This window comes from Streptomyces sp. V3I8 (assembly GCF_030817535.1).
Taxonomy (GTDB): domain Bacteria; phylum Actinomycetota; class Actinomycetes; order Streptomycetales; family Streptomycetaceae; genus Streptomyces.
This window is the reverse complement of sequence record NZ_JAUSZL010000002.1, coordinates 5,645,516-5,703,186: the sequence shown is the minus strand read 5'-3', so window position 1 is coordinate 5,703,186 and position 57,671 is coordinate 5,645,516. Positions and strand designations below refer to the sequence as shown.

Sequence of the window (57,671 nt, the reverse complement as noted above, 5' to 3'; positions counted from 1 at the left end):
TACGTCGTGGTGCTGCCGCGCTGAGGGAACGGGGCCGCGTGGTCGTGCGGCGGGCGCGGGTGCGTCGTGGCTGGGCGCGCAGTTCCCCGCGCCCCCTACGGGGCGCCTCCGTTCAGCTCTTCTTCAGGACGAGTTCCGTGTTGCGGTCCTCCGGGGCGCCGCTCAGGTCCGTGCGGGCGCCCGGGGCATTGAAGGAGAGTTCCCGGTAGAGGGCTGCCAGGCCCGTCTGGGAGAGGTCGTCGACGTTCGTCCTGTGCGGGGCCGCGGACTCGATGAGCGTGGTGAACAGGGAGAGCGTGCCGTCGTGGTTGTCGGCGATCTCGATCACCCGGGCGAGCTGCGGGAAGTCGACGTGCGAGGCGGTGGAGACCTCCCAGAAGGAGCGGCCGCCCGGGGCGGGGTGCGGGGTGATGTCGTTCTTGTGGCTGTGGCCGTTCACCCAGGCCAGCACCGGGCGGTGGGCGCCGAGCACGGCCAGCACCTCGTCGCCGCCGTGCCGCCGCTCCCCCGGGTGCGCCGGGTCCTCGCGGAGGTTGCGCATCGTCCTGCTGGTGTGGTGGCTGAAGACGATGACGTGTTCCCCGTCCTTCCCGGCCGCCTTGAGCGTGCGCTCCAGCCACCGCAGCTGCGCGGTGCCGAGCGAGCCCTCGTAGTGGCCGCCCGGGTCGGTGGTGTCGAGGCTGATCCCGAGCAGGTCGTCGGCGATCCGGAACGTGTAGTACTGGGTCCCCGCGGCGAGGTTGGCCTGCGAGTAGCCGTGTCCGACGGGGCCGGCGCCCGTGTGGGCCGGGTCGAGGTGCGCCCGCAGGTACTCGGCGGGGGTGAAGGGGGCGCGGCCCTCGTCCGGGGTGACCGAACGCATCCTTCGCCCCTCGGACGTGAGCATCTCCTTGAAGCCGGCGCCCCTGGGGTCGCCGCCCTTCTTCACGTTCTTCCACAGGGCGGTGCCGACCGACTCGTCGAGCGTCATCAGCTTCCTGCCGCCGACCGCGAAGTCGGCGAAGAAGGAGTCGCCGGGCGCGTAGCAGCCGCCGGGCAGGGAGTCGTGGTTGCCGACCGTGGAGTACCAGGGCAGGTTGAGGCCGGGGCTGCGCAGTTCGCGGATCGCGGCGGCGAGGAAGCCGTCGATGCGCGGGAAGCCGAGCTGCTTGTCGGCGTCGCGCAGGGCCGACTCGGGCTGCCAGTACAGCGTGAGGTCGCTGTTCTGGACACCCTCGTAGCGGTCCGGGTCACCGGAGTTGGGGGTGATGCGGCCACCGCTCATCACCTTCAGGAACCAGTCCAGTTCCGTCCTGGCGTTGTTGTCGGTGTTGTCGCCGGTGGTCATCACGAAGTGCAGCGGGGAGCCGGTGACGGGGGCGCCGCGCAGCGCGTTGACCCGCTCGACGAGCGAGACCGCGCCGGCCACCGACAGGGACTCCTGGGGGCGCCAGGCACTGGCGGTCTGCGCGCGCAGGTACTCGTACCGCAGCGGGTGCTGCACGTCGACCAGGTGCAGGTCGGTGAACTGCACGAACGCGGCGAGCGCGGTGCGCCGTTCGGCCCGGCCGGCGCCGGGCGCGGCCAGGTCGCCGCGGACGACGCGCGGCCAGGCGGGCCCGTCGCCGAGCCGCCGGTACCCGGACCCCGGGCGGGCGGCCGCGACGGTCGAGAGGCTGGTGCCGCGGGTGTACGGGGCCAGGGGCGCGGCAGGCGCCCTGCGGGAGACGGCGACGGGCCGGCCGTGCGTGGTGGCGGCGGTGCCGGCGGCGGCCTCGCCGGTCCCGGGCCGCAGCGCGAGGCCGATGCCCGCGGAGAGGGACACCGCCCCGGTGGCGGCCAGGAAGGCGCGGCGGTCACGAGCGGCGGTGGCGACAGAGCGTATGCGCGACATGGCGCGGTCTCCCCGGGTGCGGACGCTTCAGCAGAGGTCGCGGGCGGTCCGCTCACGCGAACTTCCCGCTCTTACTGGATGGTTGGCACCGGGGGTGGCCTGTGCGTTAACTGGACGGCAACGCACGACGCCCATCACCGTACGTCGATCTCGGACTACCCTGCGCGTCCACCGAGCCCTCTCCGGACGGAGGGGGGCCGGTCACTCCATGTTCATCCGGCGGGGTAGGGGACGGGTCCGCCGTCCGGATTCAGGTGTCCGCGGGATGTTCCGGGACGCCCGTCACCCGCCCGGCCGCGGGGCGCTCCCGCCAGAGCGCGAGTCCCACGTCGACGAGCCCCACGCGTTCCAGCGCGGGCACCTCGTCGAGCGGGTGCCAGGCCGCCATGTCGGTGGAGCCGCCGGTCTCGTGGCGCAGTTCGCCGCCGGTGACGCGGGCCTCGTAGACGAGGCGCAGGCCCTGGAAGTCGGTGCCGCCGAAACGGCGCGGACGGATGAGCCGGTTCGAGTCGACGCCGAGCAGGGCGAGGGGTTCGACCGTGTAGCCGGTCTCCTCCTCGGCCTCCCGGACGACGGTGTCGTACGGGTCCTCGCCGTGGTCCATGCCGCCGCCCGGCAGCGTCCAGCGCCTGCCGCCGTCCCTCGCCACCCAGCGTGCGAGGAGCATCCGCCCGTCCCGCACGCATACGGCGTAGGCCGCCACCCGCAACTGCTCGCGCATGGCCGCACGTTACGCCAGAGGCATCCGACCGTACCGGTTTGGCCGGAGATCGACCGCATGGCGTATGGCGGAATTACGCCATGAACACTTCACGCCTCAGTCAGCTCTCCCCAAACGTCCGTCTCGTGGGTAAAGCTGAGCGGTCATCCGGGTTCACATTCCGGACTGACGCGATCGATTCGATGTAGATCCGATCGTGAACGGACTTTTCCTTTACTCACAAGGATGCTGATGACCCTCAACTCTCAGCGCGCTCCGATCAGCGGAGCGAGACGTGCGGCACGCATAGCCGTTGCCGCCGGTCTCGTGGCCGCTCTCTCCGCGGTCGGGCCGATACCCATGGCCTTCTCCGCGGACGACCCGGGCACCCCCGCCGCCGACACGCCGGTCAAGTCCGCGAGCGGCAAGCTCGGTTCGGCCGACGCGGACCTCCTCGCCGAGGCGCGGGCGGCCGGCGACAAGAACGTCACGATGATGGTCGCCACCGCTCCCGGGCAGACCGAGCAGGTCGCGGGGCAGTTGGACGCGGTCAAGGGCGGCTCCGTGGGCCGCACCTACGACAAGCTCGGCTACGTCCGCGCCACCGTCCCGACCGCCCGGGCCGAGGCGGCCATCGCGGCGGCCTCCAAGCTCTCCTCCGTGCACGGCATCGACCTGCGCCAGGAGATCGCGCTGGACGACCCGACGCCGTCCGCCGACACGGCCAGGGGCGCGAAGAAGACCCCGACCGCCGGCACCTACCCGGCCCCCGGGAAGAACACCCCCGCCGAGAACCCGTACAACCCGTCCTTCGAGACGGGTGCCGTCGACTTCGTGGAGGACAACCCGAAGGCGGACGGCCGCGGCGTCACCATCGGCATCCTCGACTCCGGTGTCGACGTGGCGCACCCCGCGCTGCAGAGGACGACCACCGGCGAGCGCAAGATCGTCGACTGGGTGACGGCGACCGACCCGCTGGTCGACGGCGACGCGACCTGGCGTGCCATGACCAACGCCCGCTCGGGCCCGGCCTTCACCTTCGACGGTGAGAGCTGGAAGGCCCCGGCCGGCGACTACGCGGTCAGCCGCTTCCGCGAGTCCGCGTCCACCGGCGGCGACGCGAACGGCGACCTGAACCGCGACGGCGACACCACCGACAGCTGGGGCGTCCTCTACGACGCCGCGGCCGGGACGGTCCGCGTCGACCTGAACGACAACAACGACTTCACCGACGACGCGCCGATGAAGCCGTACAAGGACGGCTACCAGGTCGGCTACTTCGGTACCGACGACCCGGCGACGGCCATCGCCGAGCGCGTGCCGTTCGTCGTGGAGATCCGCAAGGACGTCCCGATGGACCCGCTGGGCGGCACCTGGGTCGGCAAGAAGTCCGACTTCGTCAACATCGGCATCATCGAGTCCGAGCACGGCACGCACGTCGCCGGCATCACCGCCGCCAACAAGCTGTTCGGCGGGAAGATGAACGGCGCGGCGCCCGGCGCCAAGCTCGTCTCCTCCCGTGCCTGCACCTGGACCGGCGGCTGCACGAACGTCGCGCTCACCGAGGGCATGATCGACCTCGTCGCCAACCGCGGCGTCGACATCGTGAACATGTCGATCGGCGGCCTGCCGGCGCTCAACGACGGCAACAACGCGCGCGCCGAGCTCTACACGCGCCTCATCGACACCTACGGCGTGCAGCTGGTCATCTCGGCCGGCAACTCCGGCCCCGGTGCCAACACGATCGGCGACCCCGGCCTGGCCGACAAGGTCATCTCGGTCGGCGCGTCCATCTCGAAGCAGACCTGGGCCGCCAACTACGGCTCGGCCGTCGAGAAGAAGTACGCGATGCTGCCCTTCTCCTCGCGCGGCCCGCGTGAGGACGGCGGCTTCACGCCGACGCTGACCGCGCCCGGCGCGGCCATCAACACCACGCAGACCTGGTTCCCCGGCGGCCCGGTCGCCGAGGCGGGCTACTCCCTGCCGCCCGGCTACTCGATGCTGCAGGGCACCTCGATGGCGTCCCCGCAGGCCGCGGGCGCCTCCGCGCTGCTGCTGAGCGCCGCGAAGCAGAAGCACATCGACCTGACGCCGGCGAAGCTGCGCACCGCGCTCACCTCGACCGCCGACCACATCAGCGGCACGCAGGCGTACGCCGAGGGTGCGGGCCTCATCGACATCGAGGACGCCTGGAAGTCGATCCGCCGCGGCGCCACCGCCCACGAGTACGGCGTCAAGGCCCCGGTCGACACCGCGATCGACTTCGCACTGAAGACCCCGGGCTTCGGCACCGGTCTCTACGACCGCGAGGGCGGCCTCAAGGCCGGTCAGAAGAAGACGTACGACGTCACCGTGACCCGTACCACCGGCGCGGACCGTGCGATCCGGCACGAGCTGCACCTGGCGAACAACCGGGACAAGACGTTCCGGATCGTCGGCAAGGACGAGGTCTCGCTGCCGCTGAACGAGCCGGTGACGGTCAAGGTCGAGGCCAGGCCTGAGAACGCCGGGCTGAGCAGCGCCATCCTGGAGGTCGACGACCCGCGCACCGAGGGCGTCGACAAGCAGGTGCTCACCACGGTGGTCGTCTCCGCCCCGCTGTCCGCCCCGCAGAAGTACACCTACGCGGCGTCCGGCACGGTGCAGCGCAACTCCAGCACCTCGTACTACGTGACCGTCCCCGAAGGCGCCAAGAACCTCGAGGTCGCGATCGGCGGACTGAAGACGGGGAGCCAGACCCGGTTCATCGCCATCCACCCGTACGGCGTCCCGATCGACAACACGTCCACGCCGTTCTGCTACAACAACTACCTCGACGGCAACGGCTGCCGCCCCGACCTGCGCTCCTACAGCGACCCGCAGCCGGGCGTCTGGGAGATCGAGGTCGAGTCCCGGCGTACGTCGCCGCTGCTGGACAACCCGTACAAGCTGGGCGTCGAGGTGCTGGGCGCCGAGTTCGACCCGGCGGTCGTGACCGTCCCCGAGGCCAAGGTCGGCACGCCGACGCCGGCTTCGTGGAAGGTGACGAACAAGCTCGCCGCGGTCGACGGCTCCCTGCAGGGCGGTCCGCTCGGCTCCTCCAAGAGCACGCGGCCGACCATCGCCGAGGGCGCCACGGACATCGTCACGGTGGACGTGCCCGCGGGCGCCGAATCGCTCGACGTGAGCATCGGCAACGTCTCGGACGCCGCCGCCGACCTGGACCTGTCGGTCTACGACGCGCAGGGCAACGAGGTCGGTTCGTCCGCGGACGGCGACTCCGAGGAGGCCGTCTCCGTCCCGTCGCCCGCGGCCGGTCAGTACCGCGTGCTCGTCGCCGGCTACTCGATCCCGGCCGGCACCACCGCGTACGACTACCTGGACGTGTACTTCGCGCCCTCGCTCGGACAGATCGAGGTCGACCCGACGCCCGTGAAGCTCGCCACCGGGGCGTCCACGTCGGTCACCGCGAAGGTCGTCGCGAACGCGGCGGCGCCGGAGGGACGCACGTTCTTCGGGCGCGTACAGCTCGTGAACGCCCGCGGCACCGCGGCCGGCACCGGCAACGTCCTGATCGAGAAGGTCGTGCCGTAACCGGGGCAGCGACACGAACAGCAGCAGGAACAGCGGGGCGGGCGTCCGGGTGACCGGGCGCCCGCCCTCTCCGTTCCGCTGTGCGGTGTCCCGCTCAGCCGCGGCCCTCGTCCGGACCCGGGCACTTCATACCGCGGGCCCCCGGCAGGGCCTCCAGGATGTCCCCGCGGGCGTCCGCGACCCCCGGACCGGTCTCCCAGTCGAGCCGGTCCCGCGCGAACACCGGCACCCGCACCAGGGCGTACGTGCCGGCCTTCAGGTCCTCGCGCGCCTCCTCCGGCAGGGTGACGGTGATCGTCGGGTGCTCCGCCACGGACCGCTCGGGGCGGTAGTAGCGCTTCACCTCCAGGACGACGTGCACGTTCCCGGCGCCCGCGGCCGTGACGCCGCGCACGGTCCCCTCGACGAGGACCTTCGCGCACGCGAGGTGCGTCTGCGGTGAGGGGCCGAGGTCGCCTGCGCTGTCCTCCTGCTTCGAGGCCGCCGAGTCGCCGCTCCCGTCACCGCCGGCCCCTCCCTGCACCCCGAGCCACACCAGTCCGCCGAGCAGCGCCGTGCCCGCCGTGACGACCAGCGCGCCGACGGCCGCTCCCGTGTGACGGCGGTACCGGCCCGGGCGGCGGGGGCCGGCGGGTTCCGGCGGTCGCAGCGGCGCGGACGCGCGCACCGGCCGGTGCGCCGCTGCGGGTGCCCGCGGGCCGCGGACGTCCCGGCCGGGGGGCGGTCTTTCCCCGGCCAGGGCGTCCCCCATGAGCCGCAGCTGGTCCCTGAGCAGGGCCACGTCCGCGACCGCCGACCGGTGCTCCGCCATGAACAGCGCGTCGTCCCCGGCTCCCGCGGGCAGGGGCTCGTCCGTGAGCGCGGCCAGCAGCGCGTCGACACCCTCGTACCCGGTTTCGTCCTCGGCTCCTTCGTACGCGGACACGTCACACCACCTCGTCCTCGTGCAGGCGGGTGCGCAGCGCGCGGACCGCCGTGTGCAGCCTGCTCTTGACCGTGCCCTCCGGGATGCCGAGCTCCTCGGCGATCCCGCGGACGGGCAGGTCGGCGTAGAAGCGCAGCACGAGGAATCTGCCGCTGGGCGTCGGGCAGTTCGTCCAGGCCCCGGGCCACGGCGAGGGACAGCACCTTCGTGTCCTCGCCCGAGTCGTCCACGGCGTGCTCCGCGGGCCGCAGCGAGGCCAGGCGTTCGCCGATCCGCTCCTGCCGGCGCCTGGCCCGGTGCCAGTCCATGGCCAGGTTCGAGGCGACGACCGCCGCCCACGCCGACACGTCACGCGGTGCCTCGGTCCCGCTCGCCGCCCGTTCCAGGAGCCGCAGGCGGACCTGCTGCACCCCGTCCGGCAGGTCCGCCTGCGGCACCCCGCCGAGCGCGAGCACGGCCCGCACCCGGCGTTCCTGCGCCGCGTCCAGGGGGTCGTCGAGCGGCCCCCCGGCCGCCTCCCCGTCCCCCTGGACGCGGCGGGCTCTTCTGCGCAGCACAGCCACTTCTCCCCTCGCCGCGTTTCCCCTAGGACGCGGGGGGCGTGCGAAACGTTCGACCGGCTCCGGCGGAGGCGTACGTCACACCGTCTCAGTGCGCGGGCAAAGGATTGGACACATGGGCCGGGGTGGGACACATGATGGAATCCCGGCCCATGAGGAACAGGCAGAAGGAGTCGCTGTGAAGGTAGGAATCGTCGGAGCCACCGGTCAGGTCGGCACGGTCATGCTGAGGATCCTCGCCGAGCGCGACTTCCCGGTGGAGACCCTGCGGCTGTTCGCCTCGGCCCGTTCGGCCGGTTCGACGATCGACTACAAGGGCGCGCCGGTCACCGTCGAGGACGCCTCCGCGGCCGACTACACCGGCCTCGACATCGTGCTGTTCTCCGCGGGCGGCGCCACGTCCAGGGCCCTCGCCGAGAAGGTCGCCGCCCAGGGCGCGGTCGTGATCGACAACTCGTCCGCCTGGCGCAAGGACCCCGAGGTCCCGCTGGTCGTCTCCGAGGTCAACCCGCACGCCGTGGCGGACCGGCCCAAGGGGATCATCGCCAACCCGAACTGCACCACGATGGCCGCGATGCCCGTGCTGAAGCCGCTGCACGAGGAGGCGGGCCTGGAGGCCCTCGTCGTCGCCACCTACCAGGCGGTCTCCGGCTCCGGACTCGCCGGTGTCGCCGAGCTGCACGGCCAGGCGCAGAAGGTCGTCGCCGACGCGGACAGGCTGACGCACGACGGTTCGGCGGTCGAGTTCCCCGAGCCGGGCGTCTATGCGCGGCCCATCGCCTTCAACGTCCTGCCGCTGGCCGGCTCCCTCGTGGACGACGGCTCGTACGAGACCGACGAGGAGCAGAAGCTCCGCAACGAGTCGCGCAAGATCCTGGAGATCCCTGGTCTCAAGGTCTCCGGCACCTGTGTCCGCGTGCCGGTCTTCTCGGGCCACTCGCTGCAGGTGAACGCCCGGTTCGCGCGGCCGCTGAGCGTGGAGCGTGCCACGGAGCTGCTGGGCGGGGCCCCGGGGGTCGCCCTCTCGGAGATCCCGACGCCGCTGCAGGCCGCCGGCCAGGACCCGTCCTTCGTGGGCCGCATCCGCGCCGACGAGACCGTGGAGCACGGTCTCGCCTTCTTCGTGTCCAACGACAACCTTCGCAAGGGCGCTGCGCTCAACGCTGTGCAGATCGCGGAGCTGGTGGCGGCGGAGCTGTCCGCCGCCGCGGTCTGACGCAACGACCCGCGTCCGCAGGACCGCCGGGCGGTCCTGCGGACGCGGGTCGTGTGGTGTGCGGAGTGCGGCTCCACGGGGGTTGCTCGCGCCGTTCCCCGCGCCCCTTGCGGGGCCTGGCCGGGTGCCGGTCGTCGTGAGGCCGCCGGGCGCGCCGTTCCCCGCGCCCTTGCGGGGGTTCCGTCAGGTCGTGCTCTGGGCCTTCGAGGCGTCCGCGAGCTTCTTCGTCACGTCCACCGTGTCGGCGGCAGGCGGGGCCTCCACGTCGGCCTCGGTGCCGAAGTCGGTGAACTTGAGCGTCGTGGTGCTGGTGACCGTCTGCTCCTTCTGTCCCTCGCCCGTCCGAGGGCTCAGCGTGAGCTTGATCGTCTCCTGGCGCAGCCGGCCCTCGTCGTCGAGCCACATCTCCAGCGGCAGCGCCGAGGTGCCCAGCTGCTTCTCCAGCTGGTCGGCCTTGGCCTGATCGCCCTTGGCCAGGTCCTTCACGGTGACCTTGACGCGGTAGTGCGTGGTGCGGGTCCCGTCGATCGTCTCCGTGCCGACCTTCGTGACGTCGCGGTCGGTCACCCCCTTGGTGAACGCGAAGGACTCGGCCGGGTCGTTGACCTGCCCGTTCGAGCCGTTCAGCCTGGCTGGGTCGATCTTCATCCAGGTCTTGCCCGCGGGCAGGTCGAGCTGGGCGCGCTGCCCGGCGGGCACCTTCTGGTAGACGACCCCGTCGAGGACCCGCTGCTCGATCTTCTGGCCCTGGGACGTCATCGTCATGGTGCTGTCGCCGTCCTCCAGGTCCATCACCCCCGTGCCGCGCACCGTCACGGTCTTGCCGGCGGCGGCCGCCTTCGTGGCGAGGGTCATCCTCGCCGTGTCCGCCGCGGTCGTCTTCCGGTAGGCGGCCCGTACCACCTGGGACTCGGACGCGCCCTTGGTCGAGGACGCCCCCTTCGCCCCGTCCTTCGACTTGCCGTCGCCGCTGTCGCCGCCGTCGGAACAGCCGGCCACTCCCGCGGTGAGCACCAGGACGGTCGCGACTCCCAGGACACGCTTCGCTGCCATCAGGACGTTCCCCCACAACTAGGTTCATAGTCGGGCTACTTGACTCGAATCCGAGTGCCCCGTCCTTTACGGATCACTCCCCCCTGCCCACGTCCGGGCCGGTTCCGGCCGGTACCCGTCGCCGTCAGGGACGGCGCACCTCGTAGAGGAAGCAGCCGTACTCGACGGCCCTCACGTGCACCGACGCCACCTCGGCGGCGACGAAGGCCTCCGTGAGAGCCGCGTCCAGTGCCTCGTCGGCCGCCTGCGGAACCTCCAGGAAGTGGCCACCGAGGATGTGGCCGTCGGCCGAGTAGCGGCGCAGCGTGCGCAGGACGCCGGGCCGGGCGAAGGGATACCCGGCGGAGGCCGGGCCGGGACCCCGGCACTCCTCGGCGTGCACGAACACCGGTCCCTGTTCGTCGTACGCGCCGGGCCGCGCCCCCGTCTCCGCGGCCCGGCGGCGAAGGGGCGCGTAGGAGACGAGGGCGATCCACTCCCCCGGTTCGCTGCGCCGCAGGCAGCAGCGGAGCGGGGCCCCGCCCTCCGTGTCCTGCACGGGGACGCACGGCTGCCCGGCGTCGTCGCTCTCCCGGAGTTCCTTCAGCGCCTGGGGCCCGATGGGTCGTGCGTGGTGGCTGGTCATGACTCCAGCGTGGCCCGCGCCCGCCCGGGAGACCGGCGGGAAACGGACATCGCACTGCGGCAGCCGCCGTGGAAGGATGACGCAACCCACACATAACGAGGAGATGACCGCGTGCCTGGCACAAACCTCACCCGCGAAGAGGCGCAGCAGCGGGCGAAGCTGCTCACCGTTGACTCGTACGAGATCGATCTCGATCTCTCCGGCGCGCAGGAGGGCGGCACCTACAGGTCCGTGACCACGGTGCGTTTCGACTCGGCCGAGACCGGCGTCGAGTCCTTCATCGACCTGGTCGCCCCGGCCGTCCACGAGGTTGTCCTCAACGGTGACTCCCTGGATCCCGCCGAGGTCTTCAAGGACTCGCGGATCGCGCTGCCGGGCATCCTGGACGGCCGCAACGTCCTGCGGGTCGTGGCCGACTGCGCGTACACCAACACCGGCGAGGGCCTGCACCGGTTCGTCGACCCGGTCGACCAGCAGGCCTATCTCTACACGCAGTTCGAGGTGCCGGACGCCCGCCGGGTCTTCGCGAGCTTCGAGCAGCCCGACCTGAAGGCCACCTTCCGGTTCACCGTGAAGGCGCCGACGGGCTGGACCGTCGTCTCCAACTCGCCGACGCCGGAGCCCAAGGACGACGTCTGGGAGTTCGAGCCGACGCCCCGCATCTCCTCGTACATCACGGCGCTGATCGTCGGCCCGTACCACTCGGTGCACAGCGTGTACGAGAAGGACGGGCAGAGCGTGCCGCTGGGCATCTACTGCCGGCCCTCGCTCGCCGAGTTCCTCGACTCGGACGCGATCTTCGCGGTCACCCGGCAGGGCTTCGCGTGGTTCCAGGAGAAGTTCGACTACGCGTACCCGTTCGCGAAGTACGACCAGCTGTTCGTCCCGGAGTTCAACGCGGGCGCGATGGAGAACGCGGGCGCGGTGACCATCCGCGACCAGTACGTCTTCCGGTCGAAGGTGACGGACGCCGCGTACGAGGTGCGGGCGGAGACCATCCTGCACGAGCTGGCCCACATGTGGTTCGGCGACCTCGTGACGATGGAGTGGTGGAACGACCTGTGGCTCAACGAGTCCTTCGCCACCTACACCTCCATCGCCTGCCAGGCGTACGCCCCGGACTCCCGCTGGCCGCACTCCTGGACCACCTTCGCCAACTCCATGAAGACGTGGGCGTACCGGCAGGACCAGCTGCCGTCCACGCACCCGATCATGGCGGAGATCAACGACCTCGACGACGTGCTCGTCAACTTCGACGGCATCACGTACGCCAAGGGTGCCAGCGTCCTCAAGCAGCTCGTCGCGTACGTCGGCGAGGACGAGTTCTTCCGCGGCGTACAGGCGTACTTCAAGGCGCACGCGTACGGCAACACGCGCCTGTCCGACCTGCTCGGCGCGCTGGAGGAGACCAGCGGGCGCGACCTGGGCACCTGGTCGCGGAAGTGGCTGCAGACCGCGGGCATCAACATCCTGCGTCCGGAGATCGAGACGGACGCGAACGGTGTCATCACCTCCTTCGCCGTCCGTCAGGAGGCGCCGGCCCTGCCCGCCGGCGCGAAGGGCGAGCCGACGCTGCGCCCGCACCGCATCGCGGTGGGCCTGTACGACCTCGACGACTTGCAGGGCGGCAGCGGCAAGCTGGTGCGCGGTGACCGCGTCGAGCTGGACGTGGACGGCGAACTGACCGAGGTCGCCGAGCTGGTGGGCAAGCGGCGCCCGGCCGTCGTCCTCCTCAACGACGACGACCTCTCGTACGCGAAGGTCCGCCTCGACGAGCAGTCCCTCGCCTTCGTCACCGAGCACCTCGGCGACTTCGAGGCCTCCCTGCCGCGCGCCCTGTGCTGGGCCTCGGCCTGGGACATGACCCGCGACGCCGAGCTGGCCACCCGCGACTACCTCGCGCTCGTCCTGTCCGGCATCGGCAAGGAGTCGGACATCGGCGTCGTGCAGTCGCTGCAGCGGCAGGTGAAGACGGCCGTCGAGCTGTACGCCGACCCGAACGCCCGCGAGGCGCTGCTGACCCGCTGGACGGACGCCACGCTGGCCCACCTGCGGTCCTCCGAGGCCGGCGGCGACCACCAGCTGGCCTGGGCGCGCGCCTTCGCGGCGACCGCCCGCACGCCCGAGCAGCTGGATCTCCTGGAGAGCCTGCTGGACGGCCGCGAGACCGTCGAGGGCCTGGCCGTCGACACCGAGCTGCGCTGGGCGTTCGTGCAGCGGCTCGCCGCGGTGGGGCGCTTCGACGAGGCCGAGATCGCGGGCGAGTACGAGCGGGACAGGACCGCCGCCGGTGAGCGCCACGCGGCGACCGCCCGGGCCGCCCGCCCGACCGAGGAGGCGAAGGCGGAGGCCTGGGCCTCGGTCGTCGAGTCCGACAAGCTGCCGAACGCCCTCCAGGAGGCCGTCATCGGCGGCTTCGTGCAGACCGGCCAGCGCGAACTGCTCGCCCCGTACACGGACAAGTACTTCGCCGAGGTCAAGGGCGTCTGGGACGCGCGCTCGCACGAGATGGCCCAGCAGATCGCGGTCGGCCTCTACCCGGCGGTCCAGGTCGACGCGCAGACCCTGGCGAAGACGGACGAGTGGCTGGCCTCGGCCGAGCCGAGCCCGGCCCTGCGCCGCCTGATCTCGGAGTCCCGCTCCGGCGTCGAGCGCGCGCTGCGGGCCCAGGCGGCGGACGCGGCGGCGGGTGCGGCCGGGTAGCCGTACCGGTCGCGGGTCTTACGTGGGGGGCGTCCGGCGTTTGCCGGGCGCCCCCTCCACGCTCCACGCGCGCCGCGCGGGCGGGCACGTGGTGTGCGTGGAGTCGTGCGGGTCCGGTGGGGGCTTGTCGCGCAGTTCCCCGCGTACCCGTCCGGCCGGACCAGCAGGCTCGCCCGGCCCTTGGAGGCATCGGTTCCGGCGACCGTGCCGGCCGGGGCCACGGGGACGAACCGGCCGTCCCGCAGGGTCTCGTACAGGCGGCCGTCCCGCAGGGCCACGTCCCGGACACGCCGCCGGACACACCGAGGGCACCATCCCGCACGCACGTACGGCCCGGCGGCTCGTGTACGTACGCGGGACGGTGCCCTCGGCGGAAACCCGTCGACCCGCGGAGAAGCGGGGTCAGGCCCCGGCGTGCACCTGGTCCTTGCCCTCCATCTTGCCCTGGCCCCTGCCTCCCGGCTTGAGCCTCGGCTGCCGGTCGCTCGAACCGTCGAGCACCCAGACCAGGCCTGCGATCAGCAGGAACAGCCCGATCGGCGCCGCGACGTAGAGGCCCAGCGTCTCGATGACGCTCAGCTTCTGCGCGGGGTCGTCGCCGTCGTCGCGCGTCAGCGCGAGCGCGGGGGACGACATCATCAGCATCATCAGCGTCGTACCGGCAGCCAGGGCGCCGGCGCGCAGGGCGTTCTTCTTGTCCACGGTGCAAACGTAGCGAACTCCCGTCACGGCCGCGCGCCCGGGGTGCCGTACGGGGCGCCGCACGGGCTCGCGTCCGGCGCCCCGGGCTCCGGGCCTCATCCGGCCGGCTCCCGGCCACCCGCCGCGGCGCCCTCGCGGACCACCTCCATGAGGGCGTGCAGCCGCGGCGAGGCGGCGAGGTCCTCCAGGGTGACGGGACGTCCCTCGGCGTCGGCGACGGGCAGCCGCCAGTTCGGGTACTGGTCCCAGGTGCCGGGGAGGTTCTGCGGGCGGCGGTCGCCGACCGCGTCCGGGAGCCAGACGCCGACGAGGCGGGCCGGGGTGCGCAGCAGGAAGCGGTGCACGGCCTGGATCTCCGCCTCCTCCGACTGCTCGCAGACCCCGCCGGCCGCCCCCTGGAGCAGCCCGAGCCGGGAGAGCAGCGCCAGCCACTCCCCCACGTCCGCCGCCGCCTCGGCCCGCTCCTCCCCCACCGGGCGGGTCAGCAGGCCCAGCCGGTCGCGCAGTTCGACGTGGTCGCCGGTGAGCCGGGACGCGGTGGGCGGCAGGTCGTGGGTGGTGGCGGTGGCGAGGCAGTCGGCGCGCCAGCTCCCGGGCGGCAGCGGCAGCCCCGTACCGTCCCAGTCGCGCTCGAACCACAGGACGGAGGTGCCCAGCACTCCGTGCTCCTGGAGGGTCTCCCGCACGCCCGGTTCGACGGTGCCGAGGTCCTCGCCGATCACCAGGGCCCCGGCGCGGGAGGCCTCCAGGGCGAGGACGGCGAGCATGGCCTCGGCGTCGTAACGGACGTAGGTGCCCTCGGTGGCGGGGCGGTCCTGCGGGATCCACCAGAGGCGGAACAGGCCCATGACGTGGTCGATGCGCAGGGCGCCCGCGTACCGGAAGAGGGCGCGCAGGAGGCGGCGGTACGGGGCGTAGCCGGACTCGGCCAGGCGGTCCGGGCGCCAGGGCGGCAGCCCCCAGCCCTGGCCCTGCACGCTGAACGCGTCCGGGGGCGCGCCGACCGACATGCCGGCCGCGAAGTACTCCTGCTGCGCCCAGGCGTCGGCGCCGCCCGGGTGGACCCCCACGGCGAGGTCGTGCACGAGCCCGACGGGCATCCCGGCGTCGCGGGCGCTGCGCTGGGCGGCGGTGAGCTGGGCGTCGGTCAGCCAGGCGAGCCGGCTGTGGAAGTCGACGCGGTCCATCAGCTCGGACCGGGCGCGGGCGGTCTCGGCCGAGCGGGGGTCGCGCAGGGCCTGCGGCCACCGCGTCCAGTCGGAGCCGTGCACCTCCGCGAGCGCGCAGTAGGTGGCGTGGTCCTCCAGCGCCTCGCCCTCCTCGGCGAGGAAGTCGCAGTAGGCGGCCCGCCGGCCGGGGCCCAGCGGTACGTCCCGGACGAGCTCCAGGGCCTCACGCTTGAGCTCCCACACGGCGTCGCGGTCGATCAGGGCGTCCTTCTCCAGCACGGACCCGCGCAGCCGGCGGGCCCGCTCCAGGAGCGCGAGGAGGCGTTCGCGGTCGTCTTCGTCGACGTACGCGAACTCGGGGACGTCCTCGACCCGCAGGTACACGGGGTCGGGGTAGCGGCGTGAGGAGGGCCGGTACGGGGAGGGGTCGGTGGGCGCGCCCGGCACGGCCGCGTGCATCGGGTTGACCTGGACGAACCCGGCTCCCAGTGCCCGTCCGGCCCAGGCGGTGAGCTCGGCGAGGTCCCCGAGGTCGCCCATGCCCCAGGAGCGCCGGGAGAGCAGCGAGTAGACCTGCACGAGCAGCCCGTACGACCGTCCGGACGGCGCGGGCAGCCGGGTCGGGGCGACGACGAGGTGCGCCCGCGCGGTACGTCCGTCGGGGGCGACGGCCTCCAGCTCGTGCACCCCGGTCGGCAGTCCCGCCACGGAGGCAAGGGTCTCCCCCTGCTCGGTCCGCACGCTCAGCCGCGTGCCGGCGGGCAGCGCGGCGAGGGCGGCGCCGAGGGAGGACCCGCCGGGGCCGGGCGCCGGGGCGGCAGGGCCGCCGCCGGCGGCCGCGCCACCGCCGCCGGACGCGGCCCCCGGCCCGTGGTCGTCGCGCGCCGTCTCCGCGACACCGCCGCGGGAGCCGGCCACCGGGTCACCACCGGCACCGCTGTCGGGGCCGGTGTCGAGGCCGGTGTCGATATCGGGGCCGGTGTCGGTGTCGGTGTCGGTGTCGGTCCAGCACACCACCGTCGGTGGCAGCAGGCGCTCGCGGAGTTCCCTCTCGCGCGCGGCGAGCGAGGCCCGGACGGCGTCCGGGGTGCCCGCGGGGACGCCCAGCGCGGCGAGCGCGGCGACGACGGCCGCGTCCGAGGCGGCGACCGTGCGGCCGGGGGACGGACTGTAGGACGTGGCGACGCCGTGCAGCGCGGCGAGCCGGGAGAGCGGCATCAGACCCCCGATGGGTCCAGGCCGGCGGCGGCACCCGTGGACGTCGGTTCGCTCGTCAGGGGCGCGGCGTCGGCGAGAGGCGGTTCGCTGGTGAGTGGTGCGGCGTCGGGCAGCGGCGGCTCACTGGTGAGCGGCGACTCGGCACAGGAGCCCTCGGCGCTGAAGACGCAGTAGAGCGGGTGGGGGTCGGGATCGAGGTCGAGGGCGGGAGCTAGGTCGGGATCGAGGTCGGCGGGCACGTCCGCCGGACGTTTGGAGAGGGCCGAGAGCAGAAGCTGTGCCGATGCGGCCACGGGGGCCTCCTTGCTGGTCGTGCGGGCGGGTCAGGGCAGCCCCTACCCAGCGGGCGGGCCCGCAGACGTGACAGCCCGGACAACGTGCGCCCGGTCACATTCTGTCCCGAACGAGCGATATGACCAAGAGCATCTACCCGGATGCCCCGGGTCGACACCAGGGCACTTCCGGGCCCAACTATTCACTCAGTACATATATCGAGTGCATAATGATCCGCATGAGCACCCGCCACATCCTGCTGGGGCTGCTCGCCGGAGGGCCGAGCCATGGCTACGACCTCAAGCGACGCCACGACGAACGCTTTCCGCAGGCCCGCCCGCTGGCGTACGGCCAGGTCTACACGACGTTGCAGCGCCTGGTCCGCGACGGCCTCACCGAGGTCGACGGGACCGGCTCGGACGGTGGCCCGGAGCGGACGCTGTACCGGTCCACCACGGAAGGGACGAAGGAACTCCTCGCCTGGGCGGGCGGCGTCACCCCACCCGCCCCCTTCGTGACGAACGAGATCTTCGCCAAGGTCGTCTGCGCGATCCTCGCCGCCGCCGACCCCGCCGCCTACCTGAGCGCCCAGCGCGCGGCGCACATGGCCCGGATGAGGGAGCTCACGGCGGTCAAGACCGCGCCGGGCACCGACCTCGCGACGGTCCTGTCCGCCGACTACGCCCTCAACCACCTCGACGCCGATCTGCGCTGGATGACCACCACCGCGGCCCGGCTCACCACTTTGACCGCGGAGGTCGACCCAGCATGAGCAGTACGCACGAGGCCGTGCCGATCCTGGTGGCCCGCGGGCTCGCCAAGGCGCACGGCGGGACCCTGGCGCTGCGCGGCGCCTGCGTGGAGCTGCACGCGGGCGAGATCCTCGCCGTCCGCGGCCCGAGCGGCAGCGGCAAGTCGACGCTGCTGCACTGCCTGGCCGGCATCGTCCGGCCCGACGAGGGTTCGGTCGTCCACGACGGGCGGCGCCTGGACCGGTTGCCGCAGGCGCGGCTGAGCGAGCTGCGGCGTACGGAGTTCGGGGTGGTGTTCCAGTTCGGGCAGCTGATCCCCGAGCTGACGGCGCTGGACAACGTGGCGCTGCCGCTGCTGCTCGCGGGGGTCTCCCGCAAGGACGCGCACGAGCGGGCGGGCGAGTGGCTGGAGCGTTTCGGCGTACGCGGCCAGGCGGCACTGCGGCCGGGCGGGATGAGCGGCGGCCAGGCCCAGCGGGTGGCGCTGGCGCGGGCGCTGGTGACCGGCCCGAAGGTCGTCTTCGCCGACGAGCCCACCGGGGCGCTCGACTCGCTGGCGGGCGAGCAGGTGATGACGACGCTGGCGCACACGGCCCGCGAGAGCGGCACGGCGGTGCTGCTGATCACGCACGACGCGCAGGTCGCGGCGTACGCGGACCGTGAGGTGTCGCTGCGCGACGGGGTCGTCACCGAGGACGCGGCGGCCTTCGGGGTGAACCGGTGACCGGGGACCTGCGCCTGGCGTGGCTGCTGACACGGGGCTCGGACCGGCGGGAGTGGTGGCGGGTCGCGCTGACGGCGGTGGGGTCCGCGCTCGCCACCGGCCTCGGCCTCGCGGCGGTCGCGGTCGCCTCGGTGCACGGTCAGGTGCACCGTCCTTACTTCGACGGCCTCCTGAACCAGCCGGGGCAGCGCGCCGGGGTGGTCGTCACCCTGCTGCTCCTGTGGGTGCCGGTGCTCGGCCTCCTGGGCCAGTGCGCCCGGATCGGCGCCGTGCACCGCGACCGCAGGATGGCGGGGCTGCGCCTCGCCGGGGCGACGCCGGCACAGGTGCGGCGCATCGCGGCCCTGGAGTCGGGCCCGGCCGCTCTGCCGGGGTCGGTGCTCGTCACCGCGGCGGCCGCGTTCTGGCTGCCGGGCGTGTGGGAGCGGCCTCCGGCGGCGGTGTGGGCCGGCTTCGCCCTGGTGGCGCTCGCCGTGCCGCTCCTGGCCGTGCTGGTGAGCGTGGTCGCGCTGCGGCGGGTCGTGGCGTCGCCGCTCGGACAGGTGCGCCGGGTGCGCCCGCGGCACGGCCGGGCGGCCGTCCTCGCCGTGGTGGTGCCGGCGGCGCTGGTGGGTCTGGCCGCCCTGCTGATCGCCGTACGGAACACCGGGCCCGGGGCCGCCCCGCTGCCCCCGCTGGTGTTCTCCGTGGTGGTGCTGACCGGCGCGGGCGCGGTGGCGGTGACCGGGCTCACCGCGCGGGCCACCGGCAGGCTGCTCGCCGCCCGGACCGGGAGCCCCGCCGTCCTGCTCGCCGCCGAACGGCTGCGGGCCGACCCGTGGGCCACCGCGCGCACGCACGCCGCGGTCCTCCTGGTGGCCGTGGTGGGCGTGGGCTTCGTGGGCGTACGCGACATGTTCCTGGACTTCGTGCACCACCCGCGGGACGGAGCCGTTCCGTACGGTCCGGACCAGGTGGCGTTCTACCTCGCCGGCGTCGACCTGGCGGGCGCGGCCGTCCTGGTGGCGCTGCTGATCAGCCTGGGCGGACTCGCCGTGGGCACCGCCGAGTCGCTCGCCACCCGGCGCCGGGGACTGGCCGCGCAGGCCGCGGCGGGCGTGCCGCGGAGGGTGCTCGGCCGGGCGCTGCTCCTGGAGACCGCGCTGCCGCTGGCCCCGGCGATGCTGCTCGCGGGCGCCGGCGGCACGGCGGCGCACCTCGCGTACGGGGCGGCCGCGGGCGCCGCCGCCGTCCCGGTGCTGCCGCCGCTGCTCGTGCCGGTGGCCGTGTACGCGGCCTGCCTGCTCGCCGCCGCGACCTCGCTCCCGCTGCTGCGGCGCTCGACCGACCCGGCGGAGCTGCGCTTCGCGTGACCGGGGCCGGGGCCGGGGGTGAGGCCGGGGCTCGGTCGGGGCCGGGGATGCCGGTCGCCGGGCGCCGCGGAACTCCGGCTCTCCGGCTCTCCGGCTCTCCGGGAGGCACGAGGGGACCTCCCGGGGGCCGGACACCGCGAGCCCGGAGCGGGATCGCGGAACCCGGAACCCGGAACCCGGAGCCCAGGGCCGAAGCCAGGGGCGGGAGCCCGGAGTCCCGGGCAAACCGAAGGCCCGGATCGTCAGGCGGAAATGCCGTCGATCCGGGCCATCGCGTCCTCCGCGCCGTACGGCTGCAGGTAGGGCAGCCAGCGCGGATCCCGGTGCCCGGTGCCGATGATGCGCCACGCGAGCCCCGTCGGCGGGGCCGGTTTGTGGCGCAGGCGCCAGCCGATCTCGACCAGGTGCCGGTCGGCCTTGGTGTGGTTGCAGCGGCGGCAGGACGCCACCACGTTGTCCCAGGCGTGCTGACCCCCGCGGGAGCGCGGGACGACGTGGTCGACGCTGGTTGCGACGCCACCGCAGTACATGCACCGGCCGCCGTCACGGGCGAACAGGGCCCGGCGGGTCAGCGGGACGGGCCCCCGGTACGGGACCCGCACGAACCTCTTCAGCCGGACCACGCTGGGCGCGGGAACGGTGACGGTCGCGCTGTGCATGAAGGCGCCGGATTCCTCGAGAGAGACGGCCTTGTTCTCGAGGACGAGGACGAGCGCGCGGCGGAGCGGTACGACGCCGAGGGGCTCGTACGACGCGTTGAGGACCAGGACATGCGGCACGGATGGCCTCCTTGTACGCCGGCGGCGCGTGGCTCGCGCCGGGACGATCTGCAGTCAGTCTCCCCTCAGGCCCGGTGGGAGCGCCACCATGTCCTGGTAACGGGCTGGGAGTGTTTTCGACCACATCTCCTTCATCCCCACGTGAGCACAGTCTCTCCCTCGCACATTGCAACGATCCGCACACGGTGCCCCGTTAGTGTGGAGTTTCCGCCCATCGGCACCACATCCGATGTCCCCTGCCCCGGGCGGGCCGCTACGCCTGGAGGTACCTGCCGTGTTCTTGTCCGTCCTGTCGGCCGCCGATCCCACCGAGGAACCGACGTCCCCGACGCTCCAGGACGCCCAGGAAAGCGCCACCAACGCCGCCAGCTGGGTCGAGCAGAACTGGTCCACTTGGCTGAGCATCGGACTGCGTGTCCTGCTCATCGTGATCATCGCCGTGGTGCTGAGAGTCGCCGTGCGGCGGACCATCACGAAGTTCATCGACCGGATGAACCGGACGGCGCAGGCCGTCGACGGCACGGCGCTGGGCGGACTGCTGGTCAACGTCGAACGCCGCCGCCAGCGCTCCCAGGCCATCGGTTCGGTCCTCCGCTCGGTCGCGTCCTTCCTGATCGTGGGCACGGCCGCGCTGATGATCCTGGGCACGTTCCAGATCAACCTGGCCCCGCTGCTGGCCTCGGCCGGTGTGGCGGGCGTGGCGATCGGTTTCGGCGCCCGCAACCTGGTGACGGACTTCCTCTCCGGCGTCTTCATGATCCTGGAGGACCAGTACGGCGTGGGCGACACGGTCGACGCGGGCGTGGCCTCCGGCGAGGTCATCGAGGTGGGCCTGCGGGTCACCAAGCTCCGGGGCGACAACGGCGAGATCTGGTACGTCCGCAACGGCGAGGTCAAGCGCATCGGCAACCTCTCCCAGGGCTGGGCCACGGCCGGTGTCGACGTCACGGTCCGCTCGGACGAGGACCTGGACCGCGTCCGCTCCGTGCTGGCCGAGGTCGGCGAGGCGATGAGCAAGGACGAGCCGTGGAACGAGCGCCTGTGGGGCCCGATAGAGGTGCTGGGCCTGGACAGCGTCCTGCTGGACTCGATGGTCGTACGCGTCAGCGCCAAGACGATGCCGGGCAAGGCGCTCTCGGTGGAACGCGAGCTGCGCTGGCGCATCAAGCACGCCTTCGACGCCGCGGACATCCGCATCGTGGGTGGCCTCCCGGCGCCGGCGGAGGAGGCCCCGGCCCCTGACCCGACCGCGGGCATGGCGGCCCCGTCGGCCTACTCCAACACGGGGTCCGCGCAGTCGCAGGCGGCGTCTCCCATAACACCGTCGGTACCGGCGAAGTAGGGGAGAGAGTTTTCTCATACGTGCGGGGCGGTGTCCGGAGTGATCCGGGTGCCGCCCCGCACGAGTTCACGCTCGCACCGGTTCAGCCGAACCAGTTCACCTGCACCACCGCGATCCGCTCGCCGCGCACATCGGTCAGATGGGTGAGCATGACCAGGCCCCGGCTCTCCGTCCGCCTACACCGGGCCCGGGCCCGGTGTAGGCGGCGCCCTCCGGAAGGACCATGGATTCCCGGACGGCGATCTCGTTGGCCGGCCGCCCGGTCTCGGCGCGGGCCACCACCGGGAGTCCGTCCAACAGGTCGTCCTGGAACAGCTCCCAGCGCCAGTCAGCCACCCGCGACCTCTCGGTGCGCCGCGCGCACGATTTCCCCGGCCTTCCGGATCGCGCGCTCGCGAGTCGCGGGGTCCGGGCTGCTGATCGCCTGCTCAGCGGCGTGCAGACTGCGTGCGGTCGCGGGATGGCGCTCGATCTCGACCACGACGCCCCCATGCCGGTAGAACATCCGGATCGGTACGACGCTGTCCTCGTCGCCGGCCCGGACGAACGCCTTCTGGAGATCTTCGAAGAACTCGGGCAGCCGGGACGGTACGACCGTGGCCACGGCCTGACGGAGGGGTAGTTCTGCGCCACGATCTGGCGCAGGGCCTGGACGCGGGGGCCGCACGTGCGGTCCGCCCTGTGCCGTGGAGGTGCTCCAGGAGCCGGGCCGCGTTGTTTCCGGGGGCGAGGGTTCCGGTCCTGGGCTCGGCAGGGTTTTGCCCAGGCGGACCGGACGACCGTAGCGACGTGCCCAGTCCTCATCGACCGGCTCGTCCAGCAGGTGCCCAGCAATGTCGGCGACCTCTTCCAACGCGGCGCGGACCGCCTCGGTGATCAGCTCCGGGCGGGTCAGGTCACGCACCGCGGCCAGGACATGGGTGGAGTCGGTGCGCTGTGTGGTGCGCTCGCGCACCAGGCCGGCCTCCTTGAGGCGGACCCGGCGCGAGGTCGAGGAGACGGTCGGCACGATCTCCCTCGGCGAGACAGTCGCGGAAGTCGGCCGGCACGCTGCAGTGAAAGCCAGGGTCGGCCGGCTCCATGGCCATGGCGTACGTGAAGTCGATGCGGCAGGGGCCGCCTCGGCGGCCTGTCTGCCCGACAGGCCGGGCAGGAACTGCAGCACACAGACGGTGGCCGGCTGGGCGGGCGAGTGCCCCGGGCGCCCGTCCCACGGGTACCGGTCGGCGAAATCCTCGTCGCACCACAGCCCGTCCAGGCGATCGCGCACCCACAACGGAGCCAATCGAGCATGCCCGTTGATCAAGCTGCCGCACCGTGAAACTCCAAGATCCCCGACAGGGTCAAGCTTGGCGACCGACAGTTCGCCGACCACCGGAGCGCTCGGCCCGCACGGAGGAACCGGCCCGGGGCAGATGTTTCGACCGATTCCGGTCACACCGAAAAGGCCGCCCCACCAGGCAGGTGCCAGTGGGGCGACCCATGTTCCTCTATTCCCGGACGTGCGCGTACATCGCTTCGTACCGCGTGTACATCAACCCCAGTTCTCGTGGCTGGTTCCGCACGTCCAAGAACTCAAGGACGAGCGATAGCAGATGTTCCACGGCCTGACGGTGCTGATCCGAAGTCAGGTGGCCCTGGTCCTTCCAGCCGTTGAGGCGCATGTCGGGGAACAGGTCCAAGAGGACGAGTTTATGCCAGTAGAAGCTGCTGCGCTCACCTCTGCGAACGATCAGCCATTCGGTGAATCCGCGCAACAACCCGCCCGACCTGCCGACGTCGATCCCTGTAAGGAACATGGCCGTCGAATGGTAGGTGTCGTTCAGGCCGTACCCCTCAGGATGTTCGCCGATCTTCCCAATGAGTTGCTTATCGTTCATTTGTCCCTCAGAACCCGAAGTCGATGAGGTGGTGCCTGGCCCACTGAGCCTTGTACTCAGCGACGGAGTCACCGGCCCGTCCGGTCCAGGCGTCGTAGACCCGATCGTTGAGGACCACTACTACATGGAACTGCCAACCCGAGTCCACTCCCCGGTATTTGGGAAGGTACATTTCGTCCACCGGTTTGATATGGACGATCTTGCCACCACCGAGACTCTTCTTGATGTTCTCGGCGCACACGTCGCAACCGCCGGAATTCTCGATCTCATCCGTACTGCGCGGCAGCCCGGGAACATTGTGCTCCCCACACGGCACTCCACCCGACGCAACCACCGCAGTCGTGGTGAAGCCCGCCCGTGCAGCCGTCGCCAGGGACGTCTTGCTGACGATCCTGCAACCGCGCTTGAGAAGTTTCAGCTCGTCGTAGACCTTCTCCAGGATCTTGAATTTGCCGCCGATGAACGCGTCGACAGCAAAGCTGGAGCAGTGCTCGAAGTCCTTATCTTCCAAGCAGGTCTGGTACTCGCCGACGCCGCCGAGTTCCTTGCTGACGCCCCACAATTGCTTCATGGCGGCGCCGAATTCGTCGCCCTGCGCAATGATGCCGCAGAGGGTCTCCTCATGCTGGCACCAGCGAGCCTCTTCCTGCGGGTCGCAGGGGATGTACCCGGAGTTGCAGCGGTACATCTTCCGGGCGAGCGCACCATTGTCGTCGACCGCTTTCTGTTTGGCCTCGACGGCGGCCTTGGATCCTCGCCGTCGGCTCCCCTGGCGAGGCCCTCGGCACCGTCAAGGAGGCGGGCCGCGTCGTGACGCTGCGGATCACCGCGGCCGGAACGGCGAGCCAGCTCGGGGACATCAGCCAGAACCCCGAGGACGTGGTGGGCGTCCCGGAGGAGGCCGACCACTTCGGCCGACAGGTCTCCGTCGTGAGCACCGTGCCGGGCGCGGTGGCCACCGCCCAGAACACCCGACTCGCCGTCGGCGTTCCCGACAAGGACATCGGTACGGCCGCGAACGCAGGTTCCGTCACCGCTTTCTCCCTGCTCGGCAACCCCGGCGACAGCGACGTACCGGTCGAGCCGGGAATGGTCGGCCTGCCGGGCGCCTCGGGTGCGAACCAGCGGCTGGGCACGAGCATCTTCGCGACCGCCGCGCACCTGTACGTCGGCATGCCGTACGGTCCGGCCCCGTACGGCGCCGTACACACGGTGCCGTGGGCGAACATCATCTCCGCGGCGTCGGAGCCGGTCACCACGTACCAGCCGGGCCAAGGCGGACTCCCTGCCGCCGGAACGCAGTTCGGCAGCGTTGTGCGCTGACCCCACGGACGGGACCGATCCCCACGGAATCGGCGGGGAGCCTCGGCGCAACCGCTGCGGCTCCCCGCCGCCGATTCGCCAGAAGTGAAATCCTCCGCCCCGGAATCACCGCCCTCGCAGGTAACGACTCCGTTGCCGCGGGAGCGTCCTGTTGACGACCTCCTCCCTTCCGGCCTACTTTCCTCCTCACAGACAGGAAACCTTCCTAACAGTCGCCGCAGGTGGACTTTGCCTCGCGCTCGCTGGGAAGCTGGAGAGCCGAGAGGCAGGTGTCGCAGACATGGCAGGAAATTCCGGTACGCCGGGCACCCCGCGCGTGCTGCGTGCCATGAACGACCGGGCCGCGCTCGATCTGCTCCTGGAGCACGGGCCGCTGTCCCGGACCCGGATCGGCAAGCTGACCGGGCTGTCGAAGCCGACCGCCTCCCAGCTGCTCGCCCGGCTGGAGGCGGCGGGACTCGTCGTCGTCACCGGCACCAGCGAGGGGCGGCCCGGGCCCAACGCCCAGCTGTACGCGGTGAATCCGGTCGCCGCGTACGCCGCCGGGCTCGATGTGACGCCCGAGCGGATCCTCGCCGCCGTCGCCGACGTGACGGGACGGACGGTGGGCGAGTACGAACTGCCCACCCCCGGCCGGCGCCCGGCCCACACCGTCGTACGGCAGGTCACCGACGCCCTCGACGGCGCGGTGAAGGCGGCGGGGCTGGTCCGGTCCGACGTCCAGCGGCTCGTCATCGGCACCCCCGGCGCCTTCGACCCGAACACGGGCCGTCTGCGCTACGCCTCCCACCTGCCCGGCTGGCACTCCCCCGCCCTGCTCGACGAGCTCGCGGCGGCGCTGCCGATGCCGGTCGAGTACGAGAACGACGTCAACCTCGCCGCCGTCGCCGAACAGCGGCTCGGCGCGGCCCGGGGCCACGAGGACTTCGTCCTGCTGTGGAACGAGGGAGGACTGGGAGCCGCCCTCGTGCTCGGCGGACGGCTGCACCGCGGCTGGACCGGCGGCGCCGGCGAGGTCGGCTTCCTGCCCGTACCCGGCGCGCCGCTCGTCCGGCACGTCACCAAGGCCAACAGCGGCGGCTACCAGGAGCTGGCCGGCTCCCAGGCCATTCCGAAACTCGCCCGTGAGCTGGGCATCCGCCCCATACCCACCGGGCCGTACTCCGAAGTCGCCGCCACCCTCGTGGAGCAGGCCGCCGGCATCGACGCCGGCCCGCACCGGGAGCTCCTCAAGACGTACGCGACGGGCCTCGCCACCGGTCTCGCCTCGCTCGTCTCCGTCCTCGACCCCGAACTCGTCGTCCTCAGCGGCGCCTCGCTCAGCAGGGGCGGCGAACCCCTGCGCGCACTGGTGCAGGCCGAGCTGGAGGAGCTGGCCGCGTCCCGGCCGCGCCTCGTCGTCGGCGACGTACGCGAACAGCCCGTGCTGCGCGGCGCGCTGGAGAGCGCGCTCGCGGCCACCCGCGACGAGGTCTTCGACACCTCGGCCCACTGACCAGCCCCGTACCTCTTCTTCCGCTTCCCTTCCCCGTCCAGCCCGCCCTGCTCATAGGGAGACCCCGCCATGCCCGGAACGCCCCGTAAAGCGGTGCTCGCCGCCGCGTCGATAGCCCTGCTCGCCACCGGCTGTACCGGTCAGTCCGGCTCCGGTGCCACGGACGACCCGAACGCGAGGACCACGATCACCTTCTGGCACGGCTGGAGCGCGCCCGCCGAGGTGAAGGCGATCCAGGAGAACATCGGCCGCTTCGAGAAGGCGCACCCCAACATCAAGGTGAAGGTCGTCGGCAACATCAACGACGACAAGCTCAACCAGGCGCTGCGCGCGGGCGGTTCGAACGGGCCCGACGTGGTGTCGTCGTTCACCACGTCCAACGTCGGCAAGTTCTGCTCGTCCGGCGCCTTCGCTGACCTGAAGCCGTTCATCGAGAAGTCGAAGCTCGACCTCGACGCGATCATCCCGAAGCCGATGCTGGAGTACACGCAGTTCGAGGGCACGCGCTGCGCGCTGCCGCTGCTGGGCGACGCGTACGGGCTGTACTACAACAAGGACGCCTTCGAGGCGGCCGGCATCAAGGCCCCGCCGAAGACCTGGACCGAGTTCGCCAAGGACGCGAAGAAGCTGACGAAGAGCAAGGGCGACTCGTACGAGCAGCTCGGCTTCATGCCGAACTACCACGGCTACGAGACCGTCGTGGACCACTACATGGCGCAGTGGGACCACGCCTACTTCGACAAGGGCGGCAAGTCGAACATCGCGAAGGACCCGGCCTTCGCCGAGATGTTCACGTACCAGAAGAAGCTCGTCGACGACCTCGGCGGATTCCAGAAGCTGGAGAGGTACCGCAACACGTTCGGCGACGAGTGGGGCGCCAAGCACCCCTTCCAGACCGGGCAGGTGGCGATGCAGCTCGACGGCGAGTGGCGGCTCGGGATGGCGAAGGACGCGGGGGTGGAGTTCGAGATCGGCACCGCCCCGATGCCCGTCGCCGACGACGAGGTGGAGGAGTACGGCAAGGGGTTCCTCTCCGGCACGATCATGGGCATCGCGCCGCAGAGCAAGAAGCAGAACGCGGCCTGGGAACTGATGCGGTACATGACGACCGACACCGAGGCCGTCGTCTCCTTCGCCAACGCCATCCACAACGTGCCGTCCACGTTCGACGCGCTCGAGTCGCCCGATCTGAAGGTCGAGGACGGCTTCAAGACCTTCGTGGACATCGCCCGGCATCCGCGGTCCAACACCCCGCCGGCCTCCGTCAACGGCTCGACGTACCAGACGACGCTGCAGGACTTCGGTTTCCAGTACGAGTCCGGCAGGGCGAAGGACCTGAAGGCCGGTCTGGAGAAGACGGCCGAGCAGATCGACCGTGACATCGAGCAGGCCAAGTAGCGGCCATGTCCACACCCACGCTGCGTACGAAACGCAGGAAACAGGCTCTGCGCACGGCCGCCTTCATGTCGCCGTGGCTGATCGGCTTCAGCGTCTTCTTCGCGTACCCGCTGGTGTCGACCGTGTACTTCTCGTTCATGAAGTACGACGGCTTCGGCGTCCCGGAGTTCCGGGGACTGGACAACTGGAGTTACGTCTTCGACGACTACCCCATGTTCTGGCCGGCGCTGCGCAACACCGTGTGGCTGGTGCTCGTCATGGTCACCTTCCGGGTCGCCTTCGGCCTGGGGATCGGCCTGCTGATCACGAAGATCAGGACCGGCACGGGCGTCTTCCGCACGCTGTTCTACCTGCCCTACCTCGCGCCGCCCGTCGCCGCCACGCTGGCCTTCGTGTTCCTGCTCAACCCGGGTACGGGACCGGTCAACTCGGTGCTCGGCGACCTCGGTCTGCCGACGCCCGGCTGGTTCACGGACGCCGCCTGGTCCAAGCCCGCGCTCACCGTGCTCGCCCTGTGGGGCGTCGGCGACCTGATGGTCATCTTCATGGCCGCGCTGCTCGACGTACCGAAGGAGCAGTACGAGGCCGCCGAGCTGGACGGCGCGTCGGCCTGGCAGCGGTTCCGGTTCGTGACGCTGCCGAACATCTCGCCGATCGTGATGTTCGCAGTGGTCACCGGGGTGATCCAGACGATGCAGTACTACACGCAGCCGCTGGTCGCGGGGAAGGTCGCCTCCGGGATCATCGGCGGCTCCGGTCAGCAGTTCGAGCCGGGGTACCCGGACAAGTCGACGCTCACCCTGCCGCAGCTCGTCTACAACCTCGGCTTCCAGCGCTTCGACTACGGCTCCGCGTGCGTGGTCGCGCTGGTGCTGTTCGCTCTGTCCATGGCGTTCACCGCGCTCCTGATGCGGCGCCGCGGCGGTCTCGTCCAGGCAGGTGACTGACCATGACACAGACGACTGAAGTCCACGTACCGGACGGGACACGGGAACCAAAGGGCCCGAAGGCGCCGGTCACGCCCGCCGAGCGGACCGCCCGCCGCAGGGCGCTCCTGGAGTGGATCGCCGTGCACGCGCTCGGTGTCGCGGCCGCGCTGTTCTTCGTACTGCCCTTCGTGTTCGTCGTCCTGACCTCGCTGATGAGCGACGACCAGACGCTCACCAGGGACCTGGTCCCGGACACCTGGGAGTGGGGCAACTACGCGAAGGTCTTCGACACGCCCGGCTTCCTCACCTGGTGGCGGAACACCCTCCTGTACGCGGGCGCCGGCACCGCGCTGACGGTCGCGTCCTCGGTCCCGGTGGCGTACGCGCTCGCCAAGTTCCGTTTCCGTGGCCGGAACCTGTCGCTGATGCTGGTCATCTCGATGATGATGCTGCCGCCGCAGGTCATCATCATCCCGATGTACCTGTTCTGGGCGAAGCAGCTGGATCTGTCGGGCACCCTGTGGCCGCTGATCATCCCGATGGCGTTCGGCGACGCGTTCTCCATCTTCCTGCTGCGGCAGTTCCTGATGACGATCCCGAACGAGTACCTCGACGCGGCGAAGGTCGACGGCTGCGGGGACCTGAAGACCCTGCTGAGGGTCGTGCTGCCGATGGCGAAGCCGGGTATCGCCGCTGTCGCGCTGTTCCAGTTCTTCTACGCCTGGAACGACTACTTCGGGCCGCAGATCTACGCGTCCGAGAACCCCGGCGCCTGGACCCTGAGCTACGGCCTGGAGTCCTTCAAGGGCGCGCACCACACCGACTGGAACCTGACGATGGCCGCGACCGTCCTGGTCATGGCCCCCGTGATCCTCGTGTTCTTCTTCGCACAGAAGGCGTTCGTCGAAGGCGTCACGCTCACCGGAGTAAAGGGCTGATATGAAACTCGCAGTAGTGGGCGGGGGCTCCACCTACACCCCTGAACTCATCGACGGATTCGCACGGCTGCGGGACACGCTGCCCGTCGGGGAGCTGGTCCTCGTCGACCCGGCGCCGGACCGGCTGGAGCTCGTCGGCGGTCTCGCCCGGCGCATCTTCGCCAGGCAGGGGCACCCCGGACGGATCACCACGACCGACGACCTCGACGCGGGCGTCGACGGCGCCGACGCCGTGCTGCTCCAGCTCCGCGTGGGAGGGCAGGCCGCCCGCAACGAGGACGAGACCTGGCCGCTGGAGTGCGGCTGCGTCGGCCAGGAGACCACCGGCGCGGGGGGCCTGGCCAAGGCGCTGCGTACGGTCCCGGTGGTGCTGGACATCGCCGAGCGGGTCCGGCGGGCCAACCCGGACGCCTGGATCATCGACTTCACCAATCCCGTCGGCATCGTGACCCGCGCCCTCCTCCAGGCCGGCCACAAGGCAGTCGGACTGTGCAATGTGGCGATCGGGTTCCAGCGCAGGTTCGCCGGACTGCTCGGGGTCGCCGCCACCGACGTGCACCTGGACCACGTGGGCCTCAACCACCTCACCTGGGAGACGCAGGTGCGGCTGGGCGGACCCGAGGGCGAGAACGTCCTGCCGAAGCTGCTCGCCGAACACGGCGACGCCCTCGCCGGCGACCTGCGCCTGCCGCGCGGCGTCCTCGACCGGCTGGGCGTCGTGCCGTCCTACTACCTGCGCTACTTCTACGCGCACGACGAGGTCGTACGGGAACTGGGTACGAAGCCCTCGCGCGCCGCGGAGGTGGCGGCGATGGAGAAGGAGCTGCTGGAGATGTACGGCGACCCGGCGCTCGACGAGAAGCCGGCGCTGCTGGGCAAGCGGGGCGGGGCGTACTACTCGGAGGCCGCCGTCGACCTCGCCGCGTCCCTGCTGGGCGGGGGCGGCAGCCCGTACCAGGTGGTGAACACCTACAACCGGGGGACACTGCCGTTCCTGCCCGACGACGCCGTGATCGAGGTGCAGGCGGCGGTCGGCCGCACCGGGGCCTCGCCGCTGCCGGTGGCGCCGGTGGACCCGCTGTTCGCGGGGCTGACCGCGAACGTCACCGCGTACGAGGACCTGGCCCTGGAGGCCGCGCTGCGCGGGGGCCGCGAGCGGGTGTTCCGGGCGCTGCTCGCACACCCCCTGGTCGGCCAGTACGCGCTGGCCGACGGCCTCACCGACCGGCTGATCGCGCACAACCGGGAGCACCTCGCGTGGGCGTGACGGCGACCGTCCTCGCCGTCGACGCGGGGAACAGCAAGACCGACGTCGCGGTGGTGGCGGGCGACGGGAGCGTGCTCGCCACGGCGCGCGGCGGCGGCTTCCAGCCGCCCGTGGTCGGTGTCCGGCAGGCGGTGGACGTACTCGCCGGCGCCGTGGACCGGGCGTTCGCCGCGGCGGGCGTCACCTCCGTCGGCCATGTCTCCGCGTGCCTGGCCAACGCCGACCTGCCCGTGGAGGAGCAGCAGCTGGCCGCCGCGCTGCACGCGCGCGCGTGGGGGACGACCGTGGAGGTCCGCAACGACACCTTCGCGATCCTGCGGGCCGGTGTGGAGGAGCCGCGGGGCGTCGCCGTGGTGTGCGGCGCGGGCATCAACTGCGTGGGCATGCGGCCCGACGGCCGGGTCGCCCGCTTCCCCGCCCTGGGCCGCCTCTCCGGTGACTGGGGCGGCGGCTCCGGCCTCGCCGAGGAGGCCCTGTGGCACGCGGCGCGCGCCGAGGACGGCCGGGGCCCCGGCACCGTGCTGGCCCGCGCCCTGCCCGCGCACTTCGGCCTGCCCACGATGTACGCGCTGATCGAGGCCCTGCACCTGGGGCACATCGAGGACACCCGGCGTCACGAGCTGACGCCGGTCCTGTTCTCCGTGGCCGCGGCCGGCGACCCGGTCGCCCGCGCCCTCGTCGACCGGCTGGCGCAGGAGATCGTGAGCATGGTCGTCGTGGCCCTGACCCGGCTCGACCTGCTCGGCGAGGAGACGCCGGTCCTGCTCGGCGGCGGCGTCCTGGCCGCCCGCCACCCCCAGCTCGACACCCGCGTACGGGAACTGCTGGCCGAGCGGGCCCCCAAGGCCGTGCCCCGGGTCGTCACCGCCCGGCCGGTCCTGGGAGCCGCACTGCTCGGGCTCGACCACGCGGGTGTGCCGGTCCGGGCGCACGCGCGCGTGCGGGAGTTCTACGAGAAGGTCTGAGTCCGAGGAGGTGCCGTCCGGAGTCCCGGCGGACCCGGGGTCCGCCGGGGCTCCGGACGGCCGTGTTGCTATCCCTGGTCGTGCAGTTCGGTGCGGGTGCTCTCCGCCTGTTCGGTGACGGCGGCCAGGACGGGCTGCGGGATGTCCTTGTCCCGGAAGGTGTCCACGAGCTGGTCGAGGACGGCGTCGGCCTGCTTGAGGTCGCCGCCGCGGGCGTGGGCGCGGGCCAGGCGCCGCATGGTGGCGTTCAGCGTGATGTTGTCGACGCCCGCGGCCCGGGTGTCGTCCAGGGTGGTGTCGACGACCGTGCCGAGTTCCTCGACGGCGGTCGCGGTGTCGGCGGTGCGGACGCCGATGCCGTCGTGGCCCAGGGTGAGGAAGTGGCGGCCGGCGTTCGTGCCCTTGGCCATGCGGGCGTAGAGGGCCAGCGGGTGGTCGCCGTGGCGGGCCAGCAGCTCCTCCAGGGCGTCGTTCCCCGTCCTCAGGTACGTGCTGTCGGAGCCCAGGAGCGCGAGCAGGGTGCCCTGCTGGTCCCCCATGAGGAGCTCGCCGGCCTGTTCGTCCACGGCCGTCAGGGGATGGCGCACCCTGACCGTCGTCCGGGCGGAGACGACGCGGGAGCCGTCCGGTACCTGGTAGACGGCGCGCAGCCGGTAGGTGCCGGGCCGCTCGAAGGTGAGGCCGCTCGCGCCGTAGCCGAGGTAGGCGCTGTCGTAGAGGGCGGGTGTGTCCGGGCCGAGGGTGACGCGCCTGCTGTGGTCGCCGCAGGTGCGGGCGATCGGACGGAAGGGGCGCGTGATGCCGGCCGGGTCGGTGATCAGGACGGTGAGGTTCTCCCCCTTGGGGCTGAGCTGCGGGGAGACCTCCACCTCGGGCCGGGTGCCGTCCAGGGAGAGCTTGACCTCGGCCACGACCGGCTCGCCGTAGGCGAACGTGCCGCGTCCGGTGAGTTCCAGGCGCAGCCCGGTCCCGTCCGACAGGGACAGCTCCGCCGGCGACGGACCGGCGGCGGAGTCGGCGGTGCGGTCGGCGGCGTTGCGTCCGAAGTAGTTCCCGCCGGGGACGAGGTCGTAGTAGAAGCCGTGGCGCAGGTGGCGCAGTTCGGCATCGGTGAACCGGTAGCCGAACTCCGCCCAGTAGGCCGTGTCCCCGCTCTCGACGGGGCCCTGGTACTTCCAGTCGTAGTTCATCCACGACAGGTCGCCCAGGCCGCCGCGGACGCCGGTCGGCTGCGGCGGTTCGGCGTAGCCCTTCTCCCAGGAGTGCAGCAGGTTCAGCGCGTGGCCCATCTCGTGGACGTAGGTGCGCAGTTCCTTGCGGGTCCCGGCGCGTCCGCCGCTGACCTGCTCGGAGTGGAAGACGGCCATGCCCTGCCGTTGCAGGCCCACGGAGTCGAACATGGTGCCCAGGACCCCGTCCTCGGCGTACTTGGTGGCGACGAAGGTCCACAGCTTCCACTGCTGGGTCTCCTTGTACCCGCTGAAGTGGTTGAGCATCGCGGCGTGGAGTTCGGCGTCCGACCACAGCAGGTCGGTGCCCGCCTCGCTGACGGGCACCTGGTCGGCGGACAGGGCGCGCAGTTCGATGTTGGCGTCGGCGTAGGCGGCGGGCACGGTCAGGAGGCGTTTGGCCAGGCCGGGCGGGCGGGGGTGTTCGGTGGTCGTGTACTGGCCGAAGGGCACCGTGCCGGCCATGGTGTCGACTTCCCAGTCGATGGTCCGCAGGAACCTCGAGGCGTAGGCGCAGGTGAAGCTCTGGGTGGTGGTGCCGTCGGCGCTGCTGAGCGTGAGGGTGGCGACGCTCCCGGGGGCCAGGCCGTTCACCGACAGCGACACCTTCGGGGTGGCGGTGGTGTAGGCGAACCGTGCCGTGCCGGAGACGACGGCCGGCAGCACGGGGGCGGCCTGGGTGCCCTCCAGGACGAAGGAGTTGCTGTAGTAGGTCGTGGTGCCCGACTCGCCGAACAGGTCACCGCTGACCACCGGGAAGGGTCCCTGGAAGTCGACACGCAGGTCGACCCGCAGCCCGTCGGAGCTGCCGGTGAAGCGGCCCGCGGCGGGCAGGCGGGGCTGCTGGTAGAGCGCGGGCAGCTTCGCCAGGCGGGGCAGCACACTGGCGTAGGCGCCCTTCGTGCGCCAGCCGCGCTGCCAGTTGAGGATCAGCGCCTGTCCCCCCTTGATCAGGGCCAGTTCGTCCACGCCGCCGGCCTTCTCCAGGAAGAACGCGTGGTCGATGTCGCCGGTCCACTCGGGGGGCAGTTCGCTCCACCCCGAACCCACCGTCAGCCCGGTGACGGGGCCTTCGTAGCGGACCTTGTCGTCCCAGGCGATCAGCGCGCACCGGCTGCCCTTGAACAGCAGGGTCTGCCGGCGGCCGTCGCCGGAGTCCGGGACCTGGACGACCGCGTCGACCTCGGTGCGGTAGGCCGCCGGGATCAGCGCGCCCCAGGACGGCAGGGAGGTGACGGGCCCGCGCCACACCGCTCCGTTGGTCCAGCCCCACTGCAGGGCCTGGTCCCCCGCGAAGAAGACGGTGGCCTCCTCCTTGTCACGGGGCAGCATCAGCGCGCCGTCGCAGCAACTCGCGAACAGTTCCGGCAGTTGGGCGAACTCCCCGCTGTACACACCGGTGAGGGGCCCCTCCCACGCCAGCTGCTGCGTCCCGATCACCGCGACCCGGTCGTCCCTCACGAAGAGGGTCTCCCACGGCTCACCCGGTGTCGGGATCGTCGCTTGGAAACCGGTCGTCTTGAGCCTCATGAAGCCCACGAATACCCCCTGTGGACGGGCCCGACGGGCCCTGGGCCAGGGATGCTAGGCAGGCGCCCGTCAACCGACAACACGCAGGACCGTGCGACAAAGACGCACCCGGCGTCTACGCGGCTTCACCCGATCGACGGGTCCGCACCGCACCGACCGGACAACAAGCCGAACGCGCCGGGAACCGAACAGTTCGGGTTGGCGTATTCAAGAGCAGGGACGGTGCGGGATCTTCGCTGTGCTGCAATCCGCACAAGATCGAGTCAAGGCCTGTGCGGATGTCGGTCCCGGCGGCGATACTTGCGGCCGTGCGTCTCCTCCCGTGCTCCTCGGCGCCGGGCGGAGGTGACCGGCGTCGACCATGGGGGAGGTCAGGTGACATACGGGCAGCAGGGCACCGCGACACCACCGGGCGCGCCGGCCGGCGCGGTCGCGACGGTCCCGCCGCAGGCGCCGCCACCGGGTCCGCGGGGCGGACCGGGCGGGTCCGGGGCCGAGCCCCCGCGGCGCACGGCGTGGGCGGAGGGCGTCGACCGGCTGCGTGCCGCGGCGACCACCGAGCCGGGACGGCTGCGCATCATCGGCGCCGTCCTCGCCGTCCTGGTCATCGCTTTCGGCGCGGTCACCGCCTGGGAGACGGCGGACCGCTCGGCCGCCGCGGACGACGTGCTGCACAGCAGCCAGCCGCTGAGCGCCGACGCCGCGGACATCTACCGCTCGCTCGCCGACGCCAACACGGCGGCCTCCAGCGGCTTCCTGGCGGGCGGCCAGGAGACGGCCGCGTCCCGCACGACGTACGAGGCGGACATCCGTGTGGCCGCGGACAAGCTGGTGACGGCGGCCGCCAACTCCGAGCCCGGCTCCACCTCGCAGAAGTCCGTCACCAAGCTCAACAAGATGCTCCCCGAGTACAAGGGCCTGGTCGAGCGGGCCCGCGCCAACAACCGCCAGGGCTACCCCCTGGGCGGCGCCTACCTGCGGTACGCGAACTCGAAGATGCAGGTGATGCTCGCGGAGGCCGAGCGGCTCTACACGGTGGAGAACCAGCGGCTGCGCTCCGACTACGACGACGCGACGCCCTACCCGTGGATCGCGATCGGCGCCGGTGTCCTCGCGATCGGCGGCCTCGGGTGGGCGCAGCTGCGCAACTACCGCCGCACGAACCGCGTACTGAACCACGGCCTGGCCGCCGCGACGGCCGCCACCACGGTCGTCGTGCTCTGGCTGGTCGTCGGCCACACGGTCGCCCGCGCCGGACTGAACGAGTCGTACGACCACGGGGTCCGTTCGCTGAACACGCTGAACGACGCCCGGATCGCCTCGCTCAAGGCCCGCGGCAACGAGAACCTCACGCTGGTCGCCCGCGGCGCGGAGACCAAGGAAGTGGGCAAGGACAACACCGTCGTCGACGTGTACGACTACGACTTCGAGCGGCAGATGAAGGACCTCACCGTCAAACTGGCCGCCGCCGCGGAACTCGCCGACGACCGTGCGGGCGTGAAGCCGGTCGAGGCCGCGACGGGCAACATGAAGGTCTGGAAGGAACGGCACAAGGAAGCCCGCGCGCAGGACACGCTGGGCAACTACCAGGGCGCACTGGACAAGATCATCGGCTCCAGGGCGGACGAGCCGACGGGCGAGTGCTTCGAGGGCGTGGACACGAACCTGGAGGCCGCGCTCAAGCACGAGCGGGCCGAGTTCGAGCGGGCGGCCGGTGACGGCCGCAGCGCGATGAACGGCCTCGTGGTGGGCGCCGCGGTGCTCGCCGGGCTGGCCGCGGGCGGCGCGCTGCTCGGCATCGGGCGCAGGCTGTCGGAGTACCGGTGAGAGGGGGCGTGACGATGAACGCACGGCGTCTGCGGGCCAGTCTGAGGGGCTGGGGCGGAGTGGCCGCCATGGCCGTCGTCTGTGCCCTGGCCGCGGTCTTCGCACTGCTGCTGCCGGTGGCCCAGTCGCGCGGGGTCGACGTCCCGGACGCGGCCGGGCGGGGTGCGGCCCACGTGGAGCAGGTGAGGGCCGAGGAGTGCACCGACCCCGAGAAGCGGAGCCTCGACCCGTCCTCGGGCGAGGTGAACGGCAGGACCGTCCAGGCGATCAGGACGCGCGGCTACCTGATCGTCGGCGTCGACCAGAACAGCTACCGCTTCGGCTACCGCGACCCGAACAACACGTCGGGCAAGGCCGAACTGGAGGGCTTCGACATCGACCTGGTGCACGCGATCGCGGACGGGATCGTCGGCAAGAAGGACAACAACGTCCGCTTCCGGGCCATCCCCACCGACCAGCGCATCCCGGCGATCAAGGGCGGCAAGGTCGACATGGTGGTGCGCACCATGACGATCAACTGCGAACGCCTGGACGACGTGGCCTTCTCCTCCCCGTACTTCGAGACCGGCCAGCAGGTGCTCGCGCCCAAGAAGTCGGACATCACCGGGTACGACACGTCGCTGGCCGGCCGGCGGATCTGCACGGCGGCCGGCTCCACCGCCTTCAGCGCCCTGGAGGCGGGCAAGGAGGACGGGACGCTCGTCGCGTCCGCCGACTTCGAGAAGCGCACGGTGCCCAACCAGCTCGACTGCCTGGTGCGGCTGCAGCTCGGCGAGGTCGACGCCGTGGTCACCGACAGCGCCCTCGCGGCGAGCCAGGCCGCCCAGGACCCGACGGTCCAGCTCAAGGGCGAGCCGTTCACCGACGAGTACTACGGCGTGGCGATGAAGAAGGACGCGGACGACCTGGTGCGCCGGGTCAACCAGATCCTGGTGGACTACCGCAAGGACGGCTGGCAGAAGTCGTACGACGAGTGGCTGGCCGCCGGCCTCGGCCCGTCGTCCGGGCCGCCGCCCGTCGAGTACGGGCAGTCCTGAGGCGCTTCGGGTGTCCCGGGCACCCGAAGCACCCGAAGTACCCGGCAGGGCAAGCAGGCAGTGCGGAAGAAGCGAGGGGTGATCGATGGGCGTCACGGGACCATCCGGGCCGGTACTGGACCGGGACGAGGTGGACCGTGCGCTGGCGCGGCTCGGCGCGGAGCACGAGGCCATCGAGACCTCGCTCCTCGCCCTCCAGGACCACGCGGGCCGCAGACTCCTCGAGGGCGCCGGGCTCACCGGCACGACCAAGGAGCGCTGGGAGACCGCGGACGCGTCGATCACCCTCCTGTGGGCGTACTTCGACGCGTATGCGGGCGCGCTGCGCTCCGCTCGGGAGATCCGCTCCCGCCGGCGCTGGTCGAGCCGCGAGGACCTCGCGGAGCTGACGGAGCTGCTGCGCGGCGAGAGCGTCACGGTGGCCGGCAGCGCCTCCGCCACGGCGGCCGCGCCCACGATGGCGGGCACGGGCAGGCTGAGCGAGCGCTTCACCCTCGCCGAACTCGTGGACCGTATGAACGAGTTGTACGCGTCGTCGCTGGACATGGTCGTCGCGGCCGACGCGGTGTGGTCGGCGCTGCCCGCCCGGATAGATTTACTGGCCGCGGAGCTGCAGCGCACCCGGCGCCTCGCGCACTCCGTGGGCGTACGCCCCGGTGAGCACCCTTCGGGGGACGACCTGGAGCGGATCACCCGCACGCTGACGTCCCTGCGCGAGCAGGTGGTGTCCGACCCTCTGGCCTTCTGGTCGCCCGCGCAGGGCAGTTCGGCGCCCGGCGGCGGCCGCCCCGACACGACCCGGTACGACCGGGAGGCGCGCGCCCTGGAGGAGGTGCGCCGCGAGATCGACGCCGTGCTCACCGTGCGGCAGGACGCGGAGGCGCGGCTGGTGCGGCTGCGGGACGTGCTGAGCCGCGCGGACCGCACGCTATCCGAGGCGCGTAGCGCGCGCGGCGAGGTGCTGGCGAAGATCGCCGCGTCGGAGGTGCCCGCGGTGAGCGGTCCGTCCACCGCGCTGCAGGAGCAGCTGGCGACGGCCTCCGAGTACCGCAGGCACGCCCAGTGGCACCGCCTGTCACCGCTGCTGGAGTCGCTGGAGGAGAAGGCCGAGGACGAACTGCTGCGGGCGCGCGAGTCGTTGTCCGCGGTCACCGCGCCGCTCGCGGTCCGCGCGGAGTTGCGCGGCCGGCTCGACGCGTACCGGGCGAAGGTCACCCGGCACGGCCTCGCGGAGGACCCGCTGCTCGTGGAGCGGTACGACGCGGCGCGCCGCATGCTGTGGAGCGCGCCCTGCGACCTGCGGGTGGCGGAACAGGCGGTGCTGCGCTACCAGCAGGCGGCCGCCGAGGCACTGACGCCGAGGGTCCCCGGCCACGGCGGACCGCAGGACCGGAGGGGGGAGTCATGAGTCAGCCGGACGAGAGTCGGCAGGGTGGGCAGAAGCCGTGCCAGCGGCCCGGTTGCACGGGGGCGTACGAGGACGTGGGCGGCGGTGAGCTGTACTGCGACACCTGCGGTCTGGCACCGGTCGTCTCGTCGACCGGCATGGTCGGCTCCCCGCCGACCGGGATCACGGCGGGCGGCAGGGGCTCGCGCGGTTCCGTCGGCGGCAGTTCGCGCTCCGGTTCGCGTGCCTCGTCCCGTTCCTCGTCGCGGTCGGCCCAGTCCCGGCGTTCGGTGTCGGGCCGCCTGTCGCGCTCCGTCTCGGGGCGGACGTCGGGCCGCTCGGTGTCGGTGCGCAGTTCCGGTTCGGCGGCCGGGACCTCGGCCCGCAGCCGGCTCGGCATGGGTCTCGTGCAGGTCCCCGGCGTGCCGCGGCCCGATCCGCGCGCCATGGTGCAGGACAACCCCGAGGTTCCGGAACGGAAGCGGTTCTGCTCGAAGTCCGACTGCGGGGCCCCGGTGGGGCGTTCGCGCGGTGACCTGCCCGGGCGCACGGAGGGGTTCTGCACCAAGTGCGGCCACCCGTACTCGTTCGTGCCGAAGCTGCACACCGGTGACATCGTGCACGGCCAGTACGAGGTCGTGGGCTGCCTCGCGCACGGCGGGCTCGGCTGGGTCTACCTCGCCGTCGACCGGGCGGTGTCCGACCGCTGGGTGGTCCTCAAGGGCCTCCTCGACACGGGCGACCAGGACGCCATGGCCGCCGCGATCTCCGAGCGGCGCTTCCTCGCCGAGATCGAGCACGCGAACATCGTGCGGATCTACAACTTCGTGGAGCACCTCGACCAGCGCACCGGTTCCCTCGACGGCTACATCGTCATGGAGTACGTCGGCGGCAAGTCCCTCAAGGAGATCGCCAACGGCCGCCGCACCGCGGCCGGGAAGCGCGACCCGCTGCCGGTGGAGCAGGCCTGCGCGTACGGCATCGAGGCGCTGGAGGCGCTGGGCCACCTGCACAGCCGCAACCTCCTGTACTGCGACTTCAAGGTCGACAACGCCATACAGACCGAGGACCAGCTCAAGCTGATCGACATGGGCGCGGTGCGCAGGATGGACGACGACGAGTCGGCCATCTACGGCACGGTCGGCTACCAGGCCCCCGAGGTGGCCGACGTCGGCCCGTCGGTCGCCTCCGACCTCTACACCGTCGCCCGGACGCTGGCGGTGCTGTCCTTCGACTTCCAGGGCTACACGAACGTGTTCGTGGACTCCCTGCCCGACCCGGACAACATCGAGGTCTTCCGCACCTACGAGTCGTTCTACCGGCTGCTGGTACGGGCCACCGACCCCGACCCGGCCCGCCGGTTCGCCTCCGCGCAGGAGATGTCCGAGCAGCTCACCGGTGTGCTGCGCGAGGTCGTCGCCGTACAGACGGGGCATCCGCGGCCCGCGCTGTCCACCCTGTTCGGGCCCGAACTGAGGGTCACCGACACCGAGTTGTTCGGCAGGTTGAGCGGCGACGTGTCGCGGCTGGGGGTGCGGGCCGTGCCCGTGCGGGCGAGGAGAGGCAGACCGGCGCCAACAGGCAGGAACGGTTCGCCGGCGCAGGCGGACGGGACGAACGGCTCCGTGGCGCAGGCGGGCGGGGCGAACGGTGTTACGGCCCTCGCGCCCGCTCCGGCCTCCCTCGTCAGGCCGCTGGACACCGCGGCCGCCGCGCTCGCCCTGCCGGTCCCGCACGTCGACCCCGGCGATCCGAACGCCGGGTTCCTGGCGGGCCTCATGACCTCCGCGCCCGCGGAGCTGATCACCGCCCTGCGCGCGGCGCCGGCCGGCTCCCTGGAGCTGCGGCTGCGCGAGCTGCGGGCCGGCCTGGAGATGGGCGGGTTCGACGAGGCGGCCGGGACGCTGGAGACCCTGGAGCGTGACCACCCCGACGACTGGCGGGTGGTCTGGTACCGGGGCGTGGCGGCGCTGGCGACCGGGGACCACGAGGTCGCGGCGGTGTCCTTCGACGCGATCTACGACGCGTTCCCGGGTGAGCCCGCGCCCAAGCTGGCCCTCGGCCTGTGCGCGGAGGTCCTCGGCCAGCTGGACAACGCCGCCGAGTACTACCGGCTGGTGTGGACGACCGACCCGAGCTATGTGAGCACCGCGTTCGGGCTGGCCCGCGTCCAGCTCGCGGCGGGCGACCGCTCCGGCGCCGTACGGACGCTGGAGTCGGTGCCGGAGTCCTCCATCCACTACACGGCGGCGCGGGTCGCCGCCGTCCGGGCGCGGCTGCGGCAGCGCCTGGCCGGGGCCGCACCGCCGGCACCGCCCGCCCCGACCGCCGCGGGGCCGCTGCCGCCGGGTGCTGCGGGTGCGCACGGCGCTCCGGATGCGCACGGTGGGCCCGACGGACTCGGCGGACTCGACGGACTCGGCAGACCCGGTGGACCCGGTGGGTCGCCTCCCGCGGTCCCCCGGCAGGGAACCGGCGGTTCGGGGCCGCCCGGGACGCCGTTCCTGGAGGACCTGACCTCGGCCGCGGCCCAGGTCGAGGCCCTGGACGGGTACGGCCTGGACGCGGTGCGCCGCGAGCAGTTGTCCACAGAGGTCCTTGGCTGCGCCCTGGACTGGGTACTCTCCGGTATCCAGGGTTCCGCCCCACCGGCCACCGGTGTGCGGACCGTGCTGCTCGGCAGCGACCTGGACGAGCGGGGCCTGCGCTTCGGTCTGGAGCGTTCGTACCGGACACTGGCCAGGCTCGCCACAGGTGGCGAGGAGAGGATCGATCTGGTGGAGCGCGCCAACCGCTACCGCCCCCGGACGTGGGTGTAATTCATGTCGCAGATGCCCCAACTGGCCGCCTGTCCCAGCTGTGAGGAACCGCTGGAGTCGGGAGACCGTTTCTGCGGTGCGTGCGGGTACGACCTGTCGGCCGTGCCCGCGCCGCCCGACGACCATCCCACGATCACCATGAACGGCTCGTCGCCGCGGCCCCCTCCGGCCGCGGCCGCCGTGGACTGGCCGGTCGCGCCCGAGCCGGCCGGCTCGGACACCCCGGCGGCCATGGTCCTGCCGACGGACCTGGAGGGCCGCGAGTCGGGCGGCTCCGACGGCCCGGGCGGGCACTCCGGCAGCCCGGGCGTGCGCTTCGACCACCCGGCCGCGCCGCACGGGCCGCCTGTGGTCCCGCCGCACGCGGCGCCCGCCGCCCCGCCGCCCCCTGCGCCGGGCCGGGCCCCGGCCCAGGCACCGGCGCACGCCTCGCCGTACACGTCGCCGGGCGGGCCGGCCGGCGCCGCGGCGCCTGAGCCGGACGAGTACCCGCTCGCCGCCCCGCTGCCCCCCGAGACACCGCCGGCCGCGATGCCGCCGGCCGATCCGCGGACGGCCGACCTCGCGACGCCCCCCGCGGGACTCAAGTTCTGTGTGGCGTGCCGGGCCGGTCAGGTCGACCGCGACGGCTACTGCGAGAACTGCGGGCACGCGCAGCCGCGCGAGCGCGACCACATGGAGGAGGAGTTGGACGCGGTCGCCGCGGTCAGCGACCGCGGACTGCGCCACCACCGTAACGAGGACGCGTTCACCGTGTCCTCCACCGCGCTGTCCGACGGCTCGCCCGCCGTCGTCGCCGTCGTCTGCGACGGCGTCTCCTCGGCGACCCGCCCCGACGAGGCATCCCTCGCCGCCTCCCGCGCGGCGGGCGAGTCCCTCCTGGCGGCCCTGCCCCGCGGTACGCACCCGCAGCAGGCCATGCACGACGCGATCCTCGCGGCCTCGGAGGCGGTCAACTCCCTGGCGGTCCCCGCCCCGGCGGCCCACGAGCACCAGCCGCACGTCAACGCCCCGGCCTGCACGATCGTCGGCGCCGTCGTCACCCCCACCCTGCTGATCATCGGCTGGGTCGGCGACAGCCGCGCCTACTGGGTGCCGGTGGACCGGTCGGCACCGCCGGCCCGGCTGACCGAGGACGACTCCTGGGCGGCCCAGATGGTCGCCGCGGGCCTGATGAACGAGGCGGAGGCGTACGCCGACGACCGCGCCCACGCCATCACGGGCTGGCTCGGCGCGGACGCGTACGAACTGGAGCCGCACACCGTCTCCTTCAAGCCGGACCGGCCCGGTGTGGTGGTGGTGTGCACCGATGGGCTGTGGAACTACGCGGAGGGCGCGGAGGAGCTGGCCGAGGTCGTCCCGCCCGACGCCGCGGAGCGGCCGCTGCACAGCGCCCAGGTCCTGGTGGGCCACGCCCTGGACGGCGGGGGCCACGACAACGTAACAGTGGCCGTCCTTCCGTTCCCGGCGCCGCCGCAGGGGGCAGGATCGGCCTAAGAGGCCCAAGCGGTACGAAAAGGTAGAGACAACAGAAGCAACAGGGATAACAGAGACAACAGAAGCGACAGGGACGACAAGGACGGCAGAGGCGGTGGGGGCGGCAGGGGCCGCGGCGGCCTCGGGACGGTCAGGACCGGAGGGGACCGGTCCGCCTACCGACATCACCCACGTCCTGTGGGAGTCCTGAGGGGGAGCAGAGAAGGCATGGCCAATTTCTCGAAGTCGAACGTGCCGCAGTTCTCGGTGGAGGTCTACCAGAACGAGTACCTGCCGGAGGGCGGCCGCGAGGTCAACGCGATCGTGACGGTGACCTCCACCGGCGGCGGCACCGTGGGGAGCGCCGTCGCGGCACCCCACCTGTACACACCGGGGCAGGGCCCGGACGCGGCCGTGGCGATCATGGTCGACTGTTCCGGGTCCATGGACTATCCGCCGACCAAGATGCGCGGCGCCAGGGACGCGACGGCCGCCGCGATCGACGCACTGCGCGACGGCGTGCACTTCGCGGTGATCGGCGGGACGCACGTGGCCAAGGAGGTCTACCCGGGCGGCGGCGCCCTCGCGGTGGCCGACGCGCGCACCCGTGACCAGGCGAAGCAGGCGCTGCGCAAGCTCAGCGCGGGCGGCGGCACCGCGATCGGCACCTGGCTGCGGCTGGCCGACCGGCTGCTGTCCTCGGCGGACGTCACCATCCGGCACGGCATCGTGCTCACCGACGGCCGCAACGAACACGAGTCGTCCGAGGACCTGAAGGCGGCCCTGGACGCCTCCGCCGGCCGCTTCACCGCCGACGCGCGGGGGGTCGGCACGGACTGGGAGGTGAAAGAAGTCACGGGCATCGCGTCCGCGCTGCTCGGCACCGCCGACATCGTGGCCGATCCGGCGGGCCTGTCCGCCGACTTCACGCAGATGATGGAGACGGCCATGGGCAAGGAGGTCGCGGACGTGGCGCTGCGGCTGTGGACCCCGGTCGGCACCTCCATCAAGTTCGTCAAGCAGGTCGCGCCGACGGTCGAGCAGCTGACCGACCGCCGTACCGAGGCGGGTCCGCGGGCCGGGGACTACCCCACCGGTTCCTGGGGGGACGAGTCCCGCGACTACCACGTGTGCGTCGAGGTCCCCGAGGCCGACCTCGGGCAGGAGATGCTCGCCGCCCGGGTCTCGCTGGTGATCCCGCAGGGCGACGGCACCGCGCAGACACTGGGCGCACAGGGGCTCGTACGGGCCGTGTGGACCGACGACATGGCGGCGTCCACGTCGATCAACCCGCAGGTCGCGCACTACACGGGTCAGGCGGAACTGGCACAAGTCATCCAGCAGGGTCTGGACGCACGCAAAGCGGGGGACGCGGACGGGGCAACGGCCAAACTGGGGCGGGCGGTTCAGCTCGCGAGTGCCTCCGGAAACGCGGATACGGCGAAACTGCTTGCGAAGGTGGTGGACGTGGTCGACGCCGCGGCGGGTACTGTGCGATTGAAGGCGAAGGTCACGGAGGCCGACGAGATGACTCTCGAGACCCGGTCCACGAAGACTGTTCGTGTGAAGAAGTAGAGCGGTACGTACACGGTTCGTAGCGGTACGCGAGCATCATGCACGCGGTTCTGCACGACTTACGGTCCACTGCGGGCCGGACGAGGAGAGGGGGAAGCGCCGACATGCCGACCTGCCCGAACGGACACCAGTCGGGTTCCGACGACTGGTGCGAGGTCTGCGGTCACCGCATGGCCGGTGCCGTGCCCCCGCCGCCTCCCCCGCCGCCCCCGGCGGCCGGTTACGGCTATCCCCCGCCCGGTTCGCAGCCGCCGCCCGGCCAGGGCGGCCGCCCCCACCTCTCCGCGGTGCCCGACTCGGCGCCCGAGGCGGAGCTGTGCCCGCAGTGCCGTACCCCGCGTGAGGGCGGGGCGCCGTTCTGCGAGGAGTGCCGGTGGAACTTCCTGACGAACACCGCGACCTCGTACACCCCGGCCGCGCCGCGTCTCCCGGGCCCCGGCCCGGGTGGTCCGGGTCCCGGTGGTCCGGGTCCCGGTGGTCCGGGTCCCGGTCCCGGCGGGCAGAACCCGGCGCTCCGCTTCCAGCAGCAGCCACCGCCGCCCGGGCAGTCGGGTCCCACCCACGGCGGTTTCGACTACCAGGGCTCCCGGCCCTCCCAGATGAACCGGCCCGCGGAACCGATCCCGCCCTACGGCGAGGACCCCCAGGGCTTCCCCGGTGACCCGTCACGACAGGTGCCGCAGCAGCCGGGCCGCGGCGGCACGGGCCCCGGCGGTCCCGGCGGCCAGGGTCGTCCCGGTGGCCAGGGCGGTCCCGGCGGCCAGGGCGGCCAGGGTGGATACGGCGGTCCGGGCGGCGGGCCCGGTGGTCCGGGCGGCGGTCCCGGCGGCCAAGGCGGTCAGGGCGGATACGGCTTCCCCAACGGCCCCGGCGCCCCCGGTGGTCCGAACGGCCCCGGTGGGTTCGGTGGCCCGAACGGTCCCGGTGGACCTGGTGCTCCCGGCGGTCCCGGCGGACCGAACGGCCCCGGCGGTCCCGGTACGCAGGGCGACCAGGGCGGGTACGGCGGTCCGGGCGGCCCCGGCGGCCCCGGCGGCCCGCAGGGGTTCCAGCAGACCGGTCCGCCCGCCCCGCCCGGGTACCCGCAGGAGACCGGGCGCCCGCAGGCACCGGGCGGCCCGTCCTTCGGCGGCGGCGAGGACGACTGGGTGATCTCGCCCCCGGCACCCGGCACTCCCGGCGGCCCGCCCGGACCCGGCGGCGGCTACGGCTACCCGCAGCCCGGCTCGCCGCAGGGACCCCCCGGATACCAGCAGCAACAACAACCGCCCGCCTGGAACATCACCATCGGACCCGACCGTGAGTACTTCATGGCGATGATGCAGCGGTCGGGGCCGGAGGCGGCGGGGCTGAACCTGCCCGCGTACTCACCGGAACAGCAGCGTCCGCTCAGCGGCAACCAGATCACGATCGGCCGCCGCCGCCACTCCACGGGCGACACCCCGGACATCGACCTGTCGGTGCCGCCGGAGGACCCGGGCGTCTCTCACCAGCACGCGGTCCTCGTCCAGCAGCCGGACGGCAACTGGGCGGTCGTCGACCAGAACTCCACCAACGGCACCACGGTCAACGGAGCCGAGGAGCCCATCCAGCCCTTCGTCCCCGTACCGCTCCAGGAGGGCGACCGGGTGCACGTGGGCGCTTGGACCACGATCACGATCCGGCGGGGCTAGACACCCGGGACCCCGGTCCGGCTACGGCAGCGGCCAGGCGTACGGCCCCGCGGGGTCGTCCAGCCACGCCCACGCGCGGCCGTCGCCGACCGTGATCCCGTACCGCTCGCGCGGCGGCATCCCCTCGCGCTCCCACAGCGCGAACGCCTCGTCCACCGACAGGCGGCCCGCCGTCAGGGTCAGCAGGAAGCGGAACAGTTCGCTCCCCCTGGCGCGGCGCGGCAGGCCCGCCAGGACCGCGTCCGGTTCCTCGCGTCCGGGCCGGGCGCCGCCGCGCAGTGGCACGAAGTAGGCGGCGGTGTGCAGGAAGCGGCCCTCGGCGTGCCCGGCGTCCCGTACCCGCAGGGTGATGAGACCGGTGGCGAACGGCGCGAGGATCCGGGCGCCGGGCCGGCACTGGGCGAGCCAGGCGAGCGGGATCGAACCGAGCGTGCAGGTCGCGACGATCCGGTCGAAGGGGGCGCGCTCCGGGCAGCCGCGCGCCCCGTCACCGGTGACGACGGCCGGCCGGTGACCGGCCGCGGCCAGGTGCCGCCGGGCGGACTCGGTGATCTCCGGGTCCAGGTCGACCGTGGTGACCAGCTCCTCGCCCAGCCGGTGCGAGAGCAGGGCCGCGTTGTAGCCGGTGCCCGCGCCGATCTCCAGGACCGCGTCGCCGTCCCGTACCGCGAGCTCGGTCAGCATCTTCGCCATCAGGGACGGCTGGCTGCTGGACGACACCAGCTCGCCGTCGCGCACACGCGTGGCCAGCGGGACGTCCGTGTACACCCCGCGCAGCCACTCCTCACGCCGGTGCGGGCGGGGGTCCTCGCCCCATCTGCGCTCGTAGCCGCCCATCACGCCCACGTAGTAGTACGGCACGAAGAGATGGCGCGGGACGCTCTCGAAGGCCGCCCGCCAGACCGGGTCGGCGTCCCAGGCCCCGCTCGCGCCGATCTCGCGCACCAGTCCCGCCCGCGCCGCCCGCGCCGCGGCGGCGAGGTCGTCGGGCCCGTGGCCGGTGGCACGCGCGCTCATACCTCCACTGTGCTGCGGGACGGTCCGGGAGGCGAGCGCCGGGAGGCAGGCACCTGGGACGGGTGGTCCTAAGCCTCCGGTCCTCGGCCGGTCGGTCTGAGACCATGGACGGTGTGAAAGAGATACGGCGCGGCACGCTGCAGGAGCAGACCTTCTACGAGCAGGTCGGCGGCGAGGAGACCTTCCGGCGCCTGGTGCACCGGTTCTACGAGGGTGTCGCCGAGGACCCGCTGCTGCGGCCCATGTATCCCGAGGAGGATCTGGGCCCGGCCGAGGACCGCTTCACGCTGTTCCTGATCCAGTACTGGGGCGGCCCGACCACGTACAGCGACAACCGCGGCCACCCCCGGCTGCGGATGCGCCACGCCCCCTTCGCGGTCGACCGCGCCGCGCACGACGCCTGGCTGAAGCACATGCGGGTCGCCGTCGACGAGCTCGGTCTCTCCGAGGAGCACGAGCACACCCTGTGGAACTACCTGACGTACGCGGCGGCTTCGATGGTGAACACAGAGGGCTGAGCCCGGAGCACCGACCCCACCGGCCGGCGCGCGACCCGGATCGCGCGCCGGCCGAACTCCGCTCCCGTCTCGGCCGGACCCCGTTCCCTCTGACAACATCGCCGGAGATCCGGCGATCCGGAGATCCGGGATGTCCGGCGACACGGCCGGGGGGCCGGGTGACGGGGTTCGTTCTCCTGCGTGTGCGGGCACACCGCCTGCTGCTGACCGCCGCGAGTACGCGATGCTCGACCGGGCCGGCCGGGCCGGCCGAAGAGGCGGCCGGGCGGGGTGCGGCGCATCCTGCTGCTCAGCGCACGCTGACGTCCAGCGCCCCGAGCCCCGCCCGGCGCACGGCGACCGACCCGTACGGCGTACGCAGCCTGAGCCACGCGCCTGAGGAGAGCAGCCGCAGCACGGGCGCGCCGGATGCGCCGGACGCACCGGATGTGTCAGGTACGTCGGGTGCGGCGCCGCGCGCGGACCGCAGGAATCCCAGCGACTGGGCCGCGTGTGCGGCCCGGACGGGCAGGGGGGTGTCCCCGACCGGCCGGGACCAGATCTCCCGCCCGATCCGGTCGAGCGCGGCCCGCGTACGCTCCTCGGGCGCCAGTTCGTCCATGCGCGCCCGGAACTCGGCGACCACCACGGCCACCGCCGTGCGCACCGCGTCGGGCGCGGGCAGCCCCGGCTCGGACCGCCAGCCGCCGCGCGGCGGCAGCACACCGGCCCACGGCGGTCCGGTGACAGGGGCGGGCACGGTCGCCGTGGCCGCCGCCTCGTCGAGGGACTCCAGGAACTCACCGGCCGAGACCGTCACGTCGAGGCCGAGGTCCAGCCCGTCCTCGTACGGCTTGGCGAGCCGTGCCGTACGGATCGCGAGCACCTCGAACGACGGCGGCCGGCCGAAGACCGCGAGCGTCGTCCCGGTCGCCTGCAGCCGCACCGCGGCCGCCCGGTCGTAGTGGATCAGCCGGGCGAGGAAGGCGGCGAGATCCGCCGCCTCCCCCTCGTCGGCCAGGTGCAGGGCCGTCATGCGGCGACGGCCCCCGCCGGATCGGTCTTGCCGCTCTTCTCGACCGCGTCGTCGGTGTACTCCTCGAGGAACTCGCGCTCCTCCGCGGTGATACGCCGCGGCCGCTGGGCCTCGAAGTCGAACGGCACGATGACCGTCTGCGCCCGGACGTACACCTGGTCCGGGTCCTTGACCTCATAGGCGACGGTGAACGACGCCGCCCTGATCTGCGTCACCCACAGCTCGATGTCCACCGGCGTGTGCCGGTGGACCAGCTGCTGCTTGTAGTCGATCTCATGGCGTGCCACCACGGACCCCTGCTGGAAATCCTTGTCCGGGCGGAACAGGAAGTCGATGCGCGCCTCCTCCAGGTAGCGGAGGAAGACCACGTTGTTGATGTGGCCGTACGCGTCCATGTCCGCCCAGCGCAGCGGGCAGCGGTAGATGTGCCGCAAGAGAGATCAGCCCCGGGTCAGCTTCTTGTAGGTGGCGCGGTGCGGGCGCGCGGCGTCCGCTCCGAGCCGCTCGACCTTGTTCTTCTCGTACGACTCGAAGTTGCCCTCGAACCAGTACCACTTCGACTCGCCCTCGTAGGCGAGGATGTGCGTCGCGACCCGGTCCAGGAACCAGCGGTCGTGGGAGATGACCACGGCCGCGCCCGGGAACTCCAGCAGCGCGTTCTCGAGCGACGACAGGGTCTCCACGTCGAGGTCGTTGGTGGGCTCGTCGAGGAGCAGCAGGTTGCCGCCCTCCTTGAGGGTCAGCGCCAGGTTCAGGCGGTTGCGCTCACCGCCGGAGAGGACACCGGCGGGCTTCTGCTGGTCCGGGCCCTTGAAGCCGAAGGCGGAGACGTACGCCCGCGAGGGCATCTCGACCTGGCCGACGTTGATGTAGTCGAGCTCGTCGGAGACGACGGCCCACAGCGTCTTCTTGGGGTCGATGCTGGCGCGGCTCTGGTCCACGTAACTGATCTTGACGGTTTCGCCGACCTTGATCGCGCCGGAGTCCGGGGTCTCCAGGCCCTGGATCATCTTGAACAGCGTGGTCTTGCCTGCGCCGTTCGGGCCGATGACGCCCACGATGCCGTTGCGCGGCAGGGTGAAGGACAGGTCCTCGATGAGGACCTTGTCGCCGAAGGCCTTGGAGAGGTTCTGGACCTCGACGACGACGGAGCCCAGACGCGGGCCCGGCGGGATCTGGATCTCCTCGAAGTCCAGCTTCCGCATCTTGTCGGCCTCGGCCGCCATCTCCTCGTAACGGGCGAGACGCGCCTTGGACTTGGTCTGCCGGCCCTTGGCGTTGGACCGGACCCACTCCAGCTCTTCCTTGAGCCGCTTGGCGCGCTTCTCGTCCTTGCGGCCCTCGACCTTGAGGCGGGTCGACTTCTTGTCGAGGTACGTGGAGTAGTTGCCCTCGTAGGCGATCGCGCGGCCGCGGTCGAGTTCGAGGATCCACTCGGCGACGTTGTTGAGGAAGTACCGGTCGTGGGTCACGGCGATGACGCAGCCCGCGTACTTCGACAGGTGCTGCTCCAGCCAGTTCACCGACTCGGCGTCGAGATGGTTGGTGGGCTCGTCGAGGAGGAGCAGGTCCGGGGCCTCGATCAGCAGCTTGCAGAGCGCGACGCGGCGCTTCTCGCCACCGGAGAGGGTGGTGACCGGCCAGTCGCCGGGCGGGCAGCCCAGCGCGTCCATGGCCTGCTCCAGCTGCGCGTCGAGGTCCCAGGCGTTGGAGTGGTCCAGGTCTTCCTGGAGCTTGCCCATCTCGTCCAGCAGCGCGTCCGAGTAGTCGGTCGCCATCAGCTCGGCGACCTCGTTGAAACGGCTGAGCTTACCCATGAGCTCGGCGGCGCCGTCCTGGACGTTCTCCAGAACCGTCTTGGTCTCGTCCAGCTCCGGCTCCTGCATGAGGATGCCGACGGTGAACCCGGGCGTCAGGAAGGCGTCACCGTTGGAGGGCTGCTCGAGGCCCGCCATGATCTTGAGAACGGTGGACTTACCGGCACCGTTCGGTCCGACCACACCGATCTTCGCACCCGGCAGGAAGCTCAGGGTGACGTCGTCGAGAATCACCTTGTCGCCGTGCGCCTTGCGCGTCTTGCGCATGGTGTAAATGAACTCAGCCAAGAGAAACCGTCCGGACGCTTGAAATCGACAGTGGGCAGATACACCCCATCTTGCCGCACGGCTACCCCCCGGGGGAAACGCGTTCGGTTGCGGCCACCTGACCTGGCATTTCACCGCTAGCGCCTGCAGCTCGCCCGTCACCGCCGGTCGCCATTTGTCGACCCCGGTCGCCCTCGCGCAGCCCAGAAACGACCCAGGAACGAGGATCTCCCCCACCCTGCGCCGGGCTATCGTGCCGCTGTGACAAGCGCATCAGAGCGCCCCATCCTCTTCCTCGACGTGGACGGTCCGCTGATCCCGTTCGGTTCAGTGCCCGGCCGCCCGCAAGCCGCGGCCTCCACCCCTGCCGCATCAAACACTCAGGCGAATCCGCTCCTCGATCGCCTCGTCCCCGGAATCGGGCCGCACCTCATGGCCCTGGGCTGCGATCTCGTATGGGCGACGACATGGGCGGAAGAGGCGAACGAGGTGGTCGCCCCACGCCTCGGTCTGCCGAGCCTGCCGGTGGTGCAGTGGCCGGACACTCACGACGACGCAGGTCCGCACGGCCTGCACTGGAAGACGCCCCATCTCGTCGAGTGGGCCGACCGCCAGCCGTTCATCTGGGTCGACGACGAGATCAGCGACATGGACCGCCTATGGGTCACGGCCCAGCACGCTGGACCGTCACTCCTTCATCGTGTCGACCCGACCAAGGGCCTCACTGAAGCCGACTTCCCGACGTTCGCCGCCTGGCTCGGCACAGCTACATAAGTCCGAAGTCCGAGTCACGCAGAACAGCGATCCGACCGGCCCGGCCTGCCATCGGTCCTACCGGTTGATCGGAATCTCGTAGACGATCTCGCAGTGAGCGGCAGGCACCACGATGTCCGCCGTCTCCACAGGACGCCCCTCATCGCTGTAGTACGTCCGCCGGATGTGCGTGACGAGCGCGGCTTTCTGGATACCGAGAAGCGACGCCTCCTCGGCGGTCGCCTGCCTGGGCTCCGGCTGCTCCACGGCATGACCGACGGTGATCCCGATCGCGGCCATGCGGTTCACGACACCTGCTCCGGCGTGCGGTCCTCCCTCGGGAAGGACGACAAGCGTGCCAGCAGTGAGGTCGTACGGCTCCCAGCTCGTCGACAACTGCACCGGCCTGCCGTTGGCAAGGAACTCATAGAAGCAGCTTCGGATGCTCGCTGCGCTTGGCCCACCGCGCCTGCCACCTGCGCTGACGGTCCGCTGACACCCACGGCGGTTCGCGATTACGCATCGTGGTTGTCGCGCAGTCAGACGCTGTCGACGTCACTCGTGGATGTCAGCTCGCTCTGTCCGCGGAGGATTCCTCTTGGCAATCAGTGGTGATGAACTCCATCCACTCGATGCCGGCGACATTGAAACTGGCCCCGACGTTGGAGGACGCGATGCCCTCGAACTCGTGACGTGCCTCTGGTCCCGGGCCGCTGAGGCTCCAGGGTGTCGCGACTCGCCATGCCCGCTGAAGAGTGGCCAGGAGTGCGTCCTGCGGGGTACTGCAACGCAGGGGAGAGACGAACCGCAGCTCGGCCAGCTCCGGGAACTTCCAGTACCGCTCGTAACTTTCGATCTCGATGGTGTGCGGCAACAGCTTCCCGACGCGTCCGACCACTCGCTCGGCACCACGGCGGTCGGCCACGTGCGCGTAGCAGCGCCAACGGATTGTCTCGAACATGCGGACACCCTAAGACTTTCGCAGAGCGGTGCCGCGGCCCCTTCCGGCCCGGTCTGCCCGTTCACCGATCCGTCTCCGAGACCGTGTCCTACGTGGCCGGCTTCGTGTGTGGGTCGTTACTCACTTGTCGTCGTTTTCTTTTTGTGGACGAGGAGCACTGCCGCGCCGCCGATCACGACCAGGCCGATCGCCACCCCGGCTATCACCGGTGTGGCGCTCGACGTGCCGGTTTCCGCGAGGTCGGCGGTGGTGGCGGTGGTGCCGCCCACCGTGGCGGGGCTGGGCTCGTTCAGGGTCTGCGTCGTCTCGCCCGCGCCCTCGTCGCTCTGTGTGCGGCAGTCCAGTACGCCCTGGAACCGCTTCTCGTACCCGCCCGGACCCGAGGCCGTGAAGTCGTACGCCTGGTCCTCCTGCAGCGGGACCGTCACGGTCTGCGACTCGCCCGCCGCGACCGTGTGCTCGGCGCCCAGCAGCTCGTAGGTGAACGGCTCGTCGCCCTCGTTCACCGCCGTGACGTCCAGGCCGCCCTTCGCGCAGTTCTTCTCGGCCGACAGCGCGGGTACCGCCCCGGCGGCCGCCCAGTTCGCGGTCGCCGCCGCGGAGACCGTCGACTCGCTGGAGCCGGCCAGGATCTGCGTCTGGCTCCTGGTCTCCGAGGCGAAGGCCCGCCCGACCGGCACGGTGGTGGATGCCTGCACCGTCAGCGCGGCCGAACCGTCCGCGGCGTCCTCGGGGACGTCGAAGTACAGTTCGCCGCCGTCCGCCGCAGACGTGATCTCCTTGCCGTCCCGGTCGACGATCCGCACCCCGCTCGCGGCGTCGGCGGGCGGCGTCACCGTCACCCCGTGCGCGTCGGTGTGCACGGTGACCGGGCCGAGCGGTTCACCGGGGCGGCCGGAGACCGCGGGCGGATCCAGCCGCAGGGACGCCTCGGGCTCAGCGAGGTCGCGTGCGCTGCGCTGCAGGTAGTCGGCGAGCTTCTCCGCCTGCGGGTCCACGGCGTCCACGTCGGCGCCGTCCGAGTACCGCCAGATCGCCACCTGCGTGCCGGCCGCCGCGTCCTGCTCGGTGAGGCCGCTCGTACCCGCCTTCGCGGCCAGCGCGGCGAGATCGTTGACCTGCGGGTAGGAGTTCTGCAGGATCCAGCGGATCCGGCCCGCGTCGGGGTTGCCGTTCAGCGACGTACCGCTCCAGGGGGTCTCCTGGTACTTGGCGTCCTTCTGCGTCGGGCTGTAGATGTCGACGCAGTAGGTCTGCAGGGTGCCGCCGTTGTCGACGGACATCTCGAACAGCCCCGCGGAGACCTGCTTGTCACCGCCGTCCTCGTGGATGACGGCGGCCCCCGACACCTTCAGTCCGCCTATGGTGGCGGTCGCGCCGCCCTGGCTCAGGGGGAGTTCGTCCGCGACGGCCGCACCGGCGGTGGTCGCGGCGCTCACGGCGACGAACCCGGACACGAGCGCCACCGCTGCCAGGCGGGCGGCAGCAGCACCTCGCCCGTGCACGAACGGCGCGGAGAACGAAGAAAGCACAGATTTCCCCTTCGAGCAGGACCCGTTGACCTGGGGGGTTACGGTCCCACCAGCGGAATCAGCAGCCCCTAGAGCTATGCCCGGCATCCTAAGGACGGGGCACACCTCCCTCCCCGGTCATGTCATCCGATGAGTGATCCGACTCGGAATCGTTATCGCCAGGACCGGTTACGAGCTGGGCTTATCGACAAATCCACCGGGACTTTTCAGCATGTACCAGCCGACAGGCCGCACTTCGGTCGGAGTGGGGAACCACCCGCCCCTGCCGTCACATCGCCAGGACCGGTTCCCGCCGTTCCGCCGGTTCCGACTGTTCCGCCGGTCCCGTCTCCCAGTCGGGCTCCGGCCTCGGCACCGCGTCCGACGAGTGCCCGGAAGCGTGACCGGAGCCCCGGCCGGGGTCCTGGTCCGCGATCTGCTCAGGTGTCTGATCACCCCTGAGCGCCCTGCGGAACGCCGCGGTGCCGCGCGCCAGGTCGTGCCCGATCGACGACGCCTCGATGTCCGCGCCCGCCCACGACTGCCCGTCGCGCTGCTCGGAGCGGATCTTCAGCCTGCCCCGCACCACGAGCGGTTCGCCCAGCGACACGGATGCCTGCACGTTCGTCGCGAGCGCCCTGTTGGCCCACACCGTGAAGAAGTTGGTGTGCCCGTCCCGCCAGGCGTTCTTCTCCCGGTCCCAGTACCGCTGCGTGACCGCCAGCCGGAACCGCGCCGACGCGCCTGTCGCCGTCTCCCGGAACACGGGCTGCGTAGCCACGTTCCCCACCACGCACACCATCGTCTCGTTCATCGCCCAAGCCCTCCCTCGCCCGAGCCCACGGGCTCGTCCCGCCCCGTACGGCTGCGTCTGTCGTGTGTTCGGTCGTGGCGGCCACGTCGTGATCGCCACGACCTCAGACTGCCTCCGTCGGCGCGAACCCGCTGAGCCCTGTGGGCCACCCCCCGGTTGTGGACAACTCCCTCACCCGAACGAAAGCTTCCGTCCTCGGCCCCCTCTCGTCCTCGGCTCCCTCCCGGCCGCGCACTCCTCCCGGCCGCGCACCCCTTCCCGGCCGCGCCCCCCTCACCCCGTCGGGACCTCGACCCCCGTGACCCGCAGGAACTGCCCCCGCACCTCCCGGTACCGCAGCAGCTCCGCCGCCACCGGATCGAGCACCCGGGCCCGGCCGCAGCCCGCCGCCGCCTCCCGCAACCGCCGTTCCGCGTCGGCCCCGTACCGCCGCGCGGGCCCGCTCGCCGCCAGTCTGCAGGCCCACTCGACGCCCGGGCCGCCCACGATGCCGATGACCATCAGCAGCACGGGCACACCGAGGTTCGGCGACATGATGCCGATGACCTGCCCCAGCAGCCACAGCCCGCCGACCACCTGGAGGACGGTCATGGACGCCTGCGCGAGTACGGCGGCCGGCCACCAGTTGGGCCGCGGCGGCCGGCCCGTCGGAGCGCCGGCCCGTACCGCCAGTTCGTCCAGCGCCTCGCACAGCCCCTGCGAGCCCCGTACGGCCGCCTCACGCACCGCCTGCGCCCAGGGCGCGGGCAGCCCGCCGGACGCCTGCTCGGCCACCGTGCGCACCGCCTGTTCGACGCGCTGGCGCGCGGTGACCTCCTCGTCGGTGTACGTCCGTACGGACAGGCGCCCGGTCGGGGGCTCCCGCCGGTCCTGGTACCAGCGCCACAGCCGCAGCCAGGGCGTGCCGCACGCGCGGTTGGCGTTGCGGCGCCACGCGCGTTCGGCCGCCTCGCCCGCCGCCGTGGCCCCGACCGCGTCGGCGAGCCGGTCCGCGAACTCGTCGCGGGCCTCTTCGGTGAGTCCGGCCTGCCGCCGGTTGGCGTACACGGGATACAGGCGCACCGCGGCCGCGTGCACGTCGGCGGAGATCCGGCGGGCCGCGGCGCCCCGCTCCGCCACGAAGTGGCCGAGCACCTCCCGCAGTTCGCCGATGCCCTCGCCGGTCAGCGCGGACAGCGCAAGGACGGTCGCGCCCGGCTCGCCGTACTCGCCGAGCGCGATCCCGTCGTCGTCGAGCAGCCGCCGCAGGTCGTCGAGGACCTGGTCGGCGGCCTCCCCGGGCAGCCGGTCGACCTGGTTGAGGACCACGAAGGTGACTTCCGCGTGCCCCGCCATGGGGCGCAGGTAGCGCTCGTGGAGCACCGCGTCGGCGTACTTCTCCGGGTCGACGACCCAGATGACCGCGTCCACGAGCGCCAGGATCCGGTCCACGTGTTCCCGGTGCTGGACGGCCGCCGAGTCGTGGTCGGGCAGGTCCACCAGGACGAGGCCGCGCAACTGGGCCTCGTCCTCGGCGCTCTGCAGGGGTCTGCGGCGCAGCCGCCCGGGGATGCCGAGCCGGTCGATGAGACCCGCCGCGCCGTCGCTCCAGCTGCACGCGATGGGGGCGGCGGTGGTCGGCCGGCGTACCCCGGTCTCCGAGATGGGCACCCCGGCCAGCGCGTTGAAGAGCTGCGACTTCCCGCTGCCGGTGGCGCCCGCGATGGCGACGACGGTGTGCTGCCCCGAGAGTCTGCGCCGGGCCGCGGCCTCGTCCAGGACCCGCCCGGCCTCGGCCAGGGTCCGGCTGTCGAGCCGCGTCCGGGAGAGGCCCACCAGCTCGCGCAGGGCGTCGAGACGGGACCGCAGCGGTCCGTCGTACGCGAGGGGGGCCGCCACGGGCGTCCTGTTCTCCATGAGGGTCTCCTGTACGGGCTTCGGCTGCCCTTCGGCCGTGACGGACACGCGCCGCGCGATCAGCCCGTCGTCCCAGCCCCCCGCCGCGTCCTCCCCGTCCCCGTCTCCGTCGCCCCTGCCTCCGCCGTCGTCCCTGCCTCCGTCCGCACCGGCGCGAGAACCCGGGTCCCGTTCGGAGTCGTCCTTCCTGCGGGCGCGGACGCGGGCGCGGGGACGTTCCTGGCGCTCCTCGCCCCGTCCCTCCCCTCGCCTCTCGCCTCGCCTCTCGTCGTCTCCCGGCTGGTCGGCGTGCTCCGTGCGGTCCGTGACGGCGGTCACCGCGGTCACCTCTCCTTCTGCAGTACGGACAGCGCGGCGATGAGCTCCGCCTGCGGTTCCGGGTGTACGTCGAGGGCGTCGAGCGGGGCGAGCCGCCGCTCCCGCTCGCCGTCCAGCGTCTTGTCGATGTAGTCGGTGAGCAGCCGGCCGCCCTTGTCCCGCAGCCGCAGCGCCCCGTGCGCACCGATCCGTTCGGCGAGCCCCTCGCCCGCGGACCGCGCCCGGCGACCGCCCAGCAGCGCGGTGGCGACCAGCGCGGCCACCACCTCGGGATCCGGCGCGACGCTCTTCTCCAGGGCGCGCACCTCGTCCTCGGCGTACTCCTCGAGGACCCGGCGCCAGCGTCGTACCGCCATGCCGATGCGGTGCTCGGCGCTCTCCAGCGCCGGATCGCGGTCCGTCAGCCCCGGCACGTCCGCGGCGGGTTCGCGCCGCCATGTCTCGTCGATGCGCTCGTCCGCCGCGGTGACGGCGCACAGCAGCAGGGTGGCCAGACT

At 72.1% G+C, this 57,671-nt stretch carries 47 protein-coding genes and 2 pseudogenes (2 of these 49 running past the window's edge); 24 read left to right on the top strand and 25 right to left on the bottom strand.

Going from position 1 to position 57,671, the window contains the following annotated elements:
• On the top strand, positions 1-24 hold the final stretch of the coding sequence (locus QFZ75_RS25340; RefSeq protein ID WP_307540412.1) for a hypothetical protein. 1,020 nt of this gene lie to the left of the window's left edge; the window shows 24 of its 1,044 coding nt (coding positions 1,021-1,044); the start codon falls outside the window, past its left edge; it ends in the stop codon at positions 22-24.
• An 88-nt stretch (positions 25-112) separates the two neighbouring features.
• Here QFZ75_RS25340 and QFZ75_RS25335 read toward each other — a convergent pair whose 3' ends face one another.
• Positions 113-1,873 carry a TIGR03767 family metallophosphoesterase gene (locus QFZ75_RS25335; RefSeq protein ID WP_307540410.1) on the bottom strand — a complete coding sequence of 587 codons (1,761 nt, stop codon included), beginning with the start codon at positions 1,871-1,873 and terminating at the stop codon, positions 113-115.
• A gap of 250 nt (positions 1,874-2,123) precedes the next feature.
• Positions 2,124-2,594, bottom strand: coding sequence for an NUDIX hydrolase (locus QFZ75_RS25330; protein WP_307540408.1), 471 nt, complete (start codon positions 2,592-2,594; stop codon positions 2,124-2,126).
• A 231-nt stretch (positions 2,595-2,825) separates the two neighbouring features.
• On the opposite strand from QFZ75_RS25330, the gene QFZ75_RS25325 reads away from it, so the two are divergent.
• Entirely contained in the window at positions 2,826-6,146 is a 3,321-nt protein-coding gene (locus QFZ75_RS25325; protein ID WP_307540406.1) for a S8 family serine peptidase, read from the top strand.
• Positions 6,147-6,240: 94 nt separating this feature from the next.
• Here the strand turns inward: QFZ75_RS25325 and QFZ75_RS25320 are convergent, their stop codons facing one another.
• Both QFZ75_RS25320 and QFZ75_RS25315 read right to left on the bottom strand, forming a co-directional pair.
• Entirely contained in the window at positions 6,241-7,071 is an 831-nt protein-coding gene (locus QFZ75_RS25320) for a hypothetical protein (RefSeq protein WP_307540404.1), read from the bottom strand.
• A 1-nt stretch (position 7,072) separates the two neighbouring features.
• Positions 7,073-7,628, bottom strand: a pseudogene (locus QFZ75_RS25315) (RNA polymerase sigma factor).
• 181 nt (positions 7,629-7,809) lie between these two features.
• Here QFZ75_RS25315 and QFZ75_RS25310 point away from each other — a divergent pair.
• Positions 7,810-8,847, top strand: coding sequence for an aspartate-semialdehyde dehydrogenase (locus QFZ75_RS25310; RefSeq protein ID WP_307540402.1), 1,038 nt, complete (start codon positions 7,810-7,812; stop codon positions 8,845-8,847).
• 183 nt (positions 8,848-9,030) lie between these two features.
• Here QFZ75_RS25310 and QFZ75_RS25305 read toward each other — a convergent pair whose 3' ends face one another.
• Together QFZ75_RS25305 and QFZ75_RS25300 are read right to left on the bottom strand one after the other, a co-directional pair.
• Positions 9,031-9,900, bottom strand: coding sequence for a hypothetical protein (locus tag QFZ75_RS25305; protein WP_307540400.1), 870 nt, complete (start codon positions 9,898-9,900; stop codon positions 9,031-9,033).
• 124 nt (positions 9,901-10,024) lie between these two features.
• The gene (locus tag QFZ75_RS25300; RefSeq protein ID WP_307540398.1) at positions 10,025-10,525 is read right to left on the bottom strand and encodes a DUF1203 domain-containing protein; all 501 of its coding nucleotides are present in this window, start codon (positions 10,523-10,525) and stop codon (positions 10,025-10,027) included.
• A gap of 111 nt (positions 10,526-10,636) precedes the next feature.
• Here QFZ75_RS25300 and pepN point away from each other — a divergent pair, with 111 nt between their 5' ends.
• On the top strand, positions 10,637-13,228 hold the full coding sequence (gene pepN, locus QFZ75_RS25295; RefSeq protein ID WP_307540396.1) for an aminopeptidase N: 2,592 nt from the start codon (positions 10,637-10,639) through the stop codon (positions 13,226-13,228).
• A 402-nt stretch (positions 13,229-13,630) separates the two neighbouring features.
• On the opposite strand, the gene QFZ75_RS25290 is transcribed toward pepN, so the two are convergent.
• The 3 genes from QFZ75_RS25290 to QFZ75_RS25280 form a co-directional block, all read right to left on the bottom strand.
• On the bottom strand, positions 13,631-13,930 hold the full coding sequence (locus tag QFZ75_RS25290; protein WP_307540395.1) for a hypothetical protein: 300 nt from the start codon (positions 13,928-13,930) through the stop codon (positions 13,631-13,633).
• 95 nt (positions 13,931-14,025) lie between these two features.
• Positions 14,026-16,317 carry a 4-alpha-glucanotransferase gene (malQ, locus tag QFZ75_RS25285; protein WP_307540394.1) on the bottom strand — a complete coding sequence of 764 codons (2,292 nt, stop codon included), beginning with the start codon at positions 16,315-16,317 and terminating at the stop codon, positions 14,026-14,028.
• On the bottom strand, positions 16,317-16,610 hold the full coding sequence (locus QFZ75_RS25280) for a hypothetical protein (protein WP_307540392.1): 294 nt from the start codon (positions 16,608-16,610) through the stop codon (positions 16,317-16,319). The genes malQ and QFZ75_RS25280 overlap by 1 nt, the downstream gene beginning before the upstream one ends.
• Before the next feature lie 218 nt (positions 16,611-16,828).
• Here QFZ75_RS25280 and QFZ75_RS25275 point away from each other — a divergent pair, with 218 nt between their 5' ends.
• The 3 genes from QFZ75_RS25275 to QFZ75_RS25265 are packed head-to-tail and all read left to right on the top strand — an operon-like array spanning position 16,829 to position 19,418.
• Positions 16,829-17,362: a PadR family transcriptional regulator gene (locus tag QFZ75_RS25275; protein ID WP_307540390.1), complete on the top strand. Its 534-nt coding sequence runs from the start codon at positions 16,829-16,831 to the stop codon at positions 17,360-17,362.
• Positions 17,359-18,066, top strand: a complete 708-nt coding sequence (locus QFZ75_RS25270; RefSeq protein WP_307540388.1) for an ABC transporter ATP-binding protein — start codon at positions 17,359-17,361, stop codon at positions 18,064-18,066. The genes QFZ75_RS25275 and QFZ75_RS25270 overlap by 4 nt, the downstream gene beginning before the upstream one ends.
• On the top strand, positions 18,063-19,418 hold the full coding sequence (locus QFZ75_RS25265) for an FtsX-like permease family protein (protein WP_307540386.1): 1,356 nt from the start codon (positions 18,063-18,065) through the stop codon (positions 19,416-19,418). The genes QFZ75_RS25270 and QFZ75_RS25265 overlap by 4 nt, the downstream gene beginning before the upstream one ends.
• A 242-nt stretch (positions 19,419-19,660) precedes the next feature.
• On the opposite strand, the gene QFZ75_RS25260 is transcribed toward QFZ75_RS25265, so the two are convergent.
• Positions 19,661-20,197, bottom strand: a complete 537-nt coding sequence (locus QFZ75_RS25260; protein ID WP_149513685.1) for an HNH endonuclease — start codon at positions 20,195-20,197, stop codon at positions 19,661-19,663.
• 229 nt (positions 20,198-20,426) lie between these two features.
• Here QFZ75_RS25260 and QFZ75_RS25255 point away from each other — a divergent pair, with 229 nt between their 5' ends.
• Entirely contained in the window at positions 20,427-21,539 is a 1,113-nt protein-coding gene (locus tag QFZ75_RS25255) for a mechanosensitive ion channel family protein (RefSeq protein ID WP_307540383.1), read from the top strand.
• Between the two features lie 135 nt (positions 21,540-21,674).
• Here QFZ75_RS25255 and QFZ75_RS25250 read toward each other — a convergent pair whose 3' ends face one another.
• The 4 genes from QFZ75_RS25250 to QFZ75_RS25235 all read right to left on the bottom strand — a co-directional run bounded on the left by QFZ75_RS25250 (position 21,675) and on the right by QFZ75_RS25235 (position 24,107).
• Complete coding sequence (locus QFZ75_RS25250; RefSeq protein ID WP_307540381.1) at positions 21,675-21,875, bottom strand: hypothetical protein; 201 nt, start codon at positions 21,873-21,875, stop codon at positions 21,675-21,677.
• Complete coding sequence (locus tag QFZ75_RS25245; protein WP_307540380.1) at positions 21,868-22,845, bottom strand: hypothetical protein; 978 nt, start codon at positions 22,843-22,845, stop codon at positions 21,868-21,870. Before QFZ75_RS25245 ends, QFZ75_RS25250 begins: the two co-directional genes overlap by 8 nt.
• A gap of 184 nt (positions 22,846-23,029) precedes the next feature.
• Positions 23,030-23,419, bottom strand: coding sequence for a hypothetical protein (locus QFZ75_RS25240; protein WP_307540379.1), 390 nt, complete (start codon positions 23,417-23,419; stop codon positions 23,030-23,032).
• A gap of 7 nt (positions 23,420-23,426) precedes the next feature.
• Positions 23,427-24,107, bottom strand: a complete 681-nt coding sequence (locus QFZ75_RS25235; protein WP_307540377.1) for a hypothetical protein — start codon at positions 24,105-24,107, stop codon at positions 23,427-23,429.
• Positions 24,108-24,229: 122 nt separating this feature from the next.
• Here QFZ75_RS25235 and QFZ75_RS25230 point away from each other — a divergent pair, with 122 nt between their 5' ends.
• The 7 genes from QFZ75_RS25230 to QFZ75_RS25200 all read left to right on the top strand — a co-directional run bounded on the left by QFZ75_RS25230 (position 24,230) and on the right by QFZ75_RS25200 (position 31,734).
• Positions 24,230-24,742, top strand: coding sequence for a hypothetical protein (locus QFZ75_RS25230; RefSeq protein WP_307540375.1), 513 nt, complete (start codon positions 24,230-24,232; stop codon positions 24,740-24,742).
• 280 nt (positions 24,743-25,022) lie between these two features.
• On the top strand, positions 25,023-26,237 hold the full coding sequence (locus QFZ75_RS25225; RefSeq protein ID WP_307540373.1) for an ROK family transcriptional regulator: 1,215 nt from the start codon (positions 25,023-25,025) through the stop codon (positions 26,235-26,237).
• A gap of 69 nt (positions 26,238-26,306) precedes the next feature.
• Positions 26,307-27,635, top strand: a complete 1,329-nt coding sequence (locus QFZ75_RS25220; RefSeq protein ID WP_307540371.1) for an ABC transporter substrate-binding protein — start codon at positions 26,307-26,309, stop codon at positions 27,633-27,635.
• 5 nt (positions 27,636-27,640) lie between these two features.
• Positions 27,641-28,582: a carbohydrate ABC transporter permease gene (locus tag QFZ75_RS25215; protein ID WP_307540369.1), complete on the top strand. Its 942-nt coding sequence runs from the start codon at positions 27,641-27,643 to the stop codon at positions 28,580-28,582.
• A 2-nt stretch (positions 28,583-28,584) separates the two neighbouring features.
• Positions 28,585-29,502, top strand: a complete 918-nt coding sequence (locus QFZ75_RS25210; RefSeq protein ID WP_307540367.1) for a carbohydrate ABC transporter permease — start codon at positions 28,585-28,587, stop codon at positions 29,500-29,502.
• A gap of 1 nt (position 29,503) precedes the next feature.
• Entirely contained in the window at positions 29,504-30,769 is a 1,266-nt protein-coding gene (locus tag QFZ75_RS25205) for a 6-phospho-beta-glucosidase (RefSeq protein ID WP_307540365.1), read from the top strand.
• Complete coding sequence (locus QFZ75_RS25200) at positions 30,760-31,734, top strand: N-acetylglucosamine kinase (protein WP_307540363.1); 975 nt, start codon at positions 30,760-30,762, stop codon at positions 31,732-31,734. The genes QFZ75_RS25205 and QFZ75_RS25200 overlap by 10 nt, the downstream gene beginning before the upstream one ends.
• A 68-nt stretch (positions 31,735-31,802) precedes the next feature.
• Here the strand turns inward: QFZ75_RS25200 and QFZ75_RS25195 are convergent, their stop codons facing one another.
• Positions 31,803-34,493, bottom strand: coding sequence for a hypothetical protein (locus tag QFZ75_RS25195; protein ID WP_307540362.1), 2,691 nt, complete (start codon positions 34,491-34,493; stop codon positions 31,803-31,805).
• 375 nt (positions 34,494-34,868) lie between these two features.
• Here QFZ75_RS25195 and QFZ75_RS25190 point away from each other — a divergent pair, with 375 nt between their 5' ends.
• From QFZ75_RS25190 to QFZ75_RS25160, 7 genes are all read left to right on the top strand, one after another.
• Positions 34,869-36,320 carry a hypothetical protein gene (locus tag QFZ75_RS25190; protein ID WP_307540360.1) on the top strand — a complete coding sequence of 484 codons (1,452 nt, stop codon included), beginning with the start codon at positions 34,869-34,871 and terminating at the stop codon, positions 36,318-36,320.
• Between the two features lie 14 nt (positions 36,321-36,334).
• Positions 36,335-37,357, top strand: a complete 1,023-nt coding sequence (locus QFZ75_RS25185; protein ID WP_307540358.1) for a glutamate ABC transporter substrate-binding protein — start codon at positions 36,335-36,337, stop codon at positions 37,355-37,357.
• An 85-nt stretch (positions 37,358-37,442) separates the two neighbouring features.
• Complete coding sequence (locus QFZ75_RS25180; RefSeq protein WP_307540357.1) at positions 37,443-38,765, top strand: hypothetical protein; 1,323 nt, start codon at positions 37,443-37,445, stop codon at positions 38,763-38,765.
• Positions 38,762-41,563, top strand: a complete 2,802-nt coding sequence (locus QFZ75_RS25175; RefSeq protein ID WP_307540356.1) for a serine/threonine-protein kinase — start codon at positions 38,762-38,764, stop codon at positions 41,561-41,563. The genes QFZ75_RS25180 and QFZ75_RS25175 overlap by 4 nt, the downstream gene beginning before the upstream one ends.
• A 3-nt stretch (positions 41,564-41,566) precedes the next feature.
• On the top strand, positions 41,567-43,060 hold the full coding sequence (locus tag QFZ75_RS25170) for a PP2C family serine/threonine-protein phosphatase (RefSeq protein ID WP_307540354.1): 1,494 nt from the start codon (positions 41,567-41,569) through the stop codon (positions 43,058-43,060).
• Between the two features lie 207 nt (positions 43,061-43,267).
• Positions 43,268-44,614 carry a VWA domain-containing protein gene (locus tag QFZ75_RS25165; protein WP_307540352.1) on the top strand — a complete coding sequence of 449 codons (1,347 nt, stop codon included), beginning with the start codon at positions 43,268-43,270 and terminating at the stop codon, positions 44,612-44,614.
• A 104-nt stretch (positions 44,615-44,718) separates the two neighbouring features.
• On the top strand, positions 44,719-46,287 hold the full coding sequence (locus QFZ75_RS25160) for an FHA domain-containing protein (RefSeq protein ID WP_307540351.1): 1,569 nt from the start codon (positions 44,719-44,721) through the stop codon (positions 46,285-46,287).
• A gap of 21 nt (positions 46,288-46,308) precedes the next feature.
• Here QFZ75_RS25160 and QFZ75_RS25155 read toward each other — a convergent pair whose 3' ends face one another.
• Positions 46,309-47,304, bottom strand: a complete 996-nt coding sequence (locus QFZ75_RS25155; protein ID WP_307540350.1) for a methyltransferase domain-containing protein — start codon at positions 47,302-47,304, stop codon at positions 46,309-46,311.
• Positions 47,305-47,408: 104 nt separating this feature from the next.
• Between QFZ75_RS25155 and QFZ75_RS25150 the strand changes: the two genes are divergently transcribed.
• Positions 47,409-47,822, top strand: coding sequence for a globin (locus QFZ75_RS25150; RefSeq protein WP_307540348.1), 414 nt, complete (start codon positions 47,409-47,411; stop codon positions 47,820-47,822).
• A gap of 289 nt (positions 47,823-48,111) precedes the next feature.
• Here QFZ75_RS25150 and QFZ75_RS25145 read toward each other — a convergent pair whose 3' ends face one another.
• From QFZ75_RS25145 to ettA, 3 genes are read right to left on the bottom strand one after another with little or no spacing between them, the layout of a single operon-like run.
• Positions 48,112-48,837, bottom strand: coding sequence for a hypothetical protein (locus QFZ75_RS25145; RefSeq protein ID WP_307540347.1), 726 nt, complete (start codon positions 48,835-48,837; stop codon positions 48,112-48,114).
• Positions 48,834-49,271 (bottom strand): thioesterase family protein, encoded by a 438-nt coding sequence (locus tag QFZ75_RS25140; protein ID WP_307540345.1) that lies wholly within the window; start codon positions 49,269-49,271, stop codon positions 48,834-48,836. Before QFZ75_RS25140 ends, QFZ75_RS25145 begins: the two co-directional genes overlap by 4 nt.
• Positions 49,272-49,277: 6 nt before the next feature.
• A complete protein-coding gene (gene ettA / locus QFZ75_RS25135; RefSeq protein ID WP_307540343.1) occupies positions 49,278-50,942 on the bottom strand; it encodes an energy-dependent translational throttle protein EttA in 1,665 nt (554 codons plus the stop codon).
• Between the two features lie 240 nt (positions 50,943-51,182).
• Between ettA and QFZ75_RS25130 the strand changes: the two genes are divergently transcribed.
• Positions 51,183-51,695 (top strand): HAD domain-containing protein, encoded by a 513-nt coding sequence (locus tag QFZ75_RS25130; RefSeq protein WP_307540340.1) that lies wholly within the window; start codon positions 51,183-51,185, stop codon positions 51,693-51,695.
• A gap of 57 nt (positions 51,696-51,752) precedes the next feature.
• On the opposite strand, the pseudogene QFZ75_RS25125 reads toward QFZ75_RS25130, so the two are convergent.
• The 6 genes and pseudogenes from QFZ75_RS25125 to QFZ75_RS25100 form a co-directional block, all read right to left on the bottom strand.
• Positions 51,753-52,103: pseudogene (locus QFZ75_RS25125) on the bottom strand (UTRA domain-containing protein); the annotation flags it as partial.
• 139 nt (positions 52,104-52,242) lie between these two features.
• A complete protein-coding gene (locus QFZ75_RS25120; RefSeq protein ID WP_307540338.1) occupies positions 52,243-52,635 on the bottom strand; it encodes a hypothetical protein in 393 nt (130 codons plus the stop codon).
• Positions 52,636-52,751: 116 nt separating this feature from the next.
• Positions 52,752-54,167, bottom strand: a complete 1,416-nt coding sequence (locus QFZ75_RS25115; RefSeq protein ID WP_307540337.1) for a TQXA domain-containing protein — start codon at positions 54,165-54,167, stop codon at positions 52,752-52,754.
• Between the two features lie 268 nt (positions 54,168-54,435).
• On the bottom strand, positions 54,436-54,960 hold the full coding sequence (locus QFZ75_RS25110; protein ID WP_307540335.1) for a single-stranded DNA-binding protein: 525 nt from the start codon (positions 54,958-54,960) through the stop codon (positions 54,436-54,438).
• A gap of 273 nt (positions 54,961-55,233) precedes the next feature.
• The gene (locus QFZ75_RS25105; protein WP_307540333.1) at positions 55,234-57,174 is read right to left on the bottom strand and encodes a YfjP family GTPase; all 1,941 of its coding nucleotides are present in this window, start codon (positions 57,172-57,174) and stop codon (positions 55,234-55,236) included.
• Between the two features lie 5 nt (positions 57,175-57,179).
• A protein-coding gene (locus QFZ75_RS25100; RefSeq protein ID WP_307540331.1) for a dynamin family protein crosses the window boundary here: on the bottom strand, positions 57,180-57,671 show its final stretch. 1,116 nt of this gene lie beyond the right edge of the window; only the last 492 of its 1,608 coding nucleotides appear in the window; its start codon lies beyond the right edge, outside the window; the stop codon is at positions 57,180-57,182.

Excerpts from the sequence above, each read along its gene's own strand:
- QFZ75_RS25220 (WP_307540371.1), top strand. The coding sequence starts at position 26,307 with ATGCCCGGAACGCCCCGTAAAGCGGTGCTCGCCGCCGCGTCGATAGCC.
- QFZ75_RS25145 (WP_307540347.1), bottom strand. The coding sequence starts at position 48,837 with ATGACGGCCCTGCACCTGGCCGACGAGGGGGAGGCGGCGGATCTCGCC.
- QFZ75_RS25275 (WP_307540390.1), top strand. The coding sequence starts at position 16,829 with ATGAGCACCCGCCACATCCTGCTGGGGCTGCTCGCCGGAGGGCCGAGC.
- QFZ75_RS25160 (WP_307540351.1), top strand. The coding sequence starts at position 44,719 with ATGCCGACCTGCCCGAACGGACACCAGTCGGGTTCCGACGACTGGTGC.
- QFZ75_RS25195 (WP_307540362.1), bottom strand. The coding sequence starts at position 34,493 with ATGAGGCTCAAGACGACCGGTTTCCAAGCGACGATCCCGACACCGGGT.
- QFZ75_RS25180 (WP_307540357.1), top strand. The coding sequence starts at position 37,443 with ATGGGCGTCACGGGACCATCCGGGCCGGTACTGGACCGGGACGAGGTG.
- QFZ75_RS25170 (WP_307540354.1), top strand. The coding sequence starts at position 41,567 with ATGTCGCAGATGCCCCAACTGGCCGCCTGTCCCAGCTGTGAGGAACCG.
- QFZ75_RS25155 (WP_307540350.1), bottom strand. The coding sequence starts at position 47,304 with ATGAGCGCGCGTGCCACCGGCCACGGGCCCGACGACCTCGCCGCCGCG.
- QFZ75_RS25215 (WP_307540369.1), top strand. The coding sequence starts at position 27,641 with ATGTCCACACCCACGCTGCGTACGAAACGCAGGAAACAGGCTCTGCGC.
- QFZ75_RS25270 (WP_307540388.1), top strand. The coding sequence starts at position 17,359 with ATGAGCAGTACGCACGAGGCCGTGCCGATCCTGGTGGCCCGCGGGCTC.
- malQ (WP_307540394.1), bottom strand. The coding sequence starts at position 16,317 with ATGCCGCTCTCCCGGCTCGCCGCGCTGCACGGCGTCGCCACGTCCTAC.
- QFZ75_RS25240 (WP_307540379.1), bottom strand. The coding sequence starts at position 23,419 with ATGAACGATAAGCAACTCATTGGGAAGATCGGCGAACATCCTGAGGGG.
- QFZ75_RS25235 (WP_307540377.1), bottom strand. The coding sequence starts at position 24,107 with ATGTACCGCTGCAACTCCGGGTACATCCCCTGCGACCCGCAGGAAGAG.
- QFZ75_RS25205 (WP_307540365.1), top strand. The coding sequence starts at position 29,504 with ATGAAACTCGCAGTAGTGGGCGGGGGCTCCACCTACACCCCTGAACTC.
- QFZ75_RS25255 (WP_307540383.1), top strand. The coding sequence starts at position 20,427 with ATGTCCCCTGCCCCGGGCGGGCCGCTACGCCTGGAGGTACCTGCCGTG.
- QFZ75_RS25225 (WP_307540373.1), top strand. The coding sequence starts at position 25,023 with ATGGCAGGAAATTCCGGTACGCCGGGCACCCCGCGCGTGCTGCGTGCC.
- QFZ75_RS25325 (WP_307540406.1), top strand. The coding sequence starts at position 2,826 with ATGACCCTCAACTCTCAGCGCGCTCCGATCAGCGGAGCGAGACGTGCG.
- QFZ75_RS25300 (WP_307540398.1), bottom strand. The coding sequence starts at position 10,525 with ATGACCAGCCACCACGCACGACCCATCGGGCCCCAGGCGCTGAAGGAA.
- QFZ75_RS25165 (WP_307540352.1), top strand. The coding sequence starts at position 43,268 with ATGGCCAATTTCTCGAAGTCGAACGTGCCGCAGTTCTCGGTGGAGGTC.
- QFZ75_RS25175 (WP_307540356.1), top strand. The coding sequence starts at position 38,762 with ATGAGTCAGCCGGACGAGAGTCGGCAGGGTGGGCAGAAGCCGTGCCAG.
- QFZ75_RS25305 (WP_307540400.1), bottom strand. The coding sequence starts at position 9,900 with ATGGCAGCGAAGCGTGTCCTGGGAGTCGCGACCGTCCTGGTGCTCACC.
- QFZ75_RS25110 (WP_307540335.1), bottom strand. The coding sequence starts at position 54,960 with ATGAACGAGACGATGGTGTGCGTGGTGGGGAACGTGGCTACGCAGCCC.
- QFZ75_RS25150 (WP_307540348.1), top strand. The coding sequence starts at position 47,409 with ATGGACGGTGTGAAAGAGATACGGCGCGGCACGCTGCAGGAGCAGACC.
- QFZ75_RS25330 (WP_307540408.1), bottom strand. The coding sequence starts at position 2,594 with ATGCGCGAGCAGTTGCGGGTGGCGGCCTACGCCGTATGCGTGCGGGAC.
- QFZ75_RS25335 (WP_307540410.1), bottom strand. The coding sequence starts at position 1,873 with ATGTCGCGCATACGCTCTGTCGCCACCGCCGCTCGTGACCGCCGCGCC.
- QFZ75_RS25185 (WP_307540358.1), top strand. The coding sequence starts at position 36,335 with ATGAACGCACGGCGTCTGCGGGCCAGTCTGAGGGGCTGGGGCGGAGTG.
- QFZ75_RS25210 (WP_307540367.1), top strand. The coding sequence starts at position 28,585 with ATGACACAGACGACTGAAGTCCACGTACCGGACGGGACACGGGAACCA.
- QFZ75_RS25120 (WP_307540338.1), bottom strand. The coding sequence starts at position 52,635 with ATGTTCGAGACAATCCGTTGGCGCTGCTACGCGCACGTGGCCGACCGC.